Origin of the sequence: Clostridium sp. 1001283B150225_161107_B6 (assembly GCF_015556325.1) — a bacterium.
In the GTDB taxonomy this organism is placed as follows: Bacteria; Bacillota; Clostridia; order Lachnospirales; family Lachnospiraceae; genus Enterocloster.
On record NZ_JADNMD010000020.1, the window covers coordinates 1 to 57,671 of the forward strand.

At 48.4% G+C, this 57,671-nt stretch carries 50 protein-coding genes and 2 tRNA genes (1 of these 52 running past the window's edge); 42 read left to right on the forward strand and 10 right to left on the reverse strand.

The genetic code is table 11. The features are described from left to right. Positions 1 to 22: 22 nt before the first annotated feature. Positions 23 to 1,051 carry a LacI family DNA-binding transcriptional regulator gene (locus tag I2H39_RS28040; protein WP_138306388.1) on the reverse strand — a complete coding sequence of 343 codons (1,029 nt, stop codon included), beginning with the start codon at positions 1,049 to 1,051 and terminating at the stop codon, positions 23 to 25. Between the two features lie 310 nt (positions 1,052 to 1,361). Between I2H39_RS28040 and I2H39_RS28045 the strand changes: the two genes are divergently transcribed. The 7 genes from I2H39_RS28045 to I2H39_RS28075 are packed head-to-tail and all read left to right on the forward strand — an operon-like array spanning position 1,362 to position 10,519. Then, positions 1,362 to 3,773, forward strand: a complete 2,412-nt coding sequence (locus I2H39_RS28045) for a pyruvate formate lyase family protein (protein WP_195628051.1) — start codon at positions 1,362 to 1,364, stop codon at positions 3,771 to 3,773. A gap of 49 nt (positions 3,774 to 3,822) precedes the next feature. Next, entirely contained in the window at positions 3,823 to 4,731 is a 909-nt protein-coding gene (locus tag I2H39_RS28050; RefSeq protein WP_138306390.1) for a glycyl-radical enzyme activating protein, read from the forward strand. A 15-nt stretch (positions 4,732 to 4,746) separates the two neighbouring features. Next, the gene (locus I2H39_RS28055; RefSeq protein WP_195628072.1) at positions 4,747 to 6,213 is read left to right on the forward strand and encodes a rhamnulokinase family protein; all 1,467 of its coding nucleotides are present in this window, start codon (positions 4,747 to 4,749) and stop codon (positions 6,211 to 6,213) included. 12 nt (positions 6,214 to 6,225) lie between these two features. Beyond that, on the forward strand, positions 6,226 to 7,716 hold the full coding sequence (locus tag I2H39_RS28060; protein WP_138306392.1) for a sugar ABC transporter ATP-binding protein: 1,491 nt from the start codon (positions 6,226 to 6,228) through the stop codon (positions 7,714 to 7,716). Positions 7,717 to 7,718: 2 nt separating this feature from the next. Next, a complete protein-coding gene (locus tag I2H39_RS28065; RefSeq protein ID WP_138306393.1) occupies positions 7,719 to 8,684 on the forward strand; it encodes an ABC transporter permease in 966 nt (321 codons plus the stop codon). Positions 8,685 to 8,731: 47 nt separating this feature from the next. Next, positions 8,732 to 9,817: a sugar ABC transporter substrate-binding protein gene (locus I2H39_RS28070; RefSeq protein ID WP_138306394.1), complete on the forward strand. Its 1,086-nt coding sequence runs from the start codon at positions 8,732 to 8,734 to the stop codon at positions 9,815 to 9,817. A 54-nt stretch (positions 9,818 to 9,871) separates the two neighbouring features. Continuing rightward, on the forward strand, positions 9,872 to 10,519 hold the full coding sequence (locus I2H39_RS28075) for a class II aldolase/adducin family protein (RefSeq protein ID WP_138306395.1): 648 nt from the start codon (positions 9,872 to 9,874) through the stop codon (positions 10,517 to 10,519). Positions 10,520 to 10,628: 109 nt separating this feature from the next. Here I2H39_RS28075 and I2H39_RS28080 read toward each other — a convergent pair. Both I2H39_RS28080 and I2H39_RS28085 read right to left on the reverse strand, forming a co-directional pair. Next, positions 10,629 to 10,699 (reverse strand) — tRNA-Gly (locus tag I2H39_RS28080). Positions 10,700 to 10,726: 27 nt separating this feature from the next. Then, positions 10,727 to 10,799: transfer RNA gene (locus tag I2H39_RS28085), tRNA-Phe, on the reverse strand. A gap of 232 nt (positions 10,800 to 11,031) precedes the next feature. Between I2H39_RS28085 and I2H39_RS28090 the strand changes: the two genes are divergently transcribed. From I2H39_RS28090 to I2H39_RS28130, 9 genes are all read left to right on the forward strand, one after another. Then, positions 11,032 to 12,912, forward strand: coding sequence for a sigma 54-interacting transcriptional regulator (locus tag I2H39_RS28090; RefSeq protein WP_195628052.1), 1,881 nt, complete (start codon positions 11,032 to 11,034; stop codon positions 12,910 to 12,912). Between the two features lie 182 nt (positions 12,913 to 13,094). Continuing rightward, on the forward strand, positions 13,095 to 14,285 hold the full coding sequence (locus tag I2H39_RS28095; RefSeq protein ID WP_138306397.1) for a CoA transferase: 1,191 nt from the start codon (positions 13,095 to 13,097) through the stop codon (positions 14,283 to 14,285). A 14-nt stretch (positions 14,286 to 14,299) separates the two neighbouring features. After that, the gene (locus I2H39_RS28100; protein ID WP_195628053.1) at positions 14,300 to 15,202 is read left to right on the forward strand and encodes a hydroxymethylglutaryl-CoA lyase; all 903 of its coding nucleotides are present in this window, start codon (positions 14,300 to 14,302) and stop codon (positions 15,200 to 15,202) included. 183 nt (positions 15,203 to 15,385) lie between these two features. Beyond that, positions 15,386 to 16,342, forward strand: a complete 957-nt coding sequence (locus tag I2H39_RS28105; protein WP_195628054.1) for a D-2-hydroxyacid dehydrogenase — start codon at positions 15,386 to 15,388, stop codon at positions 16,340 to 16,342. Between the two features lie 68 nt (positions 16,343 to 16,410). Next, on the forward strand, positions 16,411 to 17,496 hold the full coding sequence (locus I2H39_RS28110; RefSeq protein WP_171042535.1) for a DctP family TRAP transporter solute-binding subunit: 1,086 nt from the start codon (positions 16,411 to 16,413) through the stop codon (positions 17,494 to 17,496). Between the two features lie 19 nt (positions 17,497 to 17,515). Next, positions 17,516 to 17,977 (forward strand): TRAP transporter small permease, encoded by a 462-nt coding sequence (locus I2H39_RS28115; RefSeq protein ID WP_138306401.1) that lies wholly within the window; start codon positions 17,516 to 17,518, stop codon positions 17,975 to 17,977. 1 nt (position 17,978) lies between these two features. Next, positions 17,979 to 19,268: a TRAP transporter large permease gene (locus I2H39_RS28120; protein WP_138306402.1), complete on the forward strand. Its 1,290-nt coding sequence runs from the start codon at positions 17,979 to 17,981 to the stop codon at positions 19,266 to 19,268. 31 nt (positions 19,269 to 19,299) lie between these two features. Further along, on the forward strand, positions 19,300 to 20,064 hold the full coding sequence (locus tag I2H39_RS28125) for an N-acyl homoserine lactonase family protein (protein ID WP_138306403.1): 765 nt from the start codon (positions 19,300 to 19,302) through the stop codon (positions 20,062 to 20,064). A 59-nt stretch (positions 20,065 to 20,123) separates the two neighbouring features. Beyond that, positions 20,124 to 21,206 (forward strand): Ldh family oxidoreductase, encoded by a 1,083-nt coding sequence (locus I2H39_RS28130; protein ID WP_138306404.1) that lies wholly within the window; start codon positions 20,124 to 20,126, stop codon positions 21,204 to 21,206. A gap of 66 nt (positions 21,207 to 21,272) precedes the next feature. On the opposite strand, the gene I2H39_RS28135 is transcribed toward I2H39_RS28130, so the two are convergent. Beyond that, on the reverse strand, positions 21,273 to 21,902 hold the full coding sequence (locus I2H39_RS28135; RefSeq protein ID WP_138306405.1) for a GntR family transcriptional regulator: 630 nt from the start codon (positions 21,900 to 21,902) through the stop codon (positions 21,273 to 21,275). A 263-nt stretch (positions 21,903 to 22,165) separates the two neighbouring features. On the opposite strand from I2H39_RS28135, the gene citD reads away from it, so the two are divergent. The 3 genes from citD to citF are packed head-to-tail and all read left to right on the forward strand — an operon-like array spanning position 22,166 to position 24,731. After that, positions 22,166 to 22,453, forward strand: a complete 288-nt coding sequence (gene citD, locus I2H39_RS28140; protein ID WP_138306406.1) for a citrate lyase acyl carrier protein — start codon at positions 22,166 to 22,168, stop codon at positions 22,451 to 22,453. Then, a complete protein-coding gene (locus I2H39_RS28145; protein ID WP_138306407.1) occupies positions 22,450 to 23,325 on the forward strand; it encodes a CoA ester lyase in 876 nt (291 codons plus the stop codon). The genes citD and I2H39_RS28145 overlap by 4 nt, the downstream gene beginning before the upstream one ends. Continuing rightward, positions 23,322 to 24,731, forward strand: coding sequence for a citrate lyase subunit alpha (gene citF / locus I2H39_RS28150; protein WP_138306408.1), 1,410 nt, complete (start codon positions 23,322 to 23,324; stop codon positions 24,729 to 24,731). Before I2H39_RS28145 ends, citF begins: the two co-directional genes overlap by 4 nt. Positions 24,732 to 24,815: 84 nt before the next feature. On the opposite strand, the gene rpoN is transcribed toward citF, so the two are convergent. After that, entirely contained in the window at positions 24,816 to 26,201 is a 1,386-nt protein-coding gene (gene rpoN, locus I2H39_RS28155; protein ID WP_138306409.1) for an RNA polymerase factor sigma-54, read from the reverse strand. A gap of 256 nt (positions 26,202 to 26,457) precedes the next feature. Here rpoN and I2H39_RS28160 point away from each other — a divergent pair, with 256 nt between their 5' ends. Together I2H39_RS28160 and I2H39_RS28165 are read left to right on the forward strand one after the other, a co-directional pair. Then, complete coding sequence (locus tag I2H39_RS28160) at positions 26,458 to 27,864, forward strand: MBOAT family O-acyltransferase (protein WP_330641103.1); 1,407 nt, start codon at positions 26,458 to 26,460, stop codon at positions 27,862 to 27,864. Between the two features lie 14 nt (positions 27,865 to 27,878). Then, positions 27,879 to 29,081, forward strand: coding sequence for a hypothetical protein (locus I2H39_RS28165; protein ID WP_195628057.1), 1,203 nt, complete (start codon positions 27,879 to 27,881; stop codon positions 29,079 to 29,081). On the opposite strand, the gene I2H39_RS28170 is transcribed toward I2H39_RS28165, so the two are convergent. After that, positions 29,078 to 29,941: a YitT family protein gene (locus tag I2H39_RS28170; protein WP_195628058.1), complete on the reverse strand. Its 864-nt coding sequence runs from the start codon at positions 29,939 to 29,941 to the stop codon at positions 29,078 to 29,080. The genes I2H39_RS28165 and I2H39_RS28170 overlap by 4 nt on opposite strands. A gap of 335 nt (positions 29,942 to 30,276) precedes the next feature. Between I2H39_RS28170 and I2H39_RS28175 the strand changes: the two genes are divergently transcribed. The 8 genes from I2H39_RS28175 (at position 30,277) to I2H39_RS28210 (ending at position 40,713) form a co-directional block, all read left to right on the forward strand. Beyond that, the gene (locus I2H39_RS28175) at positions 30,277 to 32,523 is read left to right on the forward strand and encodes a ribonucleoside-diphosphate reductase subunit alpha (RefSeq protein WP_138306413.1); all 2,247 of its coding nucleotides are present in this window, start codon (positions 30,277 to 30,279) and stop codon (positions 32,521 to 32,523) included. A 68-nt stretch (positions 32,524 to 32,591) separates the two neighbouring features. Beyond that, a complete protein-coding gene (locus tag I2H39_RS28180) occupies positions 32,592 to 33,635 on the forward strand; it encodes a ribonucleotide-diphosphate reductase subunit beta (protein ID WP_138306414.1) in 1,044 nt (347 codons plus the stop codon). 68 nt (positions 33,636 to 33,703) lie between these two features. Then, positions 33,704 to 34,981 carry a M20 family metallopeptidase gene (locus I2H39_RS28185; RefSeq protein WP_195628059.1) on the forward strand — a complete coding sequence of 426 codons (1,278 nt, stop codon included), beginning with the start codon at positions 33,704 to 33,706 and terminating at the stop codon, positions 34,979 to 34,981. 50 nt (positions 34,982 to 35,031) lie between these two features. Then, positions 35,032 to 35,955 carry a sugar phosphate nucleotidyltransferase gene (locus I2H39_RS28190; protein WP_195628060.1) on the forward strand — a complete coding sequence of 308 codons (924 nt, stop codon included), beginning with the start codon at positions 35,032 to 35,034 and terminating at the stop codon, positions 35,953 to 35,955. 237 nt (positions 35,956 to 36,192) lie between these two features. Beyond that, positions 36,193 to 36,792, forward strand: coding sequence for a spore protease YyaC (gene yyaC, locus I2H39_RS28195; protein WP_330641100.1), 600 nt, complete (start codon positions 36,193 to 36,195; stop codon positions 36,790 to 36,792). 59 nt (positions 36,793 to 36,851) lie between these two features. Beyond that, the gene (locus tag I2H39_RS28200) at positions 36,852 to 38,342 is read left to right on the forward strand and encodes a LysM domain-containing protein (protein WP_195628061.1); all 1,491 of its coding nucleotides are present in this window, start codon (positions 36,852 to 36,854) and stop codon (positions 38,340 to 38,342) included. 103 nt (positions 38,343 to 38,445) lie between these two features. Then, positions 38,446 to 39,735 carry a DUF5711 family protein gene (locus I2H39_RS28205; protein ID WP_195628062.1) on the forward strand — a complete coding sequence of 430 codons (1,290 nt, stop codon included), beginning with the start codon at positions 38,446 to 38,448 and terminating at the stop codon, positions 39,733 to 39,735. Positions 39,736 to 39,768: 33 nt separating this feature from the next. Next, positions 39,769 to 40,713 carry an ROK family glucokinase gene (locus tag I2H39_RS28210; protein WP_138306419.1) on the forward strand — a complete coding sequence of 315 codons (945 nt, stop codon included), beginning with the start codon at positions 39,769 to 39,771 and terminating at the stop codon, positions 40,711 to 40,713. 156 nt (positions 40,714 to 40,869) lie between these two features. Here I2H39_RS28210 and I2H39_RS28215 read toward each other — a convergent pair whose 3' ends face one another. The 4 genes from I2H39_RS28215 to I2H39_RS28230 form a co-directional block, all read right to left on the reverse strand. Next, the gene (locus I2H39_RS28215; protein ID WP_195628063.1) at positions 40,870 to 41,913 is read right to left on the reverse strand and encodes a hypothetical protein; all 1,044 of its coding nucleotides are present in this window, start codon (positions 41,911 to 41,913) and stop codon (positions 40,870 to 40,872) included. Positions 41,914 to 42,059: 146 nt separating this feature from the next. After that, positions 42,060 to 43,466 (reverse strand): sensor histidine kinase, encoded by a 1,407-nt coding sequence (locus I2H39_RS28220; protein WP_138306421.1) that lies wholly within the window; start codon positions 43,464 to 43,466, stop codon positions 42,060 to 42,062. Next, positions 43,463 to 44,173, reverse strand: a complete 711-nt coding sequence (locus tag I2H39_RS28225) for a response regulator transcription factor (protein WP_138306422.1) — start codon at positions 44,171 to 44,173, stop codon at positions 43,463 to 43,465. The genes I2H39_RS28220 and I2H39_RS28225 overlap by 4 nt, the downstream gene beginning before the upstream one ends. Before the next feature lie 27 nt (positions 44,174 to 44,200). Next, positions 44,201 to 46,639: an endonuclease MutS2 gene (locus I2H39_RS28230; protein ID WP_138306423.1), complete on the reverse strand. Its 2,439-nt coding sequence runs from the start codon at positions 46,637 to 46,639 to the stop codon at positions 44,201 to 44,203. 189 nt (positions 46,640 to 46,828) lie between these two features. On the opposite strand from I2H39_RS28230, the gene I2H39_RS28235 reads away from it, so the two are divergent. From I2H39_RS28235 to I2H39_RS28295, 13 genes are all read left to right on the forward strand, one after another. After that, complete coding sequence (locus I2H39_RS28235) at positions 46,829 to 48,169, forward strand: S1C family serine protease (RefSeq protein WP_138306424.1); 1,341 nt, start codon at positions 46,829 to 46,831, stop codon at positions 48,167 to 48,169. A 197-nt stretch (positions 48,170 to 48,366) separates the two neighbouring features. Beyond that, on the forward strand, positions 48,367 to 49,311 hold the full coding sequence (locus I2H39_RS28240) for an HD domain-containing protein (RefSeq protein WP_138306425.1): 945 nt from the start codon (positions 48,367 to 48,369) through the stop codon (positions 49,309 to 49,311). A gap of 232 nt (positions 49,312 to 49,543) precedes the next feature. After that, positions 49,544 to 50,971, forward strand: a complete 1,428-nt coding sequence (rlmD, locus tag I2H39_RS28245; RefSeq protein ID WP_195628064.1) for a 23S rRNA (uracil(1939)-C(5))-methyltransferase RlmD — start codon at positions 49,544 to 49,546, stop codon at positions 50,969 to 50,971. Positions 50,972 to 51,246: 275 nt separating this feature from the next. Next, the gene (locus I2H39_RS28250) at positions 51,247 to 51,714 is read left to right on the forward strand and encodes a DUF6075 family protein (RefSeq protein ID WP_195628065.1); all 468 of its coding nucleotides are present in this window, start codon (positions 51,247 to 51,249) and stop codon (positions 51,712 to 51,714) included. Beyond that, on the forward strand, positions 51,714 to 51,893 hold the full coding sequence (locus I2H39_RS28255) for a hypothetical protein (RefSeq protein WP_073282853.1): 180 nt from the start codon (positions 51,714 to 51,716) through the stop codon (positions 51,891 to 51,893). The genes I2H39_RS28250 and I2H39_RS28255 overlap by 1 nt, the downstream gene beginning before the upstream one ends. A 21-nt stretch (positions 51,894 to 51,914) precedes the next feature. Further along, positions 51,915 to 52,700, forward strand: a complete 786-nt coding sequence (locus I2H39_RS28260; protein WP_002584774.1) for an AAA family ATPase — start codon at positions 51,915 to 51,917, stop codon at positions 52,698 to 52,700. Then, complete coding sequence (locus I2H39_RS28265) at positions 52,690 to 53,580, forward strand: ParB/RepB/Spo0J family partition protein (protein ID WP_195628066.1); 891 nt, start codon at positions 52,690 to 52,692, stop codon at positions 53,578 to 53,580. Before I2H39_RS28260 ends, I2H39_RS28265 begins: the two co-directional genes overlap by 11 nt. Then, positions 53,562 to 54,701: a DUF6017 domain-containing protein gene (locus tag I2H39_RS28270; protein WP_207747017.1), complete on the forward strand. Its 1,140-nt coding sequence runs from the start codon at positions 53,562 to 53,564 to the stop codon at positions 54,699 to 54,701. Before I2H39_RS28265 ends, I2H39_RS28270 begins: the two co-directional genes overlap by 19 nt. Then, complete coding sequence (locus I2H39_RS28275) at positions 54,702 to 55,355, forward strand: hypothetical protein (RefSeq protein ID WP_195628068.1); 654 nt, start codon at positions 54,702 to 54,704, stop codon at positions 55,353 to 55,355. Between the two features lie 51 nt (positions 55,356 to 55,406). Further along, positions 55,407 to 55,775 carry a hypothetical protein gene (locus I2H39_RS28280; RefSeq protein ID WP_195628069.1) on the forward strand — a complete coding sequence of 123 codons (369 nt, stop codon included), beginning with the start codon at positions 55,407 to 55,409 and terminating at the stop codon, positions 55,773 to 55,775. A gap of 74 nt (positions 55,776 to 55,849) precedes the next feature. Continuing rightward, positions 55,850 to 56,371, forward strand: coding sequence for a hypothetical protein (locus tag I2H39_RS28285; protein ID WP_195628070.1), 522 nt, complete (start codon positions 55,850 to 55,852; stop codon positions 56,369 to 56,371). Between the two features lie 191 nt (positions 56,372 to 56,562). Beyond that, complete coding sequence (locus I2H39_RS28290) at positions 56,563 to 57,039, forward strand: PcfB family protein (RefSeq protein ID WP_195628071.1); 477 nt, start codon at positions 56,563 to 56,565, stop codon at positions 57,037 to 57,039. Next, positions 57,036 to 57,671 carry part of the coding region annotated (locus tag I2H39_RS28295; RefSeq protein WP_243281853.1) for a VirD4-like conjugal transfer protein, CD1115 family on the forward strand (this coding region is incomplete at its 3' end). 515 nt of the annotated region lie beyond the right edge of the window, so 636 of the 1,151 annotated nt are shown. The genes I2H39_RS28290 and I2H39_RS28295, both read left to right, overlap by 4 nt.

The window sequence follows — 57,671 nt, forward strand, 5'->3', positions numbered from 1 at the left end:
TTTTGTTATCTGGCTGCACTTTTTACCTTTGAGGTGCCTCAATTCTGCTGCAGGTAGCTCCTTCGATGAATGAAGCCTCGATGATTTTGGACACAGGCTCCTCCGGCGGATTGACTACCAGCTCAAACAGTTCAAGGGATATCTCCCTCAGATTTTGCTGCACAGTGGTTATCTGGGGCTGATGGAGATTGCTGATAACATTATCAAATCCTACAATGGACATGTCCGCCGGAATCTTTAATCCCAGGGAATATGCTGCATTCAAAGCTCCCAGGGCGATGATGTCATTACAGCAGATGATTGCTGTTGGGGCGGCTGGAAGGGAGAGGAAGTAGTTGAGCGCCTGGCTTCCGGCCTGAAGGGTCAGCTGTGGGTTTCTGTCATAAATGTATTCCTGGATAACGGGAAGGCCCTTTCCCGTCATTGTCTCTATGTAACCATTCTGTCTGGAGATTACGGAATCCATGGGTGTGCCGCAGCCGACAAATGCAATTTTCCTGTGACCCAGATTGTAAAGGTAGTCCACAATGGGCTGCATCATCTGCCTGTTATTGGAACGCACACTGGAAAACTTGCCATGTGTTTTCCGGTCCAGGAACGCAATTGGAATATGAATTTTGCAGGCTTCAAAAATATCGGAGTCAACGCCTTCTGTCAGGATTATACCTGCGCACCGGTTGGCAAGACAGAAATAAAGATATTTCTTTTCCAGCTCAGGGCTGCTGCCGGTATCGCAGATAAGGAGCATATAGTTGTGTTCCAGACATATCTGGTTCAGCTCTTTAATCAGGCTGATAAAAAAAGGGTTCTCCATATCATATATAAATACGGCAATGGTATTGCTTGTCTTGGAAAAGATTTTTTTGACAGGCTGATTCGGTATATAGTTATATTCCTCAATTATTTTCTGCACTTTCTCCCTGACTTTTTCAGATGTCATTTCTGGATTGTTGATGACACGCGACACAGTTGCAGTAGATACTCCTGCCAGTTTTGCAATGTCCCTGATTCCAATGTATCCGCTGTTTTCCGAACGGCCTTCCTTGTTCATACGGTTTCTCCTCCTGGTTTTGAAGGGTGAAACTTGTTTCATAAATAAGAAAATAAGTTTCATCCAACCATATCATATTATAGTTGAAATAAAAATAATTGTAAATATGAAAAAAATGTAACAGTTTTACTTGAAACGAAAGAGCAATACATAAAACATAAGATAGAGCGAGAAATAATTGCTAAAAAAAGAGAAAAAAATATCATATTGTATGAAAAATGCACAAATATAATATTGACAACAGGGTTATAAAGTGCTATATTGAAAATGTAACAAGTTACATACACGATGTGAATGTGAGGGGCGGAACATGAATACAAGAATAGAAAGATTGAGAAAACGGTTATTTGATGCAGACCCGCGTATTTGTCCGGAGCGGTGTACCTATTTTACGGAGTCTATGAAGAAATCAGAGGGTAAACCAATTGCACTGCGGCGTTCCCAGGCATTTTATGATGTACTGGCCCGTATGACGGTTTATGTGAATGAAGATGAGCTGATTGTAGGAAATCAGGCGCAGTGGCCAAAGGCATCTCCGATTTATCCGGAGTATTCCACAGACTGGCTGGAAGCAGAATTAAATGGTTCACCCTTTTTCCCGGATAAAAGACCTGGCGATAAGTTTTACTATACGCAGGAAGATAAAGACAAAATATTAGAATGCGTAAAATATTGGAAAGGTAAATCCCTGTATGAAAATCTGAGAAAAACGCTTCCGGATAAAATCAACCAGGCCTGGGATGCCAATGTGATTGATGATACATGGGTTTCAGCAGCCGGCCTGGGCAATGTTATTGTGGATTATAAAGGCGTGGTGGACAAAGGCTTGTCCGATGTCATGAAACGGATAGAGAATAAGCTTAAGCGTCTGGACCCAAGAGAACCAGGCAATACAAGAAAAAGATGGTTTCTTGAGGCTGCCCTTCAGGGTAATCAGGCGGTGGTGATGTTTTCCAACCGTATTGCTGATTGCTGCAAAGAACAGGCAGAACAGGAGACAAACGCAGCACGCAGAGAGGAGCTTCTTAAACTGGAAGATATATGCAGGAATGTTCCACTGAATCCTGCCAGGACCTTCCATGAGGCAGTCCAGGCCATCTACATGATTCTCCTGGCGGTTCATCTGGAATCCAACGGCCATGCCATATCCCTGGGGCGTTTTGATCAATATGTATATCCCTACTATAAAAAGGATTTGGAGGAAGGCAGAATCACAAGGGAAGAGGCCCTGGAGATAGTTGAGTGCTTTTTCATCAAATGCAATGAACTTAACAAGCTCAGAAGCTGGCCGGATACAGAATTTTTTCTGGGATACCAGATGTTCATCAATCTTGCCATTGCAGGACAGACAGTGGATGGTAAGGACGCTTCCAATGAAGTTTCCCACCTGTGTGTGGAAGCATGTGAGAATGTAAGACTGTTTACACCGTCTGTATCCATTAAGTGGTTCGAGGGAACCAGTGATGCGTTCATGATGAAGGCGCTTAAGGCAGCGGAGCGGCATCAGGGCGGCCAGCCGGCATTTTATAATGACAAGGCATTTATCAGAACCCTTGAGAATATGGGAATCGCCGAGGAAGACAGGGTGGATTGGGTTCCGGATGGATGTATTGAGGCCTCTATTCCCGGAAAGTGGGATTTTGCGGCCAAAGGTCCATGGCTGAATATGGAGAAGGTGTTGGAAATCACGCTGCATGACGGCACAGACCCCAAGACCGGATACCACTTTGTGGATTTGGAAAAATCTGCAGGGGATTGTGGCAGCGTAAGGGAACTGATGGAATTATATAAGCAGACCCTGGATTATTTTATGGGGCTGCAGGTGGAGACAGAGCATATTAATGATGAAATCCACATACAGCAGGATATCAATGCATTCCGCTCCTCCCTCGTATATGACTGTATCGAGAGGGCCATGGACCTTGTGGAAGGCGGCTCTGTTTACTCAGCGGACGGAGGGCCTACAGCAGGTACCATCAGCGCAGGCGACTCTCTGGCGGCATTGGATGAGATTGTATTTAACCAGAAGCTTCTGACCATGGAACAGGTACTTCACGCTATGAACACAAACTATGAGGATATGGACACAGTGCCCTCCGGACCGGAAATCAGAGCCATACTGGTAAATAAGGCACCTAAATTTGGAAATGATGATGAGAGGGCTGACAAGTGGGTGGTGGAGCTGGAGGATTACATTGGTTCCAGCTACAGGTATAAATATAGAAGCTCAAAGTATGGAAAAGGACCGGTCCCCTGCTGCTATTCCTACAGTCAAAGCCCTGTGACCGGTAATATTGCCTTTGGAAAGAGCATTGGGGCCACGCCGGACGGGCGCAAGGACGGACAGCCGGTTAACAACGGCATTTCTCCCGCCAATGGTTCGGAGAAAAATGGAGCTACGGCAGCCTGCAATTCCGTCATGAAATTGCCCAGCATATGGTTCCAGAAGGGCGCTATATTCAATATGCGTCTGTCCAAGGGAGCTCTGGATACCGATGAGAATAAAGAAAAGGTAATTGCCATGATTAAGGTTCTGTTTGAAAACTACGGACAGCAGATTCAGTTTAATGTGGTGGATAACAAAGTGTTTAAGGAAGCAATGGAGCATCCGGATGAATATAAGGATTTGATGGTCAGGGTTTCCGGTTACAGTGCGTTGTTTACATCTCTGTCCCCTGAGTGCCAGATGGATGTAATAAGCAGGGCAGAGCTGGAATTATAGCCGTTAACACGCTCCAGGCAGCAAATAGTAAATAGGGGGAATAAGGAAAATGAGGGTTTGCAATGTATTCAACATAGAACGTTTTGCAACAGAGGATGGCCGCGGTATCCGTACCGTAGTATTTTTAAAGGGCTGTTCCCTGCGGTGCAGATGGTGTGCAAACCCTGAATCCCAGAGAGCGGGGACAGAGGTCCTGGTTAAGGCAAATGCCTGCATAGAGTGCGGAAGATGCAGGGTCCTGTGTCCTGAGAAGGCCATAAGTTATATGGAAGGTTACGGATATATTACGGACCAGAGTAAATGCAGGCAATGCGGCGTCTGCGTCAGGGAGTGCTATGCAGACGCCAGGGAGATGATGGGGAGGAGATACAGCGAGGAGGAGCTTCTTGCGGAAATATTGAAGGACCGCCAATATTATGGAATGTCAGGCGGCGGTGTTACGTTCAGCGGAGGAGAGCCTTTGTACTACAGCGAAGTCATAGGGGCCATTGGGGAGCAGATGCATTTGAGGGGTTATAACACCCTGGTTGAAACATGCGGTCATGTCCCTCAGGAGGCGCTTGAAGACATAAACGGGCGTGTCGATGCGGTTTATTATGATTTTAAACAGATTGATTCTGAAAAACATAAAGAATTGACAGGTGTGGATAATACCTTGATACTCAGCAACCTGGAGTGGCTGTGCGGGCACTACCATGGGGAATTGTCGGTCAGATATCCCTATATTCCGGGCTGCAATGACGATGAGGCGTCCATCAATGGTTTTTTCAAGTACATAAAAGGTTTGAAGCATATATCTGAGATTGTATTTCTTCCCTATCACAGGCTGGGTCTTCCGAAATACCAGGGGTTAGGAAGAAAATATGAGATGGGCAATATGCCATCCCTTAAGAAAGCAGACTTATCATTCCTGGTACAGTGGGCAGGAGAATATGGTTTGGAGATTAATATCCGATAGGAGGCAGGGGTGTTGATGAAGCGGAATATGGTAGCGTTTGACTGTGGCAATTCGTCATGCAGGGTTATCCTGGGGGTGTATGACGGGGAGCAGATAGCCGCAGAGGTTATTACCCAGATACCAAATTACATGGTCAGGGTACATCAGTATTTCTATTGGGACATACTGATGATTTACCAGAAACTGTTGGAGGGGCTAAAGGAGGCGGTAAAACGGGCCGGAACCATCCACTCAATCGGTATCTGTACATGGGGAGTGGATTTCGGACTGTTTGACAGGCAGGGATTTATGATTCAGAATCCGCTGTCATACAGGAACAGCATAGGGGCCGAGGTTATGGAACAGATGCCTGACGAACAGAGATTATATCTGTTCAGGCAGACTGGTATCCTGTGCGATAAGATTAATTCGGTTAATATGATAAAGGGAATGATGGAGAAGATGCCGTCGGTATTTTCCAACGGCCACAAGCTTCTCATGATACCGGATATTTTAAATTATCTCTTTACTGGCTGCATGGTAAACGAGCCCAGCGAGTTATCCACAACCCAGCTGATGGATGCCAAGAAAAGGCAGCTGAGTGAAGACGTGTTGGGGGAGATGGGAATACCTTCCGGCTTATTTGCTCCAATTGGCAAACACGGCACGCCAATTGGCATGCTTCATTCCGGGGTAAAGGAAATACTGGGTATATCCTATGATGTTCCGGTTATCTGCGTGCCGTCCCATGATACGGCTGCTGCTGTACTGGCAATTCCGGCAGAGGAAGAAGAGTTTTTATTTGTCAGCACAGGAACCTGGGCGCTTATTGGTATGGAGCTGGAGGAGCCCATTATAAATGATGCGGTGAGAATAAGATGCCTGACCAATGAAATAGGGGCATTTAATAAAATAACCCTGCTGCAGAACAGCGCCGGAATGTTTATCATCCAGCGCATTAAGGAAGAGTATGAGGAGGAAAACGGGGCTATAGGCTGGGAGGAGCTTAATGGTCTTGGAGACCGGTATGGGGGAACGGTTCCTCTGTTTCCGGTCAACGATGCCAGGTTTTTTAATCCGGTACATATGGCGGATGCGATATGGGATTATCTTGTAAAGACCGGTCAGGTTTCCGGAGAAAAAGACTGGGCGGCAATCATATGCAGTTTCCAGAATTCCATGGCCCTGAGCTTTGCGTCAGTGATACAAGGCCTGGAGGAAATAAGCGGAAAGAAAAAAGATACTGTTTATATGGTAGGCGGCGGCTCCCGGAATGTCAGGTTATGCCAGATGACGGCAGATGCCACGGGCAAGAAAGTGGTGACAGGGGGGAAGGAAAGTACTTCCCTGGGAAATCTGGGAGCCCAGATAAAGTACTTTGAGCCTGAGATGACAGTGAGGGAAATCAGGAACCTTATTGGAAGGGGCATTGAGAAAACAACGTATTGCCGCAGAAAAGATTCCGGTGAGGCATTGAAGCGGTATCAAAAACTAGAAGGATAAGGGGGCCTGTCCATGGACGGATGTATATTGAGGATGTGCGGGATTAACAAAAGCTTTTTTGGTGTTCCCGTGCTGAAAAATGCGCAGCTGGAGGTACTTCCCGGGGAGGTTCACGTCCTTTTGGGGGAAAATGGAGCAGGTAAATCCACACTGATTAAAATTCTGTCAGGGGCATACGGACGGGAAGGCGGTGACATCGTGCTGGACGGCAGGGAGCTGGCGCCCATGACGCCGAAGGAGGCTCTGGATGCCGGTATCAGCGTGATTTACCAGGAGTTCAATCTGGTGCCGGATTTGCCTGTATATGAAAATATATTCATTGGAAAAGAATATGGCCGGGGGCTTCTTGTGGACCACAAGCGGGCTATAAAAGAGGCAGAGGGATATATGAGGCGGGTCGGCCTGGAGGTCAGCCCTAAGACGCTGGTCCGTGAACTGAGTGTGGCCCAGAAACAGCTGGTGGAGATAGCCAAAGCCATATCCAATCATGTAAAGGTTCTGGTTCTGGATGAGCCCACAGCGGCCATCACGGACAAAGAGACAAACATGCTCTTCGGAATCATCCGTGAACTTCAGAAGGAAAAAATCGGAATTATCTATATTTCCCACCGTATGAGCGAGCTGTTCGAAATCGGGGACAGGTGCACGGTTATGCGTGACGGAGAATATATAGGAACCGTGGAATTGTCTGAAACCACAGAGGACGAGCTGACAAAGATGATGGTGGGACGCACGGTTAGTTTTGAAAAGATTGCCAATGAAGCGGTTGACATGAACCAGGTGGTGCTGAAGGTTGAAAATCTGGGATATAAGGATTTCCTGAAGGACATATCATTTGAGCTGCATAAAGGCGAGATACTGGGATTTGCAGGTTTGGTGGGCGCGGGCCGGACAGAAGTGGCAAAGTGTATGATAGGCGCTTACAGGAAAAACAGTGGTACGGTTACATATAAGGGTGAAACCTTGTCCAATAGCCTGTCCAAAAATATCGAAAAGGGAATCGTCTATCTGAGCGAGGACAGGAAGGATGAGGGATTGGTTCTCATGCATTCTGTCATGGATAACATTGCATTACCCAATTTAAAGCAGCTTGCCAAGCCGTTCATCCGGAAAAAGGAGATGGCGGAACGCGCTAAGTATTACATTAAGAGTCTGCGGATTAAAACCCATACGCATCTAACAGAAGCAAAGAACCTGTCCGGCGGTAACCAGCAAAAGGTGGTTATTGCAAAATGGCTGTATTCCAATGCAGATGTATATATATTCGATGAGCCCACAAGGGGAATTGATGTTGGGGCCCGTGATGAAATATATAATATCATGTATGACCTGGTCAGCCAGGGGGCCTCTATTATCATGATATCCTCCGACCTTGTGGAGGTGCTTAAAATGTGCGACCGGGTTGCCGTTATGAGGGAGGGTGTCCTGGAGGCCATATTGGACAATACCCCGGATTTGACGCAGGAAACCATATTAAAATATGCGATGCAGGGAGGAATATAGGTATGGAGAGTTACAAAGAGGGTGTTAAGGCAAAGCTGCCGGCATTGACTTTATATCTCGGACTGATTGTTATTTTTATTGTATTTGCTGTAATCTGCAGCATGATGGGGAAGAACTTCCTGACCCTTAATAATATGTTCAATATCATTACGCAGGCCAGCATCATTTCCATAATTGCAATCGGGGCTTCCCTTGTTATTGTCACCGGCGGCATTGATTTGAGCGTTGGGTCCATTGTGGGGTTTGTGGGTATATTTGGAGGACTGATTCTGAAAGCAGGCATGCCTCTGGTTGCCATGGGGGTTTTGTGTATAGCGGCAGGTGCTGCCTTTGGTCTGGCCAATGGATGTCTGGTCAGTTACGGAAAGGTGCCGCCGTTTATAGTGACGCTGGGGGCCATGCAGATTGCCAGGGGCCTTGCGCTTCTGATTAATGGGGGGCAGCCCATATCCAGTTTCCCCAAGGGACTGGGAAGCCTGATGGCCTCCAAGGTGCTGGGTACAGTTCCGGTGTCTGTTATCTATGTGTTTGTGTTCTACGCAGTCATTATCTTTGTCATGGCATATACAAAGTTTGGAAGACATGTTTATTCCGCAGGAGGCAATATCTGCGCTGCCAGGCTTTCAGGAATCAATGTAAACAGGACTGTGCTCATGGTGTATGTCTTAAGCGGCGTATTTGCTGCCATTGGAGGCATCATGCTTTTGTCCCGTCTTACATATGCAGACCCTAATGCAGGCTCAGGCTATGAAATGAACGCGATTGCTTCCGCTGTTATCGGAGGAATCTCCTTATCAGGCGGGAAAGGAAAGATAGGGAATACCCTGGTGGGAGCCATCATCCTCAGCACCCTGACCTGCGGGCTCCAGATAATGAACGTTGCCACCTATTATCAGACCATTGTCACGGGAATCGTTATCATAGCAGCAGTGTTTGCTGATAAAAAGAAAGAGCGCCAGAGCGAATAGAAGAGCAAAATACAAAACGTATTTGCAAATAAAGGAGGAAATTGATTATGAAGCGAAACATGACGGCAGCAGTGATGGCATTGGCAATGAGTACGGTTATGACGGCAGCGGCGCTAAGCGGCTGCGGCCAAACTCCAAAGGAGACAGTGCCTGAGACAACCAAAGCGCAGACAGAAGCCCAGACCGCGGAGACAACCGGGGAGAGCGGAAAGGACGGGGAGAGCAGCACTGGGGCTGCATCAGGCAGCTATGAGGATAAGACCATTGGATTTGTGGGTATGACCTTAAACAACGAATATCATATCACCCTTGCCAACGGCGCCAAAGTGGAGGCAGAGGCAAAGGGTGTGAAGATTGAGGTTCAGGCCGGAGACCAGCATGCCAGCGCAGATGCGCAGCTTGGTATTATTGAGAATATGATAGCCAACAAGGTGGACGGAATTCTTCTGGTTCCCAGTTCTTCAGACGGTCTGGAATCCGCCCTTACAAAATGTAAGGAAGCAAACATTCCTATCATTAATCTGGATACAAAGCTGACGGATGAAAGCCTTGCCAATGTTGGTCTTGACATTCCGTTTTATGGAACCAACAATTACGAAGGCGCCAAACTGGCGGGAGAATATGTTGCGAAGAACTTTGAGCAGGGTACAAAGACAGCCATACTTAAGGGGATTGAGGGACAGACCAATGCAGCGGACCGCTACAATGGATTTTTAGAGGGAGCCGGGGACACGGTGACCATTGTGGCTGAACAGACAGCAAACTGGGAAGTGGACCAGGGATACACGGCTGCCCAGAATATCATAAGTGCCAATCCGGATGTGGAACTTTTCTTCTGCTGCAACGATAATATGGGGATTGGAGCATTGAGAGCCATTAAGGAAGCCAATATGCAGGAGCAGATTCAAATCATTGGATTCGACGCTGTCAGCGAAGCTCTGAACCTGGTGGAAAATGGGGAGTTCCTGGCAACCGTGGCACAGTATCCGGCTGAAATGGGAAAACTGGGCGTGGACAACATGTTGAAACTATTTGACGGCGGCGAGGCAGAATCCTATATTGACACCGGAACGGAAGTGATTACCAAGGACAATGTAGGCGAGTTTAAGGATTATTTAAAGACGTTTGAGTAGGAATAAGTCGGAATAAATTAGGGCTGCCTTCCGGCAGCAGAATGAGAGGCGGAAATGGATTTTAAAAAATGTATCGTAGAGAGCGGAAAGAAACTGGAGAATTCAGGACTTACTGTTGAGACATGGGGAAACATCAGTATACGCGACCCTGAAACAGGATTGGTGTACCTGACGCCCAGCGCCATGAAGTACAGTACGATTGTGGAAGACGATGTTGTGGTCTGCAGGCTGGATGGGACAATTGTGGAGGGTCACAGAAAACCAACCATTGAGACAGGGCTTCACCTGGCCATATACAGAAGCAGAGAAGAGGTAAATGCAGTCATCCATACCCATCCCATGTATTCCATGGTATATGCCACCCAGGGTAAGGATATTCCTCTTATCATAGACGAGGCGGCCCAGGCCATGGGAGACATCTGTAGATGCACCCAGTATGCATTGCCGGGGTCAGAGGAGCTGGCTTCGGAATGTGAAAAGGCGCTGGGAAAAGAGGCTAACTCTTGTCTTCTGCACTCCCATGGAGCTGTCTGCGTAGGCGAGAACATGGACGCGGCATTTAAAGTGGCCGCTGTTCTGGAGGCCACGGCCAGGATTCTGTACATGATTGAAGCTACAGGAGGAAAGCCTGCAGGTATAACGCCTGAAAATGTAGCAGTAATGAAGGACTTTGCAAAAAATCACTATGGTCAGGGTAAATAAAGGTTATAGGAAAAAGAACGCAAAAGGCAACCGTATATCGCTGTTGCCTTTTGCTGCGCTATGAATATCGGATAAACAAAAAAAGCCCGTACAAGGCTTTTACATAAAAAGCAGGTGATGGGAATCGAACCCACGTATCTAGCTTGGAAGGCTAGTGTTCTACCATTGAACTACACCTGCATAATGACCATGACACCACATGGTCAATGCCCAAAGTCGGAATCGAACCAACGACACGAGGATTTTCAGTCCTCTGCTCTACCAACTGAGCTATCTGGGCATTTGCCTGTCCGGAACAAACAGGAGGTTTCCTGTTATACAAGGTTCCTTCAGCGACATCAACAATTTTACAGGATTTCTCTGATATTGTCAAGATGAAATTTGAGTAAAATTATGTTTTCTCATTCCTTTCTCACCTCTTTCTTATCCGCTATGGTGCGCTAATGCAGATTGCCAAAGTATTTTGAGTAATATATACTTATTAGAAAGAAAAGGAATAATGAGGTTACTATATGAAAGAAAATATTTGCTGTGTGACATACGGTGAACTTAGTTTTCTGGTAAACAATGTAATCAGTAAGCTGGAGGATACCTGTGATTTCCAGATTGTAGAGGGGCTTAGAGAAGAAACCTTAGAGAAGATAGATAAAGCAATTCTGGATGGGGCGGAGGTAATTATAGCCGGAGGAGCCAATGCGCAGGTGATTCGGGGTTATTTTAATATTCCTGTATTGGAATATAAGGTGACGCCTCTGGATTATATTACAGCCATACATAAGGGATTTGGCTTAGACTGCAGAGTGTCCCTGGTTCACTATAAATTCCCTATGAATGAAAGAATGAGGGAATGCCTGCGCTATATGGGGATGGAGACAGAGGAAATTGTTTATGAGGACATGGAGGATTTGGAACAGAAAATGTCTTCCAGCGGCTGCAATGTCTTTGTAGGATATGCCCTGGCAGTGGATGTTGCGCGCAGGATGGGAAAAGAGGGTGTCTTGCTGTATTCCGGTGAGGACAGTATTTTGGATACAATTGAAGAGGCCAGAATCCTTATTAAAGAACTGCGCAAAGAAAAGGAAAAGAATGAATTTGTGAGAGCCACTATGGATTACAGTCCCAATGGCCTTATGTTTCTTGATACGGATAAAAATATCATTGACTGCAATCAGAGTATATTCAGTCTGGTTGAAAATTCAGGGGCGGTGCTTAGAGGCAGGAAACTATCGGAGGTATTGCCGCAATGCATGCCAATTCAACAGGAGGAAATAGAGTCTCTGGTTGTTGATATACATGGGCAGAAGCTGTTGGAACGCTGGGTGCCAATCTGTTCCGGCACAGAGAATCAGACTGGGTATATGATTGTGCTCACCCCGTTTTCAGATTATAAAAAGGCAGAATTGGATTATCGCAAACGGAAATTGGAGCAGAGACAGGCGTGCGGATTTACTGCCAAGCATACGTTCAGGGATATTATTGGGAGTTCCTATAAAATGAAGGCATGTCTGGACGAGGCGGAGCTGTTTGCCCAGAGCAGTGCAGCAGTCTTATTGTCCGGAGAGACCGGGGTGGGAAAGGAGCTGTTTGCCCAGAGCATTCATAATGCAGGCCTGAGAAAGGACGGACCCTTTGTGGCAGTGAATTGTGCGGCTCTTCCCGCCAACCTCCTGGAGTCGGAATTATTTGGTTATGATGAGGGAGCCTTTACCGGAGGACGTAAAGGAGGCAAGAAGGGGCTTTTTGAGCTGGCAGATGGAGGCACACTGTTTTTAGATGAAATTGGAGAGATTTTGCCGGAACTGCAGGCCAGGCTGCTGCGTGCCATCCAGGAGAAAGAAATAATGCATGTGGGCGGCGGACGGGTTATACCCGTAGATGTCCGCATTATCACGGCAACAAACCGGAATTTAGAGCAGATGCAGAATCAGGAATTCAGGAAGGATTTATATTACCGCCTGAGCGTGCTGGAACTTCAAATCCCGCCGCTGAGGGACAGGGAAGATGATGTGATTGAGCTCTTTCAGTTTTATATTAAGAAGAACAGGGGAATTGACGCTTATGGATTCGACCTGACAGAGGATATCCGGGAAATACTTAGAAGATACAGCTGGCGGGGGAATATCCGGGAACTTCAAAATGTATGTGAACGGTTCTGCCTGTACATGGAACGAAGCGTCAGATTTGAACCGCTCTACGCTAAGAGATGCATGATTAAATCCATTGGTGAAGAGCGTCTCATAGGGGACATAATGCAGCCTTATAATCAGGACAACAGGGAGCTGGCAGCAGGAGAATTAAAACGTTTGTTATCCTATAATAATGAACAGATAGCAAAGACACTGGGAATCAGCCGCACCACATTGTGGAGAATGATGGGGAATTCAAAAAAGTAAGCCTTATAAAAATGTTTCAGATTTCTATATATTAAGAAGTCTGAAACATTTTTTTTGTTTGGCAGGATTTGTGTATGGCCTGACGCCTAAGAAATGAAAGGATATTTAATCTGTGGGAGGTTGGCATGGTTTTTGCTTTATTAATATGTATCATTAAAAAATATTGGGAAAGGGTGCGGGAAATGAGCAAGGGATTACTGGATGGGGTTAAGGTATTGGACCTGACAAGGGTACTTGCAGGTCCATACTGCGGAATGCTGCTGGCTGATATGGGAGCAGAGGTTATCAAAATTGAGATGCCGGGAAGGGGGGATGACGCCAGAAGAAATGCACCGATTGTAAATGGGGAAAGCGCCTATTTTATGAATCTGAACCGCAACAAAAGAGGGATGACCCTGAACCTTAAAAAGGAAGAAGGAAGGGAGGTTTTCCGTAAGCTGGTTAAAAAAAGTGACATTGTGCTGGAAAATTACCGTCCGGGGGTAATGGAGAAATTAGGATTGGGGTATGAGGACCTGAGAAAGATAAACCCGGCTATTGTATATGGGGCCATATCGGGTTTTGGACATTATGGGCCATATTCGCAAAGAGCGGGGTACGACATTATAGGACAGGCCATGAGCGGTTTAATGAGTACAACAGGATGGCCCGGAGGAAAGCCCACCAGAACAGGGACAGCCATATCAGATGTGATGGGAGGCGTCAGCTGCTGCACCGGCGTGCTTGCGGCTTACATAAACCGTCTTAAAACCGGAGAGGGTGATAAGGTGGATGTATCTTTGGTGGATGCCATGGTGTCCTCACTGGAAATTATTAATATGATATATCTCTGTACGGGACGTATTCCGGACCGGATTGGCAACCGTTATGAAGCGATTTATCCATATGACACATTTGAGTCCTCGGATGGAATGGTGGTTATTGCCTGCGGCAACGACAAATTATACGGAATTTTAAAGAGCGTGCTACAAATTCCCGAACTGGAGAGGGAAGATTTTGACGGTAATATCAAAAGAGTGGAAAATCATGCTAAATTAAAACCTGTCATTGAGCAGTGGACAAAGCAGCATACCATTGACGAAGTGGTTGAGATTCTATTGGCAGCAGGAATCCCTGCCAGCCCTGTCAACACCATTGACCGCGTGGTTAAGGACCCTCACATAGCTGTGGCAAGAGAGATGTTTGTGGAATTGGAGCACCCTGTAGCCGGTAAAATGAAGGTAACCGGGAATCAGCTGAAGTTTACAAATCATAAGGTGCATATTGACAGGCCGTCTCCGCTCCTGGGACAACATACAGAGGAAATATTAAAGGAATATCTGGATATGAACCGGGATGACTATATGGCATTGGCTCAATCAGGCGCCTTTTAAAGGAGGGGATTGGAATGAAAGCAAAAGTGGTTGAAGTGGGACCAAGGGACGGGTTTCAGAATGTAAAATCATTCATTCCCACAGAAAATAAAATTAAGATTATAGATGGGCTGGTAAAAGCAGGGATTAAGAAAATACAGATAACATCCTTTGTCAGCGAAAAGGCAATTCCGCAGATGCGGGATGCCCCGCGGATAGCAGAGGCCGTACTGGGGGCTTATGAAGGCGTGGACTTTTTTGCCCTGGTACCAAACTTCTATGGGGCCAAAGCAGCTGTGGCTGCAGGACTTAAGGAGATATCCCCTGTTATATCCCTGAGCGAAAGCCATAATAAGGCAAATGTAAAAAGAACCAGGGATAAATCAATTGAGGAACTTAAAAGGATACGGCAGTCATTTCCGGATGTACGCATTACACAGGACATTGCATGTGTGTTTGGCTGTCCGTTTGAGGGCGAAATGCCCATACAGGATTTAGTGGATTTGGTTGGGAGGGTGAAGGAAACAGGAATTAATGCATTTACGCTTTGTGATACAGTTGGAATGGCGTATCCGTCACTGATAGAGCGGGTATTTTCAACTATGAAAAAGGAATATCCGGATACAGAGTTTAACGTCCACATTCATGACACCAGGAATATGGGAATTTTAAATAGCTACGTGGCCTTAAACTGTGGGGCCGACAGTGTGCAGACATCCATCGGCGGGCTGGGAGGATGTCCCTTTGCCCCGGGGGCAACAGGCAACACATCCACCGAAGATTTGGTATATATGCTGAACCAGTGCGGGTATGATACGGGTATTGATTTTGATATATTGCTGGAAACAGCCAAGTATGAACTGTCTGTGATTGATGGAAATTACAGCGGACATCACATCCGTATAGCAGAGAATCCCTGTATGGTTGTGCAGGCGTAAAGGTCCAATATCTGCGTTTATGATATGGCAAATGTGCCAAAAATGAAATCAGAACATGATATGTATTGACAATATATACAAAAAAGTATATCCTTAATCATGTAATGTCAAATGTATCCATTTATACAATATCCAGTTGGACGAGGAAATGCGTAGTAAGAATGGCAGTAAGGAGGTAATGTCATGAAAATTGTAGTATTGGATGGTTACACTTTAAATCCAGGAGATTTAAGCTGGAATGGCCTTCATCAATTGGGGCAGTTAACCGTGTATGAGAGAACTTCAGAAGAAATGGTTTTAGAACGGATTGGTGATGCGGAGGCTGTATTTACCAATAAGACTCCGATTACCAGTAAGGTGATTGAAAATTCTCCCAACCTTAAATTTATCGGTGTACTGGCAACAGGGTACAATGTTGTGGATGTGAAGGCTGCGCGCAGTGCAGGTATCATAGTGTCCAATATTCCTACTTATGGGACAGATGCAGTTGCCCAATATACCATTGCTTTATTGCTGGAGATGTGCCATCATGTGGGAGCTCATGCTGACTGTGTAAAAAGAGGAGAGTGGACCTCCAGTCCTGACTGGTGTTTCTGGAAATTTCCTCTCATTGAGCTGGCAGGAAAAACAATGGGGATAATTGGTTTTGGAAAAATAGGACAGGGAACAGCTAAGATTGCACAGGCTTTGGGCATGAATATACTGGCATATGATGCCTTCAGAAGACCAGAGCTGGAATCAGGTACCTGTCATTATGCGGAGCTGGATGAACTTCTTTCTGAATCAGATGTCGTTGTTCTCCATTGCCCGCTGTTCCCTGACACACAGGGCATCATCAACCGTGACACCATATCTAAAATGAAAGATGGAGTGATGATTATTAATGACTCCAGGGGGCCTTTGATTGTAGAAGAAGATTTGCGGGATGCTCTGATTTCAGGCAAGGTAGCAGGGGCAGCAGTGGATGTTGTATCCGAAGAACCTATTAGCCCGGATAATCCCCTCCTCCATGCCCCCAATATGATTATTACACCTCACATGGCCTGGGCGCCGAAGGAGAGCCGCCAGAGACTGATGAATTTAGCAGTAGGAAACCTGAAAGCATTTTTGGGGGACGCACCAGTTAATGTTGTTAATTAATTTTGTAAAATTGTGAAATAGATTTATAACTGTGGGGAATTACATCAATATTTATGGAGGTATTTATTATGGGATTAAGGAAACAATTCATTGCACTTAGCGCAGTTCTTTCTTTGGCAGTGGGGTTATCAGGCTGCGGAAGCCTTCAGAGCCCGGGTACAGCAAATACAAGCGCGGCACAATCCGGCTCTGAGACAGCCGCGGAGTCAGCAGAGCCGTCCAAGGCCCAGGTGCTGACCTTGACGTTTGCATTGTCTGAAAATTCGGCACATTACGAAGCAGGCAAAAAATTTGCTGAGCTGGTAAACCAATATACAGACGGGGCATATGAAGTAGAGGTTTATCCCAATTCGTCATTGGCCAGCGGGAACCAGTTAGGAGCGATTGAGATGGTGCAGAAAGGAACTATTTCCTGCGGCTGGCTTTCACCATTGGTACAGTGCAGCATAGAACCAAATCTGAATGCTCTGTGCATACCATTTTTATGGAAGGACACGGATGCAATAGACGCTGCCTTAAGGCCCGGAACGGATGTGGATGCGGCACTGAACAAGATTTTAAAAGAAAAGGGATATATTGCAGTTGCATATGCTGAAAATGGGTACAGGGAGCTTACCAACAGCAAGAGGGAAATTAAAACCCCGGAAGATATGAAGGGCATAAAGTTTCGGGCCATTGGAAGCACCATGATTTTTGATGTATTCAAGGCAATGGGAGCAAATCCAATGGACCTGAATTTCAGCGAGCTCTTTACAGCGCTTCAGCAGAAGACAGTTGACGGGCAGGAAAACCCCATATCAACAGTTATTGTTCCGCAGAAGTATTATGAGGTACAGGATTATATGACTATCTGGAACTATGTTTACGAGCCTCATCCACTGATGTTTAACCTGGAGCTGTGGGAATCATTTAGTCCGGAAACACAGCAGGCAATTCAGAAGGCTGCAATTGAAGCATGCGACTACCAGAAGAAATTATCCAGGGATGCATTGGCAGAGAATGTTGAATTGATTAAACAGAGCGGAACAACGGTTACAGAACTTACACCTGAAGAAATCCAGGCATTTAAAGATGTTGCTGTTCCTGTTGTGGAAGGATATTATGCAGACTTTAATCCGGAGTTGATGGGTGCGCTGCAGGCAGCTAACCAGTAAGCAGGGGGGCGCATAGCATATGAAAAAGAAACTGATTCTAGAGGAACACATCATTGCGGGTACATTGCTGATTATGCTGTCAATCCAGGGTATTAACGTATTCTGCCGGTACATAACAGGATGGTCATTCTCCTTCTCAGAAGAGCTGGTTGTGTATTTATTCGCGGTGTCCTCGTTTATCGGGGCCTCCGCGGCCTGCGCCCGGGGCGCCAACATGGGCTTAAGCGCTCTGGTGGATTTATGTCCGCCCAATATTCAGAAGGTCTTTATTTTACTGTCAGCCATTGGCAGCATTCTATTATTCGCACTTTTATTTAAGCAGGGAATTGAAGCAGTCAGAATGATGTTGAAATATGGCCAGAGAACTCCCATATTAAGATGGCCGACATGGATGTTTGAGATTGCTTATCCCATTGGAGCTGTTTTGTATATTTTCAGGACAATCCAGTTTACAGTAAGAAAGCTAAAGGAGGTGGCTTAATTTGAATATTGAGATTGGGCTCATCCTTCTTATCTTATTCTTTCTGCTGGTACTGATGAATATACCGATTGCGGTTTCACTGGGGTTGTCTACCATCATTACTATGATATTATACGGCATTCCTTTAGGGATGTATCTGGACACCATTAATGCCGGCCTTTCAAAGTATACACTGTTAGCCGTGCCGTTTTTCATTTTAGCAGGTTTTATTATGGAAAAATCGGGGATATCCAAACGAATTATTGCATTTGCGCGGTTGTTGACCGGACCGGTTCCGGGAGGTCTTGGAATTATCTCCATTGTGGTTACCCTGTTTTGGGGAGCCATATCCGGTTCAGGTCCTGCTACCGTGGCAGCCCTTGGAAGTATACTTATACCTGCCATGATTGAGGACGGATACGACAAGGGATTTGCAGCGGCTCTCATAGCGGCCAGCAGCGCTGTTGCTGTTGTCATTCCTCCCAGTATTAATCTGGTGGTTTACGGAGTTATCTCCGGGGATTCGATTGGCACGCTGTTTATTTCGGGCATTATTCCGGGAATTTTAATGGGAATCTGTTTTATTGTATATGCATTTATCTACTCAATGAGACATGGATACAGGGGGGAGCGCTTCGGAACTGTCAAAGAGGTGCTTCATGGATTCAGGGAGGCCATCTGGGGCTTATTTTCTCCCATTATTATACTGGGCGGCATATACGGCGGTATCTTTACACCCACGGAAGCAGCAGTGGTTGCAGTAATCTACAGTCTCTTAATTGGTTTATTTGTTTACAAAGAATTTAATGTGAAAGATTTATGGCACATACTTGCGGATGCGGGAGTCAGCTCCGCCAGCATATTGATTATCATGGCAAACGCAGGGGCCATGACATGGTTAATCACATCCCAGGGTATTGCAACCAGGTTCGGGACAGCCCTTCTGGGGGTATCGGACCATCGTATCGTAATTCTTTTGCTGATTGACCTTATGGTTATTATTGCCGGTGTATTTATCGACGGTATTTCCATTGCATATATTTTTGTTCCGCTGTTTCTGCCGGTTGTAACACAGCTGGGAATGAGTTCCATATGGTTCGGCGTTGTATTGACAGTCGGCATTGCCATTGGATTCACAACCCCTCCGGTGGCAGTCAATCTGTATCCGGCCTGCCGCATTGCCAATATAACCTTAGGCAAGATATCAAAAGAAATTATAGGGTTTGTGGCGGCAGGTGTGGTTGCCCTGATACTCATAACAATATTCCCTGATATCGTATTACTGCTTCCAAAGACGTTGGGAATGATGTAAGGGAAGGCGAAAAGAGAGGTTGAATGATTTTATGGAGACATACAAGATATATCCCTTGAAATTAGGAGAGTTTCAGAAGCATGAAAAATCAACACTTTTATATTTGCAGGGGGCGGGTGAAAAACTGATAACACCCATCATCGCATATCTGATACAAGGGAATGGAAGAAATATATTAGTGGATACGGGATGCGGGGACCCGGAGTGGTCGAAGGTGCATCACCATCCCATTGTCCAGACAGAGGATATGCTGTTGTTAAATGTATTGAAGGGCCATGGAGTGTGTCCGGAAAATATTACCTGTGTGGTCAATACCCATCTCCATTGGGACCACTGCTGGAATAATGACCTTTTTCCGGGGAAGAAGATATATGTTCAGAAATCCGAGATGGATTTTGCCATGAAGCCGCTGCCCACACAGTGGGCGTATTATGAGTCGGAGGAGATTGGCTTAAAGCCTCCTTTTAAGAAAACAATGGACCAATACGAATTGGTGGACGGTGATGTGGATTTATATCCGGGGATTCAGCTTACTTTTATTCCCAGCCATACGCCTGGTTTTCAGGGCGTATTAGTTGATACGGATAATGGCCGTTATCTGATTGCCAGCGATTGCCTGGGAAGGTTTGATAATTGGGAAGGAAACGGAGTCATGAGGCATATTCCTTCAGCGATTCATGTGGATTTGAACCAGTGCTACAGGACGTATGATAAGATTGAGAAGATATGCGATTATATCCTTCCCGGACATGACGGCCGCGTATTTGAAGAGCGTGTCTATCCTCCGGAGAGATAAGAAAACTCATGGATATATGAGCCGGGGACAGGAATATCGCTTAGGGGGCAGAAATACCTATGTCTAGTTCAGATTATAAATTTAATGAAAAAAAGATAATTCCATTGCCGAAAGCAGAGGCTTTTGAAAGAGAGCTGTATATGGCGGCAGGTATGTCGGAAAAAGATGCTGCCTGTGTGGCTGAAAATCTGGTGGAGGCTGATGCCAGGGGGGTATATTCTCACGGGATTCAAAGGAACGCTCTATACCTGGCCCGTTTTGAGCAGGGAGGAACGGACCCTGCGGCGCAGCCGGAGACAGTCAGGCAGGTTGGAGCCACAGCTTTAATTGATGGCCATAATGCAATGGGAATGGTGGTGGGAACGTACAGTATGGAAACCGCCATCCATTTAGCCGGAAAATATGGAACCTCCGCAGTATCCGTAACAGGAAGCAATCACTTTGGTACCTGCGCCCATTTTATTGAGATGGCCACAAAGGCAGGCATGATTGGATTCTGCTGGACCATCAACTGTGTCAATATCATGGCGCCATGGGGAGGAACTGACCGGCAATTGGGAAATAATCCGTATGGGATAGGAGTACCATGTTTAGACAGGCCGGATGTTATTCTTGACATGGCTACAAGTGTGGCTGCAAGAGGTAAGATTGTGATGGCAAGAAAGACCCACGCGCCAATACCCGATACCTGGGCTTTGGATGTAAACGGAAAGCCGACCACAAACCCGGAAGCAGCGTATTGGGGAACGGTACAGCCGTTTGCAGGTTATAAAGGATACGGACAGACTTTCATGAATGCTGTCCTTGCAGCTGTATTAAATAATTCCAGCTTTGGGCCGGATATAATAGATTTATATGAGGAGCCCCAAAAAGTTCAGAATTCCGGACATCTGTTTCAGTGCATTGATATCAATGCGGTTGATGATATAAATAAATTCAAAAAAAGAATGGATGAGGCTGTTGGCTACATAAAAAGCGGAAAGAAAGTTGACGGGGTAGAGGAAATATATGTACCCGGAGAAATAGAAGCGCGGAACTATCAGAAAGCCCTTAAGGAGGGAATCGTGTATCCCTGTGAAGTAATAGAGGAGAACAATGAGATAGCGCGCAGATATCATCTTCCGGAACATGTTTTGCTCTAAAGGCTGCTCTGATTAAACGCTGTACCAGAACAAAAAGGCGGGGCCGTAAACTCCGCCTTTTACTGTTTAGGAAAGCCGTGCCATCATGCCTTCGTAGCTCCGGTTGAGATGATTGGCGATGGTCTCGCATCCGGTTTTTTCATCATGGTCTATAATGCTTTGAATAATAATTTTATGTTCTATATTCGACTGGATTGCAGACTCTTTGGCATAGTTATCCACATTCATGGTATGCCAGAGCTGGGACAGAAGCTGCTCTAATTTTATGTTATCCGCGCCATGCCAGATGAATTGGTGAATCATGCCGTTATATGTGTTAAACCGGCTGAAATCATTGAACTGAATCGCCTTCTCAGCCAGTTCATAGTATTCCCACAAAGGTGCCGGGTCAATTTCACGTTTGCAGATTCGGCAGATTGCTTCTTTTTCAAGCAAAAGACGTATTTCAAAAAAGTCCTTTAAAAACTTGCCGGATATCTCGTTAACAGTTGCAACTTTATTGGGCCTGACATGGACCAGACCTTCATTAGCCAATATCTGTAGTGCCTCACGTACAGGCATGCGCGATACATTTAATTCTTCGGCTATTTTATCCTGATAAAGTTCCTGATGGGGCTTAAGACTACCATATAGTATTTCACGCCGTAATTCAGCTACTATTTTGTCGCGGGTTAACAGACTGTCTATCTGACGCATAATTAATGACACTCCCTTCACATAACCGTTTTAATTTAGTATAAATGGAAAAGAATTTGATGTCAATGATATAAGTATAAATGGATAAAATGCAAATGGATATATTTGCACAAAAATATATGTCTTTTTTTATGAATAAACACAATTTTAAAAAAAGCAATTGGCAGCACTTGTATTGATTAAAAATATGAGTTATCATATAAATGCCAAATGGATACATTACAACATTAACACATTACGCAATAAATGGAAGGCGGTCTGGAATGGTTATAGAAAAAACGGCGGTTGCCGGTACATTAGAATCAAGCGATATTATGATTACCGTTGCGCCAAAAGAGGAAGGAATCAATATAAGACTAAATTCAACGGTTGAAAAGTATTATGGAAATAGTATTATCTCTTCCATTCAGGAAGAACTTGAGCGGTTAGGGGTTCGGGGGGCGGTGGTTGAGGCAGTTGACCATGGCGCTCTTGACTGTACAATCCGCGCCAGGCTTATTACCGCGGTCAAGAGGGCGTCCGTATCTGCAAATGAGGGGGGAATAGCATGAGGCGTACAATGTTGTTTTTGCCAGGCAACAGTCCTAACATGATTATGAACGGCGGACTCCTTGGAGCGGACAGTATTATCTTTGATTTGGAGGATGCGGTCGCCCCGGACCAGAAGGATGCCGCCAGGGAGCTGGTGAGCCATGCGTTAAGGCATCTGGACTTCGGTAAATGTGAAATCATTATACGTATTAATGCATTAGGCACTCCTTTCTGGGAAGAGGATTTAGAGGACATGATACCTTTGAAGCCGGATGTGATAATGCCCACAAAGGTCAGCGATGCATCATACATTAAAACACTGTCAGACCGAATGAGCGTCATAGAGGAGAAAAACGGACTCCAGTCAGGGTCCATAAAGCTAATCCCGCTGTTAGAAACAACATTAGGCATTGAGAATGCATATGAGATTGCAGCGGCAAGCAGAAGAATGGAGGCATTATATCTGGGGGCAGAGGATTTGACAGCGGACCTCAGATGCCCCAGGACAAAAGAGGGGGATGAGATTGCATATGCCAGGGGCAGAATGGTATGTGCTGCCAGGGCGGCAGGGATTGAAGCATATGATACACCATTTACAGATGTGGAGGATTTGGAAGGATTGGAAAGGGACGCCCGTCTTGCAAAGGGGATGGGATATACCGGAAAAGCAGTCATTTCACCGCGGCATATTGCATGCGTAAACAGAATATTCAGCCCAAGTCCTAAGGAGATTGCATATGCAAAGGATGTTTTTGAGGCAATCAGGCAGGCCAGGGAGCAAGGGAAAGGGGCTATTTCTTTAAGAGGTAAAATGATAGACGCTCCCATTGTGCAGAGAGCGCGGCTGGTATTGGAGGCAGCTTCTGAAATAGAGGGGGTGGATTATCGATGAGCAAACTTGCAGGGACAATTCGGGAAGCAATCCGCAGGTGCGGTTTAAAGGATGGAATGTGTATATCCTTCCATCATCATCTGAGGAGCGGCGATTATGTGCTGAACATGGTGATGGAAGAGATTGCCGCCATGGGAATCCGGGATATTAAAATCAATGCAAGTTCCATTCATGACGGACATGAGCCTTTGATTGGACATATCCGCAGCGGTGTGGTAACGGGTCTGGAGACGAACTATATCGGACCTGTTGTGGGACGGGCCATATCAGAGGGGATATTGGAGAAACCTGTTACATTCCGTACACATGGCGGAAGGCCAAGCGCCATAGAGCAGGGAGAGTCTAAAATTGATGTCGCGTTTATTGCTGCTCCTTCCTCGGACTCCATGGGGAACTGTTCAGGGAAGTATGGAAAGTCTGCATGCGGTTCACTGGGATATGCCTTTGCAGATGCAATGTGTGCTGACAAGGTAGTGGTGATAACAGACAATCTGGAAGAGTATCCGTTATGGGATTTTTCCATATCAGAGGATTATGTGGATTATGTTGTATGTGTGGAACAAATCGGTAATCCGGCCGGAATTGTATCCGGAACCACAAAGATGCCAAAAGACCCCATTGCATTAAGGATTGCCGAGTATGCAGCAAACGCAATTGCAGCCTCAGGGCTTCTGAAAGATGGGGTTTCATTTCAGACAGGAGCAGGAGGCGCCTCATTGGCAGTTGCTGGTTTTCTCAAAGATATCATGCTGGAAAGAAATATTAAGGGGAGCTATGCATTGGGCGGCATCACAGGATATATGGTAGATATGCTGGAAGCAGGATGCTTTCATGCAATTCAGGATGTGCAGTGCTTCGATTTAAAAGCAGTTGAATCCATTCGTATGAATCCAAGACACCGTGAAATCACAGCCAGCCATTATGCCAGTCCTACAGCTAAAAGCTCAGCGGCATCCTCCCTGGATGTGGTAGTATTGGGGGCGACGCAGATAGACAAAGGGTTTAATGTAAATGTACATACGGATTCGCAGGGATATATTATCGGCGGCTCCGGAGGGCATACGGATGTGGCGGAATGTGCCAAGCTAACCATTATAGTTGCGCCTTTAAGCAGGGCGAGAATGCCTGTTGTTGTAGATAAGGTAGTGTGTGTATCAACGCCCGGCAGCTCCGTCGATATGCTGGTAACACAATATGGAATTACAGTGAATCCGGTTCATAAAGGGCTGGCTGAGAAGATGGAAGATGCCGGGCTGCCCCTAAAGACCATGGAAGAGTTGGTGGAGCTGGCATATAAGATTAATGGAATTCCCAGCCTGTCTGAACGAAATAAGGGCAGGGTAGTCGCACAGGTACTGAACCGGGACGGTTCGCTTCTGGATGAGATATTTGAAGTGAGGGAGTGACAGGCCTATATCTGAGTATAAAAGGTGCTACAGAATTTTATGGTATTCTGCAGCACCTTTTCAGGTATGTGGCCATGAGATTATTTATACATACTCCTTACGCCCGCTGGCATCCGCAATTCCTTCCTCTTCCCTGTATTTGGCAACGGTCCGGCGGGAAATGGATATGCCGCGTTCCGCCAGCTTTTCTCCCAGAAGGCGGTCGCTGTAAGGCTTCTTTTTGTTCTCTTCCTCTATGATTTCACGAAGCACCCGCTTGATATCCGCGGCAGTCACGGACTGGGCGCCGCTTTCATTGCTTCTGCTTTCCTGGACAGCAACGCTGCGGGAGAAGAAGAAGTTCATGGGGTATACCCCCCAGGAGCACTGAAGGTATTTCTTGCTGACAGCCCTGCTGACAGTGGATTCGTGAATGTCCAGTTCCTGGGCAATATCCGCCAGCTTTAAGGGATTCAGATGGGCAGGACCGAAGGTGAAGAATTCCTCCTGGTGCTCAAGGATGGCCCTGGATACCTGCATCAGCGTCTTGCCGCGCTGGGTTACACACTGCTTCACCCACTCGGCCTGACGGATTTTATTGCCCAGGTATTCTTTTAATTCGGAGGATTCCGGATTCTGGTTCATCTGGCGGTAATAGCTGTTAAGCTCAATGGTAGGATACATGGATTCATTTAACAGAATGTCAAAATGGTCCTTGAATTTTACAATGGTCACATCCGGTATGATGTAGCGCAGCTGGTCCCTGCTGCTGAAGGATACGCCTGGCTTTGGATTCAGGGATTTGATTATCTGGCAGTAACCGGCGGTTTCAGTGGGGGAAAGGCGCAGTTTCCTGGCAATGGCCGGAATCTGGTTCTTGGCAACCATTTCAAGGCAGCTGTCAATGATGGATTCCAGTACCGGGGTCAGCATATCCCTGCGTTCCAGCTGCAGCTTAAGGCATTCCTCCAGAGTGCGGGCGCAGACTCCGGCCGGGTCCAGGGCCTGGAGGCCGGACAGGAGGTCTTCCACAATCTCTGCATTGGTTCCAAAATAGGAGGCAATGGTCTCGATACTCTCCTCCAGATAGCCCTTGTTGTCAAGACATTCCAGCATGAACTTAATGATTTCCGTTTCCTGGTCCGTGAAGTTTTCCGTGATGAGCTGGGACCACAGATAGTCCTGAAGGGTCTCGCCGTCGTCCGTATTGATATTCCAGCTGGACTTAAAGTCGTAGTCATCGTCATTATTCTGGCGCTGGTACAGATAGTAATTCTCTTCATTAAAGGAATTGAGCCATTCCTGCTGTTCAATGGACTCGCGCTGTTCCTCCGCCGTGGGAGGTTCTACGATGTCGATTACCGGGTTTTCCAATGCCAGTTCATTGATATAGGTATTCAGTTCCTGAGATGTCATCTGAAGAATCTCAGCTGACTGAATCATCCGCTGTGATAAAGTCTGGGTTTGCTTTACCTGTAATTTTAAATCCATAACACTTCCTTCTTTCGTGATATCTCATATAGCTTTTAATGCATGAGTGGGGAAAAATTTCAATTGAGATAATTATAACACAGATGGCCTTTTGGTACAATGATGCACTTGGGCATTTAGAGCGGTGAAAAGAACCGGAGTAAGTCATCCTTTAAAATCCCCCAAAGGCATGTTATAATATCGCCATGGTCCGGACCGCAGGGGCTGGCCGGAAAAATGAATTCAGGAAGGAAACCATTTCATGCTATTTAGTTCCATGATATTTTTATGGCTGTTTCTCCCCTTTGTGCTGGTCATCAATCTGATGCTGCCAATCAGGTTAAGCAACCTGTTTCTGCTGGCCATGAGCTTTATTTTTTATGCATGGGGCGAGCAGGAATATATATGGCTTCTCCTTTTGTCTCTGACGGTGAACTACGCAGGAGCCATGGGGATGGAGGCCATGCGGGGCAGAGGCAAAGAGGCTGCCGTTACCCCGAACAGGCTGCTCCTTGTCCTGCTGGTGGCGGTGAATCTGGTATTTCTGGGATATTTTAAGTACTTTGATTTCCTGGCAGGACTCGCCAATAAGCTGGCAGGAGGGACTGTGGCGGAGCCAAGGAATCTGCTTTTGCCGGTGGGTATATCCTTTTACACGTTTCAGATGATATCCTATGTGGCGGATGTGTACCGGGGAACCATTGCGGCTGAGCCAAATCCGCTGAACCTGGGGCTCTATATATCCTTTTTTCCCAAGATGATACAGGGTCCCATTGAGCGCTATCAGGGGATGGGGGCATGCATCAGGGACCGCCATGTGACGCCGGAGCTGTTTGCCTGCGGAGCCAGACGGTTTATCTACGGGCTGAGCAAGAAGCTGATACTTGCCAACCAGTTCGGCGGCGTGGTGGACAAGGTGCTTGCCAATCCCATGGACCAAATCAGCGGAGGCTTGGGCTGGTATGTGGGAATCCTGTATACACTGCAGATTTATTTTGATTTTTCCGGTTATTCGGATATGGCGGTGGGCCTTGGAAAGATGCTGGGCTTTGAACTGACTGAGAATTTTAATTATCCGTATCTGGCTAAGACAGTGGGAGAATTCTGGCGCAGGTGGCATATATCCCTCTCGGGCTGGTTTAAGGACTACCTCTATATCCCCCTTGGAGGAAGCAGAAAGGGGACACTGGCAACCTGCCGCAATCTGATGATTGTGTTTTTGTGCACCGGATTCTGGCATGGCGCGGGCCTGTCCTTCATTGCGTGGGGGCTGTATTACGGATGTCTGCAGGTGGCTGAGCGGCTGTTTTTAAAACGGCGGCTGGAGAGGCTGCCTGCCGCCGTCAGCTATGTTTATATGTTCCTGGTCACTGTGGCGGGCTGGACCATGTTCCGGGCGGATTCACTGACCAGGGGCATTATCCTGCTCAGGCAGATGTTTCTTCTGCGCCCGGGTATTTATGATACAGCCATGTATATGAACCATAAAACCACGGTGTATATGATAATAGGAATCATACTATGCGGCCCGCTGCAGGCCCTGGTTCCCTGTTTCAGGAAACATATGCAGGACGGCAGGAATATTTACCTGTCCGAATGCCTGGGACTTATACTGCTGTTTGCCTACTCCATTGTGATGGCTGTGGGCAGCACCTATAATCCATTTATTTATTTCCGGTTTTAGAGAGGAGGATGCAGGTGAGACAACGCACAAAAGCATATATATTTGCAGGCATGTTCCTGGGAATGATGATACTGCCAAGACTCCTGTTTATACCTCTTAAGGATTATGTGGATACGGAGAATTACGAAAACCGGGTTTACCAGGAAAAGCCGGTGCTGGATTTCAGAAATCCCGGGGACCTTAAAGCCTACCCGAGCCGGTATGACGCCTACTTTAATGACCATCTGGCCTTTAAGAACCCCATTGTGGCTTTTGGAAAGCTAACAGATATCCACGTGTTCGGGGAGGTTACATCCGATGCCGTGCTTATGGGAAGGGACGGATGGATGTTCTATAAGCTGAAAGGGGAAATGGAGGACAGCATTGCAGACTACCAGGGTACGAATCACTACAGTGAAGAGGAGCTGGAACGGTTCGCTACACTGCTTAAACAGGCGGATTCAAACCTGGCCTCCAAAGGGATGAGGTTGATTTTTTACATGGTTCCCAATAAGGAACAGGTGTACAGCGAGTACATGCCATGGTCCGTGAAGGTGGTTCATGAACAATCCAAGGCGGATTTGCTGTACGCATATCTGAGAGAGAACACGGACTGCGTTGTGTATTATCCCCTGGATGAGTTCCGAAAGGCCAAGGATGACTGGTGCCAGATATACCGGAAGTATGATACCCACTGGAATGATATGGGGGCATTCATGGCGGCCCAGATGCTGATACAGGATATAGACGGGGAGGCATTCACGCCGGAGTCATACCGCGCCTATGACATTGACCAAAGGGGAACCTTCAGCGGGGACCTGGCAACCATGCTGAATCTCCAGAAGTATTATGACGACGACCCATTCCTTAAGGTATCAGGCTACAGGGAGGATGTGTCCTTTGAAATGGATTACCAGAACGAGCATGAGACTGTCACCCACTATTCCTCGGATGCAGCGGGAAAGGCGGGGAAAGTCCTTATTTGCAGGGATTCTTTTGGAGTGCACATGGCTGAGTACTTTGCCAGGAATTACCCGGATGTAACTCTGATGGATTACCGGACAGAGGACTGCGGGGCAGCCGCCCTGGAGATTCAGCCGGACGCAGTGGTGATTGAGGCGGCGGAACGGTATACGGACTATATGTTCGGTCTGCTGGAACGCCTGGGAACCGTTGGGGGCGGGGAAGGGATGCCTAAAGAGGATACCATTTTGGATGAGGGAAATGCCGGGATTTAGCCGGTCAGGAACCCCTTTCCGATGATTTCACTGGAATTGGATATCAGCATGAAGGCCGTGGGTTCAATGGTGCGGATATAGTTGCGCAGCTTTAATGCCTGGCTGCGTTTCATGGTGGTCATAATTACCGTTTTCTCATGATGGGTAAATGCCCCCTGTGCATGGTATACCGTGGCGCTGCGGTGCAGGGTGTTGATGATATAGTCGCAAATCGGCTCCGGATCATCGCATATGATGTTAAAGCATTTGCACAGGTTAAGGTTCTCAATCACATCATCGATAACCAGGGATTTGGCTGCCAGACCAATGGTGGAGAACAGCCCTGTCTCAGGTCCGAAGATGAAGAAGGAGGATGCCGCTGCAGCCACATCCACCAGCATAAGGACTGTTCCTATATTAAGGCTGGTATATTTCTTAAGTATCATGGCGATGATATCTGTACCGCCGCTGGAAGCTCCCAGATGAAAGAGGATGGCTGTGCCCACCGCAGGCAGGAAGATGGCGAACAGCAGTTCCAGCAAGGGCTCTGTTGTCAGGGGCCTGCTTAAAGGACAGACCCGTTCCAGCAGGGACAGGCTGACGGACATGACCATACTGGCGTAAACCGTCTTTATCCCAAAACCCTTTCCCAGGAAAATGAACCCTAATACCAGCAGGGAGGTGTTCACAATAAATGTGAAATCACTGGCAGACCACCGGCTGATTTCACTTACCACAGTGGAAAAGCCTGTGACGCCTCCGAATGCAAAGTGATTGGGGAATTTGAAAAAGTAGATTCCAACCACCATAATCCAGATGCTTACTGTAATGATGCCATATTCGGCTGCTGCGCGCCAAAATGGACTTTTTATCTCGTTCATAATCCATGCTTCCCTTACCTGCTCCGTGTGCCGGATATGCGGGAAGTTTACCCCCTTTGTGACCTGACTGTCACTTAATCATTGTTGTTCCATCCATATAATAGGCTGAAACCACTACAAGCGCAATCACATTTTTTGTTGAAACAGCCACAAGTATATAACTGTAGCCGGGAAAGCCTTGTGAATAAGGGAGAATACTGTATTTGGGGTGCTGGCGGCATAAAAACAGCTTGTAACCACTATATATATGGTTTATAATGGTGTGCGTGGCATCCGGAAAAGGAATAAACGGATGTCAGGAAACAGATGAGAACAGAGGAGAGTGCAGGGACATCATGGCGGATAGGAAAATAGAGATAGATTTGGAATATAAAGGTCTGGAATCATGCCTGGAAGGTATCGGAGCGGATTTCCAGGGGGAGGGATATGGGCTGGAGCGCCTGCTTGACAGGTACCGTTCCTTCCGCAAGCCGGGGATGAAGCCCGCAGAGGCCATGGAAGCGCTGATTCGCTCCGCGGCGGAACTGACTTCCAAGGAAGCGCCCCGGTGGGAATTTGCGGCGGCCAGGCTGCGGTACTGCCGTTTTGCCTGCGAGATGGAGGAACAGCTTAAGGGTCTGGGAATCAGCGGACTCTATGAAAAGATTTCATATCTGACAGACCAGGGGCTGTATGGTGATTATATCCTTAAGCACTACAGCCGGGAGGAAATAGAACAGGCGGAAGGATTTTTGGATGACGGAAGAAATAAGCTCTTTACCTATGCGGGACTGGATTTGCTCCTTAAGCGTTATGTTATCCAGGACCACAGCCACCGTCCGCTGGAAACACCGCAGGAAATGTACCTGGGCATCGCCCTGCACCTGGCCATGGAAGAAGGAAAGGAGTGCAGGATGGAGTGGGTCCGCCGGTTTTATGATATGCTCAGCCGGATGCAGGTAACCATGGCCACCCCCACCTTGTCCAATGCCAGGAAACCATATCACCAGCTATCCAGCTGTTTTATTGACACGGTGCCGGACAGCCTGGAAGGAATATACAGAAGCGTGGATAATTTTGCCCAGGTCAGCAAATTCGGCGGGGGCATGGGCCTGTATTTCGGAAAGGTCAGGGCAACGGGAAGCAGGATTCGGGGCTTCGAGGGGGCTGCAGGCGGCGTAATCCGCTGGATTAAGCTGGTGAACGATACGGCTGTGGCAGTGGACCAGCTGGGAATGCGCCAGGGCGCTGCTGCGGTATATCTGGATGCCTGGCACAAGGATTTGCCGGAGTTTCTTCAGCTTCGGACCAATAACGGGGACGACCGTATGAAGGCACATGATATTTTCCCGGCAGTCTGTTTCCCGGATTTGTTCTGGAGGATGGCCAAGGAGAACCTGGACCAGGACTGGTACCTGATGTGCCCCCATGAGATTCAGACCGTGAAGGGATACTGCCTGGAGGACTGTTATGGGGAGCAGTGGGAAGAACGGTATCTGGACTGTGTGAAGGATGACAGGATATCCAAACGCAGGGTATTGTTAAAGGATGTGGTGCGCCTGATTATCAAGTCGGCGGTGGAAACAGGCACGCCCTTTATCTTTAACCGGGATACCGTGAACAGGGCCAATCCCAACAGTCACCGGGGCATCATATACTGTTCCAACCTGTGCACGGAGATTGCCCAGAACATGTCGCCCATTGAACGTATATCCACCCGTGTGCTGGATGTGGACGGGGAGACTGCGGTGGTCCAGACCACCCGGCCAGGGGATTTTGTGGTTTGTAATCTGGCCAGCCTATGTCTGGGGTCCATTCATGTGGAGGATGCAGGTGAAGTGGAGGAGATTGTGGCAAGCGCCGTGAGAGCCCTGGATAATGTGATTGACCTGAATTTTTATCCCCTGGCCTACGCCGGAATCACCAACCGCAATTACAGGGGAATCGGTCTGGGAGTCAGCGGTTATCACCATATGCTGGCAAAACACGGAATCCGGTGGGAAAGTGAAGAACACCTGGCATTTGCCAATCAGGTATTTGAGCGGATTCATTACGCGGCTGTCAGGGCCAGCGCGGATTTGGCAGAGGAAAAGGGATGTTACCGGTATTTTGAGGGAAGTGAATGGCAGACCGGGGCATACTTTGAAAAGAGGGACCTTGTGAGCAGGGAGTGGAGGGAGCTGGCAGGAAGGGTGGCAGAGCATGGAATGCGCAACGCCTATCTTCTGGCTGTGGCGCCTACCAGCAGCACCAGCATACTCTCCGGCACAACAGCCGGCCTGGACCCTGTGATGAAACGGTTTTATCTGGAAGAGAAAAAGAACGCGATTCTGCCCAGGGTTGCCCCGGATTTGACACCGCGGACCTTCTGGCTGTATAAAAGCGGATATACCATGGACCAGACCTGGACGGTACGGGCGGCAGGCGTGCGCCAGAGGCATATTGACCAGGCCCAGAGCGTGAATCTGTACATTACCAACAATTATACCATGCGGCAGCTGCTGAACCTCTATGTACTGGCCTGGGAGAGCGGGGTCAAGACGCTCTACTATGTGCGCAGCAAGTCCCTGGAGGTGGAGGAATGCGAAAGCTGCTCCAGCTGACAGCTTATGCAGCGCGTTAAGACAGGGCCCATGACCATGGTATTCAGGATTTAGAAAGGATTTTCTTTATGAGCATACTGACAGCAAAACCCCTGTTTAACCCTCAGGGTGATACGGATATGAACAGCCGGAGGATGATTGGCGGAAACACTACCAACCTCAATGACTTTAATAATATGAAATATACCTGGGCCAGCAGCTGGTACCGCCAGGCCATGAACAATTTCTGGATTCCGGAGGAAATCAACCTCAGCGCGGATGTAAAGGATTATAAGAACCTGACTGCCCCGGAGCGCACTGCCTATGACAAGATTCTGAGTTTTCTGGTGTTTCTAGATTCCATCCAGACAGCCAACCTGCCATGTATTGCCCAGTATATCACTGCCAATGAGGTGAATCTGTGCCTCACCATACAGGGATTCCAGGAGGCGGTGCACAGCCAGAGCTACAGCTATATGCTGGATTCCATCTGCAGCCCGGTGGAGCGGGACCGGATATTGTACCAGTGGAAGGAGGATGAACACCTTCTGCGCCGCAATACCTTTATTGGAAATCTGTATAATGAATTCCAGGAGAAGAAAGACGATGTGACTCTTCTCAGGGTCATCATGGCCAATTATATTCTGGAGGGAATTTATTTCTACAGCGGCTTCATGTTCTTTTATAACCTGGGAAGGGGAGGCAAGATGCCCGGCAGCGTCCAGGAAATCCGCTACATCAACCGGGATGAGAACACCCATCTGTGGCTGTTCCGCAATATGATTGGGGAACTTAAGAAAGAGGAGCCCCGGTTATTTACGCCGGAGATGGTGAATATGCTTAAGTCCATGCTGGAGGAGGGGGTGGACCAGGAAATCCGGTGGGGATGCTATGTGATTGGCGACGATGTCCCGGGCCTGACCAGTGAAATGGTTACGGACTACATACGGTATCTGGGAAACCAGCGCTGGAGCGGACTGGGCTTTGGCACATTGTACGAGGGATATGGCCAGGAGCCGGAATCCATGAGATGGGTGAACCAGTATTCCAATGCAAATATGGTGAAAACAGACTTTTTTGAGGCAAAGAGCACGGCTTACGCAAAAAGTGCTGCCATTATTGATGATTTATAGATATGGGGGTATAATGGGGCAGGGATACGGGCGTGAACCGCAGCACCGGATGCCCGGTGCCCAATTATATGAGTAACAGGAGGAGCGAAAACGTGACAGGAGAAGAGGGGGACCGCAGGACCTGGGAGCTGGCAAGACAGCTGGTACAGATTGACAGCTCTGACCCGGGAGCCTATGAGGGCCAAATTGAACAGTGGATATATAAGTGGCTTGCAAATGAGATAGAGGAAAAGGCCGGAGGGCTTAAGAATCAGATTGAACTGGTTCAAAGGGAAGTGCTTCCGGGCCGCTTTAACCTTATGGCCCGCATACCGGGAAGGAAGGGTACAGCGGGAGGAGCAGCCGGAGAAACAGCCGGGGACTCTGCCCTTGTGTACATATGCCATATGGATACGGTGATGCTGGGAGAAGGATGGGAGGAAGAGACGCCTGCTCTGGGAGCAGTGGTAAAGGACGGCCGTATGTACGGAAGAGGGGCCTGCGACATGAAGTCGGGCCTGGCCTGCGCCCTGTCTGCGTTTTCGGCCATGGCTGAGCTGGCTGGAAGTACGGGGCAGCTTCCTGTGAGGCCCTTTGTATTCATTGGAACCGTGGATGAGGAGGATTTTATGCGGGGCGTGGAGTGCGCTGTCCGGGACGGCTGGGTGGGCCGGGAGGATTGGATTCTGGATACGGAGCCCACGGACGGCCAGATACAGGTGGCCCACAAGGGCCGGACATGGTTTGAGCTGACCATGGAAGGAATCACAGCCCATGCCAGCAATCCGTGGAAGGGAGCTGACGCCATTGCGGCCATGGCTGAGGCGGTCAGCTATATCAGGAAGGCCATTGGAAACTGTCCGGTCCATGAGGATTTGGGCATATCCACTGTGACCTTTGGACAGATAACAGGGGGATACCGACCCTATGTGGTGCCGGATTCCTGCAAGGTATGGATTGACATGCGTCTGGTTCCGCCCACAGATACCGCGGCAGCGAGGAATATAGTGGAGGAGGCTGTGAAGGCGGCAGAAGCTGAGATTGCGGGAGTCAGGGGCAGCTACCGCATCACGGGGGACCGTCCCTATGTGGAAAAGGACAGCAGCTCCCCGCTTCTGGTCAGCCTTAAGTCTGTCTGCGACCGCGTGACAGGGGCGGACACACATGTGGGGTCCTTTAACGGCTATACGGATACAGCGGTCATAGCCGGAACCCTGGGCAGCCATAACTGCATGTCCTATGGACCCGGCAGCCTGGAGCTGGCCCATAAGCCCAATGAGTATGTGCCGTATGAGGATGTATGCCGGTGCAGGCGTGTGCTTACCGAACTGGCACGGCAGGAGGCATTCTTTCCCTTTGCCTTTTAATGTCAAATGTGCTATAGTGTAACCAGTTTAAATCAAAGGAGAAATTGAGGATGAAAGATACTGCATTGGTAATCATGGCAGCCGGTATCGGAAGCCGTTTTGGCGGCGGAATCAAGCAGCTGGAGCCGGTGGGCCCGGGCGGTGAGATTATTATGGATTATTCAATCCACGATGCCATGGAAGCGGGATTTAATAAGGTCATATTCATTATCAGGAAAGACCTGGAAAAGGATTTTAAGGAAATCATAGGAAACAGGATAGAGAAGCTGATTCCTGTGGAGTATGCATACCAGGAACTGGAGGACCTTCCGGCCGGATATGAGGTGACACCCGGGAGGACCAAGCCATGGGGCACAGGCCAGGCAGTCCTGTCGGTAAAAGGGATGGTGGACGGCCCCTTCCTTGTGATTAATGCAGATGATTACTATGGGCGGGAAGGATTCCGCAAGATTCATGATTACATGGCAGAGCGTATGGACTCACAGTCCGATGTCTATGATATCTGCATGGGCGGTTTTGTGCTTTCAAACACACTGAGCGATAACGGCACGGTTACCAGAGGCGTGTGCCAGGTGGACGAACAGGGTATCCTGACCAATGTGACGGAGACCTATAACATCCAGATGAAGGAAGACGGACTGCATGCCACGGACGAGAGCGGCTCACCTGTGTCAATCAGCCCGTCCCAGCCGGTTTCCATGAACATGTGGGGGCTTCCTGCCGGCTTTGTCCAGGAGCTGGAGAATGGATTTCCTGCATTTTTAGACAGTCTGAAAGAAGGGGATATCAAGTCAGAATACCTTCTGCCTAAAATCATAGACAACCTGGTGCAGAATAAGAGGGCGAGAGTGACCGTCCTTGACACACCGGATAAATGGTTTGGGGTTACCTATAAGGAAGATAAGCAGGCCGTGACGGATGCCATCAGAGGTTTGATAGAAGCAGGGGTTTATAAGGAAAAGCTGTTTGAATAAGGAGATTTATAATCTGAAGATATAAATAATACAAAAGTAAATACAGCCCTACCGGAACATACCGGGAAGGCCCTGGTTTGGCCATAATATGGCGGCCAGGCTGGCAGGGACATGCGGATACTGTCAATCCGTGTGTCCTTTTTTCATGCATAATTTCAAATACCCAAGCCTATACTATAAAAACAGCCCACTTAAGCCGGGCGATGATTATAACATGTTTGGGTGGACAACTTAGCTATGAAATTATGGAAAACATTTAACGTACAGAGACGGGAAGACATATCTTATTATAATACATCAGAAGGTTTTGAGACAGAGGGTTTTGCCATGCATCTGGACCGGCTTATAAGGGAGGAGATGGCGGCCAAGGGAAAGGATGGAATCATGTTCCTTTGTATCGGCACAGACCGGTCCACCGGGGACAGCCTGGGCCCTCTGGTGGGACATATGCTGCGCAGCCGGAGGCTTAAGGGCGCAGCGGTCATCGGAACCCTTGATAAGCCGGTCCATGCCATGAACCTGGACCTGTATGCCAGATATATACGGCTTCATTATCCCGACTATGTGGTGGTGGCCATTGATGCTTCTGTGGGCAGTCTGGACCATGTGGGATATGCTACCCTGGGACGGGGAGCCCTTCAGCCCGGATTGGGCGTGTCCAAGGAACTGGAGGCCGTAGGCGACATAGCCATAACAGGAATCGTGGGCGGGGTGGGGAGCCGGGACCCGGTTATGCTCCAGAGCGTGCGCCTGTCCATGGTGATGAAGATGGCGGACTGCATTTGCGAAAGCATTTTTCTTGTCGAACGATTATGGGAAAATGCCGCCATAATATGACAAATTCTGCGCCGGGAATCTGCTATGCTTGTTTGGATTAAAAACAGCGGGGTGATTCTATGGGAGAATTATATGAACCCTTCCCTAAGCTGCCGAAGAACTTCCGGCAGATAGGTGAGAGGGACCAGGTTTTAAAATTGTATCTGGAAGATTATGTAAATACTTATTTAAAACGCCTCCAGCCGGCCAAGGGGGCTGATTTGCGTGTGGGGCTGCTTTTGGGAAGCAGGGAGACCCATGAAGACATACCTTTTGTTTTTGTGGACGGAGCCCTGGAGATGGATTCAGTCACCGAGGAAGGCGGTAAGGTGGTATTCACCGAGGACGCCTGGAAAAAGGCTTACCAGGATGTGGAGCAGATGTTTCCCAAGCGCACGGTCCAGGGATGGTTCCTATGCGCAGGGCCCGGCTGTACCTTAAGTCCCCTGACCTACTGGAAACAGCACAGCCAGTATTTTACGGGAAAGAACCAGCTTATGTATCTGAACTGCGGGCTGGAAGGTGAAGAAGCTGTTTACATAACATCCTCTGACGGATTTTATAAGCTGAGAGGATACAGCATATATTACGAGCGCAACCAGATGATGCAGGATTACATGATACTGCGCAAGGATGTGCCAAGGGCTGAGACAGGAGTGGATGATAAGGTCATCCAGAACTTTAAGCAGAAAATGGACGAGCGCAGAGTGGAGGCAGGGCGCCACCGGAGCACGGTGGGAGTGCTGTCAGGCCTGTGCAGCGTACTGGCGGTCACTGTACTGGCAGGCGGCGTGGCCATGTTCAACAACTACCAGAAAATGCACCAGATGGAAAGCGTCATTGCGTCCGTGGTGCCGGAAGGCAACATAAAGGACGGCCTGATGGCCTTTGCAGGAAAGGGCGGAGCCGAGAATCCCTCCGGAAAGGGCTGGTCCGCTGCGGACGAGCCTGATTATGTGATAGAGGAGGCGTCGGGAAAGGTATATCCCACCACGGCCCCGTCACCGGAAAACGGGAATGAGATGCCTGCCAAAGTGACTCCGGAGACACTGGCCCCGACACAGGGCAGTCCGGCGGGCTATGAAAATAACAGCCAGACGGGCGGAGCGGGCCAGGGAAGCAGCCAGACGGCCGGCACGGGCCAGGGAAGCAGCCAGGCGGGCGGAGCGGGCCAGGGAAGCAGCCAGACGGCCGGCACGGGCCAGGGAAGCGGCCAGGCGGGCGGAGCGGGCCAGGGCAGCGGACAGGCATCCGGCCAGGATGGATTCCAGCCTGAATCAGATTCAAAGGGCACTGGTCAGACTGAATCCGGCCAGAGCCAGGCAGCAGCGGAGACAAAGGCTCCGGCTGATGAGTCCACGCTTCCGCCGACAGGAGGAAGAGGGGACGGTGAGGACCAGACCGTGTCCGCGGCCAGCTATAAGGTCTATACTGTGGCGGACGGTGAGACATTGTATGGAATCTGTTTTAAACTGTATCATAACCTGCAGCATATAGATGAAATCTGCCGGGTCAACTCCCTGGCAGATGAAAATAATATATTTGCAGGTCAGAAGCTTCTGGTTCCGTAAGCACATGCCTGGAAACTTCTGGCGGAAAAAGATAATGCGTTTTATCCAAAATTGTTGTATACTATTGCATATACGCAAAAGACGAAATTTGGGAGAACGCAGGATGGGCAGTACCAGTTCAATGAGCCGTGAAAATAAAAAAAAGCAGCTGAAACGCCAGATTGTGCCTTCCGGCAGTCCCTTCCAGGACGAGGAGGACAGCCGGGAAATTGTCCATAAGGCGCACCGGCGCGTGGTCAGGAAGCGCCTGATTATCCTGGCTGTGTTCATTACCCTGGCAGCCATAGCAGCCCTGGTGCTGTTCCGGTATGACCGTTACCACACCTTTACGGACTACCAGACGGTCTGGGAACGGGACCTGGTGGCTGAAGCCCAGGAAGCAGCAGCCCAGGGTGAGGGAAGCTTCTGCGGGTACAGGGATTTCGGGGACGGAGTCCTTAAGTACACCAAGGACGGGGCAACCTATGTGGATGCCCAGGGCAAGGTGGTATGGATGCAGAGCTATGAGATGAAGTCCCCTGTTGTATCGGTTAACGGTGACTTTGTGGCAATCGGAGACCAGCAGGGCAACAGCATCTACATATGCGATAAAAGCGGGACCCAGGGACAGGCCACCACACTGCTGCCCGTATTGAGGGTCACGGTGTCCGCCAAGGGCGTGGTGGCTGCCCTTCAGGAGGATTCAAAGGCAAGCTATATCTATCTATATAAAAGGGACGGAACCTCCCTGGACATCATGGTCAAGTCGCTTCTGTCCGGCGACGGGTATCCGGTGGACTTAAGCCTGTCGCCTAACGGGACACAGCTTATCACATCCTATATGTATCTGGACCAGGGTATGATAAAGTGCAAGGTGGTATTTTATAATTTCGGCCTGGGCAAGAATGACCCCAACCGTGTGGTCGGCATATTTTTCCCAAAGGACCTGGGGGACGCCATGGCGGGAAGGGTAAGGTTTCTGGATGAAAGTCATTCCGTTATATTTACGGATAAGGGAATCCAGTTCTTTTCCACCAGGGTGGAGACATCTCCGGAGCTGGTGAGCCAGATTCCCGTGGAGGAGAATATCCGCAGCATCAGTTATACTCAGGACAAGGTCGGCCTTGTCACGGATAACGTGGAAGGCGGCGACCCTTATAGGCTGAAGCTTTACGATAAAGAGGGAAACCAGATATTTGAAAAGTCCTTTAACTATCAGTACACTGGATTTGATATTGACGGTGATTTGGTTCTTTTGTATAATGACAGTTCCTGCAAGGTCTACAATATGACAGGTACGGAGAAATACAACGGAACATTCGACTTTACCGTCAGCAAGGTATCCGCAGGAAGGTTCCCGGGAACCCTTCTGGTCATGGGACCGCAGAAGATGACGGAAATTAAGCTGCAGTGATGCAGGAATAAAAGCGGAAAGGAAGTATATACCATGGGGATGAAATGTATCGGAGTAGATGTAGGAGGAACTTCGGTAAAAATCGGTCTTTTTGAGACCACAGGAGAACTTTTGGACAAGTGGGAAGTAAAGACCCGTAAGGAGGAAGGCGGAAGGTATATCCTTCCTGATGTGGCACAGTCCATCCGGGCAAAGATGGAGGAAAAGGGTCTGAGCCTTAAGACGGATTTGGCCGGAATCGGGCTGGGAGTGCCCGGGCCGGTTCTGCCGGATGGATTCGTGGAGGTATGCGTGAATCTGGGATGGCGCCAGATGAATCCCCAGGAGGAACTCAGCAGCCTGCTGGACGGAGTTACTGTAAAGAGCGGAAATGACGCCAACGTTGCTGCACTGGGAGAGATGTGGCAGGGCGGAGGCAAAGGATATAAGGATTTGGTTATGATTACCCTTGGGACCGGCGTGGGCGGCGGCGTTATCATTGATGAGAAAATCATTGCCGGCCGTCACGGTCTGGGCGGAGAGATTGGCCACATTCACGTAAGGGATGAGGAGTGGGAGCACTGCAACTGCGGCGGAGTGGGCTGTGTGGAGCAGATTGGTTCAGCCACCGGCATTGCCAGGGAAGCCAGGAGGAAGATGGAGGCCAGCCATAAGCCCTCTGCTCTGCGGGAATTCGGCGGGAATGTCACGGCAAAGAATGTGCTGGATGCAGCCAAGGCAGGAGATGAGCTGGCCAACGAGGTAATGGATGTGGTGGGACGCTATCTGGGACTGGCATTATCCATGGCTGTCATGATTGTTGACCCGGAAATTTTTGTCATAGGCGGAGGCGTGTCCAAGGCAGGTCAGTTCCTGATTGATGTCATCCAGAAGCATTATGACTATTTTACTCCAATATCCAAACATAAAGGTAAGCTGGGGCTTGCCACCCTGGGAAATGACGCGGGCATATACGGGGCGGCAAGACTGGTGCTGTAGGACGTGTTCAGGATACCTTCCGGTGCATGCACTGCCGGATGTTTATGTTCATTAAAAAGGAGCAGGCACTGTGCCTGCTCCCTCTTTATCTTTTTGCCTGCTGACGCAACAGTCTGTTAATTGTAAAATAGCAGTCTATCCTATCCAGTGAGCCAGCTACATACCGGGAATCCATACGCCGGATTCATCCACCCAGCAGTTGTCAGGTGTGCGCGTGTTGGCATACATGGCTCCTGTGGAGGTATCCAGGTAATAGTGCTTACCATCTAATTCAATCCATCCTGTGACCATATACCCCTCTGGGTCGAAGTAGTACCACTGGCCGTCAATCTGCTGCCAGCTGGATACGGGGTAGGAACCGTCCGCATTGCTGTACCACCAGCGCTGGCCGTCCGCTGCTCTCTGCCAGGAGCCGGCCGTAGGCTGGGAATTGTCTGTGACAGCGTTGCCCAGGGCAGCGATGTCTGCCTCGCTTACGGTCCATGAGCCGGATGTGTTCCAGCTGCTCTTGGCGCTGTTGCTGGACTTGACGGAGCGGACCTTAAACTGATAGGTGCCCGGTGCCGTAATCTGGTCCTTGAAATTATAGGAGGTATTGTAGATATCCTTGATTTCACCTATGGCAGCCCCGTTTTTAATCAGCTGGGTCTGATAGTACTTGGCGTTTGAAACATCGTTCCAGGAACCGTTTCCATTATGAGCGGAATCCCATTGAAGGTTGGATGGGGCAGCAGCTGAGCTGGTATCAGCATCCTTGTCAAATATGAGCTGGACTGTAAGTATCAGAGTGGCATTGCTGTCCCTGCGCTTTGCGTTTACGAACTTAATCTTATCAAAACGGTATTTGCTGGAGGAACCTAAGGTCAGCTTAAAGTTGCTGGCAGAGGTATTGGTAAAATAATACTCCTCCTCGTCCTCCACGCCCAGGGTAATGTCCACCTGAGGCGGCTTGGAACTGCTCCAGGTGTCTCCGTCATCATTGGTGACCTCCCAGGAGTCCACATAATAGAGACTGGTATTGTCTCCGGTAGCAGTGACCTCCACGTCTCCGCCGTCCCGTCCCGTACGTATATCGGAGTCAATGGTGAGGTAAATCTTTCCCACCTTCTTCTTGCTTGCTGCCATGGCCGCAGGAGCCAGGACGGAAGAAATAAGGGAAGCAACTAACAATGCGGTGCCCACTTTTTTCCATGTAATCATGTCTGCCTGTCCTTTCTTTTTCAAATCATTTTGGAATGAATCATGTGTCTCTCCACTTATAACTATAGCACAATTTCCTGGCAAATGTCTTACGATATTATGAAGCATTCCTGTATTGTAAAATATTGCCAGGCACGCAGATTTTTTTAAAGACTGGTGGAACGGGGCAGCGAAAAAATGAACTCGGTTCCCACGCCTTCCGTGCTGACCACGTCAATGTTCTCGCCGTGGGCCTGTATGATTTCCTTTACAATGGACAGTCCCAGTCCGGTGCCTTTTTTATCCTTGCCCCGGGACAAATCAGTCTTATAAAAACGTTCCCAGATTTTCTTTAAGCTGTCCTTGGGAATACCGATTCCCGTGTCCTTTACTGAAATAAATATCTTTTCATACCGTCCCGATGCCTGGATGTAGATGGTGGAATCGTGATGGCTGAATTTGATGGCGTTGTCTATGAGATTGTACATGACCTGCTGTATTTTTCCCAGGTCGGCAAAAACCATCTGGATGTCATCTGAGAAGGTGAGCTCAAATCTTACATTCTTTGACTCGCAGGTGCCCTCAAAGGAGGCCGCCGTATCCTTTATCACACGGTTGATGTCGAAATTGGTCCTGGATAGATAGCCTTTTGCATCCAGGGAGTTGAGGGTGAGCATGCTTTCTGTCAGCTTATGAAGGCGCTCTGTCTCGGATATGACCCTGGACAGGTATTTTTCATACATATCAGCCGGTATGGTGCCGTCCAGGATGGCTTCCAGATATCCCTTGATGGAAGTCAGGGGAGAACGGAAATCATGGGATACATTGGCGATGAAATTTTTCTGGTATTCCTCCATTTTATTCAGCTCATCGGACATGTAATTCAGGGTATCGGAGAGATAGCCCATCTCATCGTGGGTCTTAACGTCAATCCGGTAATCCAGGTTTCCGGCCGCATATTCATTGGCGCCCACTGTAATCTTGCGCAGGGGCAGGTACACGGTCTGGGTAAACACCAGAAGGATAATGAGGGACAGGCCGAACAGGACTGCGGATGTGATGTAAAGTATGCTTAAGATGCCGTTCTGGGACTGGTTGATTTCGCTGATAGGAAGGTGAATCAGCACATAGCCGTAGGTGTTGTAATTTCCTGTAATGGGGGCTGATACGCTGAGTACATTCCCGTTAAACATCCCGTAGTAATCCCCTATGGTATAGGACCGGTTCCCAATGGACGCAGGGTCAAAGTCGCTGATGCTGGACTGGACCCGGGTACCGCCCAGACTGTCCATGACCACGGTGCCCTGGCGGTTGACCACCCATATCTCTGCCCTTAGGTAGTGGGACAGCGCCCGTATTTGGGTGGAAACCTCCTCGGAATCCAGGCGTTTCCCCTGATACATGGTGCTGCATGACGAGGCAATGATATTTGCCTCGTCATATAGGGCGTCCGCCTTACTCTGAACCAGATAGTCGCGGGTCATTTTGGATGAAAATGTGGCAATGGCGATAAAACCCAGAAGACCGAAAATCAGATATCCCAGTATGAATTTGGAATAAAGAGAACGGGTCATCGTTTCACCTCGAATTTATAGCCGATTCCCCAGACCGTGGTAATGGCCCAGCTGTTGTGGTCTTTTATCTTTTCCCGCAGACGTTTGATATGTACATCCACGGTGCGGGTATCCCCGATGTATTCATAGCCCCAGATATGGTCCAGAAGCTGTTCCCTGGTAAATACCTGGTTGGGGGAGGCCGCCAGGAAGTACAGAAGCTCCAGCTCCTTTGGCGGCATCTCCACGGAATGGCCCATGTAGATAACGGAATAATTGGTAAGGTTTACAATCAAATCCGGGTACTCCACGTATTCGCCCTGCTGCTCAGTGGACGATGGGGCCGGGGCCGGAGCTGCCTGGTAACGGCGCAGCACTGCCTTGACACGGGCTACCAGCTCCTTGGAATCAAAGGGTTTAATCATATAATCATCCGCCCCCAGTTCCAGCCCCAGTACCTTGTCGAAAATCTCTCCCTTTGCGGACAACATGATGACCGGCACCTGGGAGGAAGCGCGAAGCTCCCTGCACACCTGATAACCGTCCATACCCGGAAGCATCAGGTCCAGCAGTACCAGGTTGGGCCTGAATTCCGGAAATACCTTAAGGGCTTCCTCGCCGTCCCCCACAATCATTGTCTCATAACACTCTTTCATCAGGTAGAGGGAGATTAATTCTGCAATATTTGCATCATCATCCACAATCAGAATCCTCTGCTTCTCTGCCATGCTTTTGTTCCTCCTTGCTGCTGGTTTCTACTTAAATGTCACAACGGTTACGCCTGAATCACCTTCTCCGAACTGGCCCAGGCGGAATTCCTTTACATATTTGAGCTGGCGCAGGCGCTTGTGACAGGCGTTTTTAAGCGCTCCGGTGCCCCGGCCGTGGACCACACGCACGGTCTGCAGATGGGCCAGATAGGCATCGTCCAGATATTTTTCCATGGCAGGCACTGCCTCGTCCACTGTCATTCCTATGAGGTTGACCTCGGCAGATATGGTAGAGGATTTGGACATCTTAATCTGGCTGCTGCCGCTGCCCTTGCTCTTGGCGGTCTTTCCGCCGTAGCTCAGGGAGCTTCCGTCTCCCAGGGTGGCGCTAATATCCTTCTCATTCAGAAGCTCCAAATCCCTGATGTTTACCAGGGAACGGAGAATACCCATCTGTACATACAAATCCCCCCTGGCATTGGGAAGGGTGCTTACGGTGCCTTTCAGGTTCATGGACAGCACCTTGACGCCGTCCCCTATTTTCAGTTTCTTGGGTGAAATGGGCTGGCTGGGTCCCTTGGGCTTCACGGCCAGCTTTTCATCTGTTTTCTTCAGCTGGTCCCTGAGCCTGGCCCGTTCAGCTTCCAGTTCCCTGCCCACGCCTGAACTGGCGGCCAGCCTGTTAATCTGCTTAATGGTCTGGTCCGCTGTCTCCTTGGCCTCCCGCAGGATGCGCTGGGCTTCCTCGGTGGCATTTTTAAGAATCTTATCCTTGCGCTCGTCCAGACGCTCTTCCTTCTGGGTCAGACGGTTCTTCAGGGAGGCTATTTCATCCTTATAGGCATTGATTTCAGCCTGCTCCTTCTCAATGGTCAGCCGGCTGGATTCCAGGCTGGTCAGCAGGTCCTCAAAGGATTCATCCTTGGCCTCCAGATGGGATTTTGCATCGTCAATGATATAGCCTGGGAGCCCCAGCTTCTGGGAAATGGCAAAAGCATTGCTCTTGCCGGGAATACCGATGAGTAACCGGTAAGTGGGCTGCAGGGTTTCCACATTGAATTCACAGCATGCGTTTTCCACTCCGGGCGTGCTGAGTGCAAATACCTTCAGTTCGCTGTAATGGGTGGTGGCCATGGTGCGGCACTTCATGTTGTGCAGGAAGGAGAGAATGGCAATGGCCAGGGCGGCTCCTTCTGTTGGGTCCGTACCCGCACCCAGCTCGTCAAAAAGACAGAGGGACCGGGAATCGGCTTCATTTAAAATGCGCACAATATTAGTCATATGGGCAGAAAAGGTACTTAAGCTCTGCTCAATGCTCTGTTCATCCCCAATGTCGGCAAATACTTCGTCGAACACAGCCAGCTCCGAGCCTTCCCATGCAGGGATGTGAAGCCCGGACTGCCCCATAAGGGTAAACAGGCCAACTGTTTTTAAGGACACGGTCTTGCCGCCTGTATTTGGGCCGGTGACAATCAGCAGGTCGAATTCCTTTCCCAGCCATACATTGGTAGGGACAACGGTCTGGGGATTCAAAAGGGGATGGCGTCCGTCCTTGATATGGATGTAGCCTCTGTTATTGAACACAGGGGCGCTGCACTTATAATGGCGGGCCAGTCCGGCCTTGGCAAATATAAAGTCCAGCTGTGCCAGAAGCTCCATGTCCATGCGCAGCTCTTCGGTATAGGGCGCTGCCTGGTTGCTTAAGGAGGCCAGGACTGCTTCGATTTCCTTTTGCTCCTGTATTTCCAGCTCACGCATCTCATTGTTCAGCTTGATGATGGCCATTGGCTCGATGAAAAGGGTGGAGCCTGTGGCGGACTGGTCATGGACCATGCCGGATACCTGGTTTTTGTACTCTGACTTAACCGGCAGACAGTACCGCCCGTCCCTCATGGTGATGACCGCGTCCTGCAGATAGGAACGGTTGGAGTTGAGGATGGAGTTCAGCTGGGTGTGGATGCGGTCAGCGGTCACCTTCATGGAACGGCGCACATGGGATAATCCCGGACTGGCATCATCCGCCACCTCGTCCTCGGAAAGGATGCAGCGTTTGATTTCGCTGTTCAGGGGGGTCAGGGGTTCCAGCCCCGCAAACAGGGGCTCCAGGGAGTCAAAATCATCCTCCGCCTGGCCGTTTCCCCTTCCGTCCTCATCGCCGTCATGGCGTCCGTAGGCCTTGGCCCTGGCTGCCACGGTCAGGAGGGAGCTCATGGAGAGAAGCTCGGGTATGCTTAAGGAACTGCCGATATCCAGCCGCTTCAGGGAGTCTCCAATGTCCCTGATGCCGGAAAATGACACGGAACCCTTAAGACGGATTCGTGTCACTGCATCCGTGGTTTGCGCCTGCCAGGTGCGCACTTCTTCCAAATCAGAGGAAGGGGAGAGGTTCCGGCAGAGGGCCTTTCCAAGGGGAGAGGCCGCGTATTCGGTCAGCTGGTTTATGATTTTATCGTATTCTAAAGTTTTTAACGCTTTCTGATTCATTGATTTCACCTGTGTTTTTCGTAAAAATGCTGGATTTAAAAGGACTTTTTCCCAAAAGCCGACATTTAAATTATACCATAAAAATCGATATTTACTATCTTTTTTACTATCTTTTCATATATAAAATCTTGCATAATACTGGGAAGAAACGTATAATAGAGGGTAAGAGTCTTCGCAAGGAGGAGTACTATGGCGGATAAACGTGCTGACCAGCATAGAGATTTAGACCGGCAGGACCAGACTCCGGACAAGTCCCATCGCTTTATCAATGAGAAGATTGTCCGGCAGCCCATGACCCGGAGGCAGATTGCCCGGAAAATCCTGCTGACCATTTTTTGTGCCGTTCTGTTTGGCGTGTTGTCGGCCATCTGTTTTGTGGTGAGCAAACCCATGGCGGAAAGGATTTTAGGCCAGGAGACTCCTGAGGAGAGCAGCCAGATTACCATACCAAAGGATGAGCCGGAAACAACGGCTGCCGTGGCGGCGGAGACAGAGCCCACAGAGCCGGCCATGACCGAGGCAGTGGATGAGATGGTGCGCTCCGAGATGGAGAAATACCGCTATTCCATTGATGATTTAAATAAACTGTACAGCAACCTCCGCACCATTGCCAGCGACGCGGACGACAGTCTGGTGGTGGTCCATTCCATCCAGCATGAGAAGGACTGGTTTGACAATCCCATCGAGACATCGGGACAGTTCTCCGGGGTGGTTATAGCCAGGACACGCACCGAGATTCTGATTCTCACGCCGGACAAGGCCGTGGAGGCAGCTGATTCCATTGAGGTGGCATTCCCGGACGGAACCATGATGGCTGGAATTGTGAAGCAGAGCGATACCATTATGGGATTGTCCGTGGTCAGTGTGGACGCGGCCCAGATGGACAGCGAGCAGTTTAAAAAGGTGGAGGCCATCAAGCTGGGCAACTCTTACGGAGTGAAGCAGGGCGACATGGTGGTGGCCATCGGTGCGCCGGCCGGTATTGTCCATTCCAGCGATTACGGAAACATATCCTATGTGGTGCGCAATGTCCATACGGTGGACGGCAGTTCCAGGGTGTTCTATACCAGCGCCAGCGGTGATGCGGAGGCTGGAACCTTTCTCCTGAACACTTCAGGCGAGCTCATTGGATGGGTTACGGACAAGTACGACGAGGATGGTGTCTGCAGGATGACCACAGTGGTGGCCATATCAGATTATAAAGGCATATTGGAAATGATGAGCAACGGTATTCCGGCCCCGTACTTCGGCATCAAGGGCCAGGAAGTGAGCCAGGCCATGGCGGACAGCGGAATGCCTTCCGGTATCTATGTGATATCGGCAGTGACAGACGGCCCTGCGTACAATGCAGGCATACAGCCAGGGGACATCATCACCTGGATGAACGGCGAGAAGGTAGGAAGCCTGAAGGATTTCCAGAACCAGGTGGAAGGCTTACACGCAGGCGATAAGATTAAGGTGGCGGTTCTGAGAAACGGCAAGGATGAATATAAGGAAATTGAGTTTACAGTAACAGTTGGAGCCAGGTAGCGGCTGGAGGTCCGGAGAGATTGGGCCATGAGGCAATCAGAGCCAGGCGGCAATGGAAGCAGGGAAATGTATGAAGTCAGGCAAAGAGGCCAGGCAGCGTTGACGCCTGGCTGCGTTGTTGTCAGGGGCTTGATTGACAGTGTTATAAATGGGTTTATTAATAGGTTTATAAAATAGAAAGATGAGGAAAAAAGAGCATGAGATATATTGACACCTTCAGGGAAGGTATGCACATTGCAGATGTGTACCTGTGTAAAAACAAGCAGATTGCCCTGACTAAGAACGGCAAGGAATACGGCAATCTGGTGATGCAGGACAAGACAGGTACCATTGACGCCAAAATATGGGATTTGGGTTCCCCGGGAGTGGGGGAATTTGAGACCATGGATTACGTTCATGTGGAGGCGGACGTGACCCTGTTCCAGAATTCCTTCCAGTTGAATGTGCGCCGGATTCGCAGGGCCCAGGAGGGCGAGTATATGGAAGCAGATTACCTGCCGGTGTCAAAGAAGGATATAAAAAATATGTACGAGGAGCTTCTGGGCTACATAAAAAGTGTGAAGAATCCTTACCTTCAGAAGCTGCTGTGCAGTTACTTTGTGGAGGATGCGGCATTTGCAAAGGCATTCCAGTTTCATTCCGCGGCCAAGACCGTGCATCACGGATTTGTGGGCGGTTTGCTGGAACACACGCTCAGCGTAACAAAATTGTGCGATTACTACGCCGGATACTATCCGATGCTGAACCGTGATTTGCTGCTGACAGCAGCTATTTTCCACGATATCGGTAAGACCAGGGAACTTTCACGCTTCCCGGAGAATGACTATACTGACGATGGACAGCTTCTGGGCCATATCATCATCGGTACGGAGATGGTAGGAGAAAGCATCCGCTCCATACCAGGATTCCCGGAAAAGCTGTCCACAGAGCTTAAGCACTGCATACTGGCTCATCACGGGGAATTAGAGTACGGCTCACCCAAGAAGCCTGCGCTTTTGGAGGCACTGGCCCTTAATTTTGCCGATAATACGGATGCCAAGATGGAGACCATGATAGAGGCGCTGCAGTCCGGCGGTGAGAATAAAGGATGGCTGGGATATAACCGGCTGTTGGAGTCTAATATCAGGAAAACAACGGAATAGAACGTTGGCGCTGGTTGATAAAGAGAAATAACAGGACCGAATAAATAAGGCTGAAAACATTTAGTTTGGGTACGGGATTGCAGGATTGTCCTTGACCAGTGTGTTTTCAGCCTTTTGTGATAATGGGGCGGGATGGAAGAACTATATTGGCGTGATGGGGCAGCGCAGAGCAGCAGTAGAGAGCAGCAGCAGATTATAATAACAGATTGAATGACAGGACAGGTGAAAGGGTATGGAAAAGAATCAGGAATTTATTGTGACAATAGAGGATATGAATGAGGACGGAGCAGGCGTGGGGAAATTGGATGGCTACATCTGGTTTGTCAAGGACGCAGTGATTGGCGATGTGGTGCGGGCAAAGGCCATAAAGATGAAGAAATCCTATGGATTTGCCAGACTGATGGAGGTATTGGAGCCATCCGGGTCCCGAGTGGCACCTCCATGCCCGGTGGCAAGGCAATGCGGGGGCTGTCAGCTTCAGGCCATGAGCTATGAGGAGCAGTTGAAATTCAAAGAGCGCAAGGTGATGAATAATCTGATGCGTATTGGCGGATTTGCTGAGGATGAGATTCATATGCTGCCGATTATGGGGATGGAGGAACCGTGGAGATACAGGAATAAGGCTCAGTTCCCATTTGGAAGGGACAAGGACGGAAACGTGATTGCCGGCTTTTATGCCGGGCGGACCCATGCCATCATTGAGTCCGAAGACTGTTTGCTGGGAGTTGAGGAAAACAGGGACATTCTGAATATAGTAAAACGCTTTATGGAGGAAATGAAGATTGAACCTTATGATGAGACATCGCATAAGGGATTGGTGCGCCATGTCCTGATTCGGAAGGGTTTTAAAACGGGTGAGATAATGGTCTGTCTGGTAATCAACGGAAAGAAGCTGCCCGGAGGGAAACGCCTGGTGGAGATGCTGTGCGGGGGCGACAGGCGTGAGAGAAAAGGAGAGAAAGTAAAGAGGGAGGAAATACAGGGGCATGGGATAAAAGGCATGACCAGTATTTCTTATAGTGTAAATCAGGAGAGAACAAATATAATTATGGGGAAAGAGATAGTAAATCTCTATGGACCCGGGTTTATTACAGATTACATTGGAAATGTGAAATATCAGATATCTCCCCTTTCCTTTTATCAGGTAAACCCTGTACAGACAGAACGGCTTTACGGCACAGCGCTGGAGTATGCCGGGCTTACAGGGGATGAGACTGTCTGGGATTTGTATTGTGGAATTGGCACTATTTCTCTGTTCCTGGCCCAAAAGGCGGGAAAGGTGTACGGCGTGGAAGTTGTGCCTCAGGCCATAGAGGACGCCAGGAGAAATGCGGAAATTAACGGCATAAATAATGCGGAATTTTTTGCGGGAAAGGCAGAAGAAGTACTGCCGGAACAGTTTGAGAAAAATAAGGTCCACGCGGATGTGATTGTGGTGGACCCCCCAAGAAAAGGATGCGATGCGGTCTGCCTGGATACCATACTTAAGATGAGGCCGGAACGGGTGGTTTATGTGAGCTGCGACTCAGCTACACTGGCCAGGGATTTAAGGTATTTGGCAGATGGGGGGTATGAGGTGGTGCGGGTTAGGTGTTGTGATATGTTTCCTGGGACGGTGCATGTGGAGACTGTGGTGTTGATACAAAGAAAAGATACCTAGAAATCCTTGAATTTACGCACTTTGTGACATTTTTCAGTTTCAATAAAATCTGTGAAAATCATAAGGAAAAGATACTTGTGAAGAAAGTAACCGTAGTTGTGGCATTAGACCTCGATACGGGGAACACAAAAAATCCTGACAATGAAAGTGAATAGTGGACTATCAGATATATTGATAGATTATAGGGATACTTGAATGAGAGTGTCCCTATTTTTTATATTAGGGCATTCCAATAATGGAGTGCCTTTTCAATTTCAAAACAGGAGGAAAAAAGAATGAGTAGTACAGCGTTAGGAGCAGAGAAAGCGAAAAAGATTATTTTTATCAGTGATGGACATGAGAAATTCTACTATGAGAAATTGAAAGAGGTCAGGTATCAGGACGTGTACCACAAAGCACTTGTATATTGTCTTGGTATCAGCAATGACACAAGAAGGAACATTAAAAGCATTTATGATTTTAAGACAGGCTGTGTAAAAACGGAATGCCTGCACGAAGGCTGGCAGACCAGCGGGAGTGTAAAAGTAGTTAGGATGGCGTTCAACCTTTATTGCAATGGTACGCCGAGTGTTCTTGATTACGATGATGCGGAGGAACAGGTAGACGAGTGCAAACTTTATACAGTGGAGGAATTATTCTGCTGTGCCTATGCACCCTATTTTTGGCAGGCGATACAGATCAGGTATCCGGAATACGCAACCTATAACCACAGTCTGTACGCCATGTTTGGAGGACAGGATTGATGTTAAAAGTCAGGCTAATGGGAACAAAGAATGATATTAACTGGTTCGGTAAGATTTTGCGGAGAAATCCCAAAATTGAGGTGACGGAGTTTTCCGATTTATTCTCAAATAAGGGAACAAAGAAATATTACCGGGCTTATGTGGAAGTTAAGAAAAGCAATGTAAAAGAAGAACAGTAGATAGCAAAGGAGAATGGAATCATGTGTAAAATAATCGCAATCGCAAACCAAAAAGGCGGTGTCGGCAAGACCACCACCACAAGCAACTTAGGAATCGGACTGGCAAAACAGGGAAAGAAAGTGCTGCTGATTGATGCGGATGCACAGGGCAGTCTGACAGCGAGTTTAGGATATACAGAACCGGATACTCTGGAAGTCACGCTTGCAACTATTATGGGGGATTTAATCAATGATGAAGAAGTAGAGCCGACAGAAGGTATCCTGCACCATGAGGAAGGGATAGACCTTATGCCGGGAAATATTGAATTGTCCGGTCTGGAAGTTTCCCTTGTGAATGTTATGAGCCGGGAAATGATATTAAGGTCGTACATAGAGATAGTCAGGGAGAATTACGATTATATCCTGATAGACTGTATGCCTTCGCTCGGCATGATTACCATAAATGCCCTTGCCTGTGCCGACAGCATTTTGATACCCGTACAGGCGGCGTATCTGCCCGTTAAAGGCTTACAGCAGCTCATTAAGACGGTTGGCAAGGTAAAGCGGAAGATGAACCCGAAACTGGAGATTGAGGGCATACTGCTGACAATGGTAGACAGCCGGACGAATTATGCAAAGGACATTAGCTCCATGCTGAAGGACGCTTATGGAAGCAGCGTAAGGATATTTACGAATATTATCCCCATTTCGGTAAGGGCGGCGGAGATTTCTGCGGAGGGTGTCAGCATTTACAAGCATGATCCAAAAGGGAAAGTAGCGGCGGCTTATGATTCTCTGACAAAGGAGGTGCTTGCAGATGGGCAGTAATAAGAGAGCTGGAAGCGCATCAAAAGTCAGGATAGATAAATTTGAGGATTTATTCGGCGGTTCTGCGGAACAGGAAAGCTCCGCAGAGCAGATTATCAACGCACCTCTTACAGACCTGCATACGTTCAAAGACCACCCTTTCCGGGTGGAAGATGATGAGAAGATGGAGGAAACAACGGAGAGTATCCGCCAGTACGGGGTGCTTGTTCCGGGCATTGCAAGACCGAGGGAGGGCGGCGGCTATGAAATCATAGCCGGACACCGCCGGAAACGTGGTTCAGAGCTTGCCGGAAAGAAGGAAATGCCTGTGATTGTCCGTAATTACACCGATGATGAAGCGACGATTATCATGGTGGATTCCAACATTCAGAGGGAGGACATCTTACCAAGCGAAAAGGCAAGAGCCTATAAGATGAAGTACGAAGCGATGAAGCATCAGGGAAAAAAGTCAGGGAAGAATACCCTTGATGAAGTCGGGGAAGCTGCCGGGGAAAATGCAAAAAAGGTTCAGCGGTATATCTGGCTTTCCCGGCTGTCGGAAGAACTTCTTGCTATGGTAGACAGTAAAAAACTCGGCTTTTCACAGGGGGTGGATATTTCTTTTCTGACAGAGGAAGCGCAGCAATGGGTACAGGCTGTCATAGAGGAAAAAAGCTGCAATATCAGCATGGTACAGTCGGCAAAAATCAAGGAATATGGCAAGACCGGGGAGCTTACCCTTGCAATGGTGCGCCTGATACTGACGGAGGAAAAGCCGAAGGAACGCAAGGTGACACTGAAAGCGGATAAAATCAGCAAATATTTTGCGGAGGATTACAGCAGTGAGGAAATAGAGGGCATCATCATTCAGCTATTGGATGAATGGAAGAAAAAACAATAGAGGGGAGGTGCATCAGCGTGGATGGCACGATAAAATTTGACTATTATTATGGCATCGAAGCGGAACAGTTTTCCTTTTACAGAGTTCCAAGACTGCTGATAAAAGACGCAAGGTTTAAAGAGTTGTCCAGCGATGCAAAGCTCCTTTATGGTCTGATGCTTGACAGGCTGGCATTGTCAATCAAGAATGGCTGGCTTGACGAAGAAAACAGGGTGTATATCCATTACACGCTGGATAACATAATGGAGGATTTGGGATGTGCAAGGGAAAAATGTGCAAAGGTGATTGCGGAGCTTGACAGCAAAAAAGGGATTGGTCTGATCGAGAAGAAAAGGCAGGGGTTGGGCAAGCCGGACATTATCTATGTGAAGAATTTTGCGACATTGGATGCCGGGAAAGAGCCGGAAAAGCCGGATAATGCTGACAGTTCCGCAGAAGTTCGGAAACCGAACTTCAAGAGGTTCGATAATCAAACTTCAAGAAGTTCGGAAATCGAACTTCAAGAAATTCGGAAACCGAACTTGCAGGAGTTCGGAAATCAAACTTCAAGAGGTTCGGAAACCGAACTTGCGGAAGTTCGGGAATCGAACCCTAATTATAACAATACTAATTATACTAATTTGAGTTATACCAATCCTATCAATCAATCGGATAGAGAAACAGAAAAACAAGAACCGGGTAAGCTGGATGATGATATGATTGATGTGATGGATGATGCCACTGCCTACATGGAAATCATCAAGGAAAATATTGAGTATGAGCATCACATGAAATACGGTGATTGGAGCGATAAGGGATTGTATGAGGAACTGTATGAGGTAATCTGCGAGATTGTGTGCGTGAAGCGCAGGACGGTAAAGGTCAATGGGGAAGATTACCCTTATGAGCTTGTAAAATCAAAGTTCCTAAAGCTGAACAGCTCCCATTTGGAGTATGTCATTGGATGCATGAAGGAAACCACAACTAAGATAACCAATATCAGGGCATACATGGTGACTGCACTCTACAATGCACCCAATACCATGAACCACTATTACCAGCAGTTGGTACAACATGATATGTATGGCGGCGGGTGGGAAGAAAAAGGAATGTTTCAGTCTAAAGCGGAAGGAGATGGATAAATGGAATCCATGAGGGATATTGACCGGGCAATGGAACGGGAGATAGCAAAGGGGAGCTGCCCGTTAAGGTTTGTGAAGATAGATTTCAGCGATTCCCCTTATCAGGAGATTGCATCAAGGGAAAAGCTGTTAGAGGTGCTGTCCTACCTGTTGAGGACTGGCGATTATGGCAGGTTTGCCGGAAAAGGGACGGGGAATAATGTTTACATGGATATGAAAGGCAAAAAGGCTGCTTTTAAGCGTACCCATTTTTTTATTGACCGGAATAACATATTTTCCGCAATCCGCAGGTATGGGAAGAAAATAAAGCCGGATTTTGACGGGCATACTTATCTGGAAACAGTGCGGTGCTGTTTTGGACTGCCGGAAGGGGAACAGGAAAAGTATCGGGTAACGTATGACGGGCAGGAAACATTTGCTTTGCCTATGTCAGATAAATATATCCTCGGACTTTATACGCACTGTATCTCGGCAAGGCGGGCAGTGCCGGAGGATATGGATATTCCAAGCACAGGCTTTTCAGAAAAAGAACGGGGCATTGCCAGTCTGGAGGGAGTGCGTGATGTACTGTTCCAGTGCCTTTTGTTTGACACGATAAAATGTGGGGAGGGTATGCTATATGCTGACCTCTGCACGATTTACTGTTTAAAATAAAATAGATAACTTTTGGACTTTTTGTCCAGAAGTGGATTAGGAGGAGCATCTATGGCAGAAAAATATATTACGGAAGAACAGCGGGCAGGATGCCGGAAGGTTGCGGATGCGTTCGCAGAACTGTATGAGCTGACCGATGTGGTGGTGGCGGATGCCGGGCGGTTCGGGTTTGTCCGTCTGCAATGGTTCAGCGAGGGAGAAGGATTTGATTCTGCGATGGCTTTTTCGGACAGTATGGAACTGTTTGAGGAACTGTGGCGGATATGGTATGAGCATGAAGTATTAACGCCTGTGTTGGGAACACCGCTTGCGGAGCTGGATTATGACGAGATATTCCAGACGCTTTCTAAAGACAGGCAGGAGGAAATACTGGAAAAAAAGAAATATTTTATTTCCCGGTGTGAGGATGCTTTCGGCTAAGAAAGAGATATTTTTGACCATTCCGGAATGTTTTTTGTTACAATAGAACGTATCAGGATAAAGGAGTGGTGTGTTTGGGAAACAGGAAGCGACTGAAAAGGGCGGACAGGACATATAAAGATTTAAAGCAGAAACAGAAAGCGAAGATAGCGGACGGTATGTTTGAAAAGACCTGTGATTATTACAGGGAGCATGGAAAGCTGCCGGAAGGAGAGGAATGTGAGAAGATTGCAGGACAGATTTACCAGAGGGTAAAGGGGATAGCGGAAAAGACTTCCTTTGATGAAATATACAGCCTGTATCTTTACCGGCTTCCACGCTATGAAGTGCGGATAGCGGAGAACGGGATTCCCGAAAAGAAGAAAGATGATGCGGATAAGCCAAAAGTGAAGCGGAAAGGCATGAGCAAAAAGGTATGCCCGAACTGCGGCAGGAAGATGAAACAGCAGTTTATTGGCTTGCAGCACTGTAAATGCGGCATGAGCTGGAAGAAGGATATAGGATATTTTGAGCGTACAGAGGATATGGTCTTTGCTCTGGAACGCAGGAAAGTAGGGAAAAAGACGAAACAGTGTCCGGTGATCTGGTACAGATAAATTGAATATGGGAAACAGCGTAAGGGCAGTTATAGACCGGAAACAGCGGTTTGTAGCTGCCCTTTTTGTGTTTATGGAACTTTTGGACTTTTTGTCCAGAAGTGGAAAGGAGAACTTATGAAATATCTGATTCACAGGCTGTACGTCCCACCCTGACGGGGGTACAGCAATAAAGAAGAAGGAGGAAAACCATGCAGGAGGAAGTGACACAAAAAACGATTGCCCTTGTGTTTAAATCTTCCCGGCTGACTACCGACGTGCTGAAAAAGGCAATGAAGATGTATCTGGAACACCGGAAACAGGGAAAACAGGCATCACATGGGAAAATGGCAGTGAAAGATCTGGTCGGTCAGGGTATGGGTGCTTCGAGCATTGAGGTGACGGATAACAACATCAAGTCTTTTGAGAAAGTGGCAAAAAAATACAACGTGGATTTTGCTGTGAAAAAAGATAAGACGGTTGCACCGCCGAAGTACATGGTATTTTTCAAGGGCAAGGATGCCGACGTGATTACGCAGGCATTTAAGGAATTTGTAAAAGTTAATGAGAAAAAGCATGACCGCATCTCCGTAAAGGAGAAGCTGGCGGAGTTCCGGGAGCAGTTAGGGAAAGACAAAAACCGGGAGCGGGCAAGGGAACACCAGAAGGACAGGGGGCAGTCATTATGAGTAAAATCGTAGAAGGCATTGCCAAAGACCTAAAATCCATTCCCGAAAAGCTCAAGACAAAGACAGGGAATGTGGATAAAAAGAAACTTCTCCTTATGAACCTGCCGTATGTGCTTGCCGGGTATTTCTGCGACAAAATAGCGTGGCTGTGGCGGGTATCGCCGGGGCAGGACGCTTCCGCAAAGATGATGGCGGTCATGGCGGGAATGGAGGACTTATTTTCTAACCCGTTACCGAGTTTTTACCCAAAAGATTTGCTGATAGGAGCAGGGTGCGGCGTTGCGCTCCGTCTTGTGGTGTATTTCAAAGCCAAAAATGCCAAGAAATTCCGGCATGGAATGGAGTACGGCTCTGCAAGGTGGGGAAACGCAAAGGATATAGAGCCTTATGTCGATCCGGTCTTTGAGAACAATGTGCTGCTTACAGAAACGGAAAGGCTGATGATGTCAGGCAGACCAAGACAGCCGAAGTATGCGAGGAATAAAAATATCCTTGTTATCGGCGGCTCCGGTTCCGGCAAGACAAGATTTTTTGTAAAACCGAACCTGATGCAGATGCACTCAAGCTATGTTGTCACTGATCCGAAAGGTACGATCCTGGTCGAATGCGGAAAAATGCTCTTAAAGAACAAT

Bases quoted from the DNA above. Each gene is read 5' to 3' on its own strand.
- I2H39_RS28040 (WP_138306388.1), bottom strand. From the start codon at position 1,051: ATGAACAAGGAAGGCCGTTCGGAAAACAGCGGATACATTGGAATCAGG.
- I2H39_RS28045 (WP_195628051.1), top strand. From the start codon at position 1,362: ATGAATACAAGAATAGAAAGATTGAGAAAACGGTTATTTGATGCAGAC.
- I2H39_RS28050 (WP_138306390.1), top strand. From the start codon at position 3,823: ATGAGGGTTTGCAATGTATTCAACATAGAACGTTTTGCAACAGAGGAT.
- I2H39_RS28055 (WP_195628072.1), top strand. From the start codon at position 4,747: ATGAAGCGGAATATGGTAGCGTTTGACTGTGGCAATTCGTCATGCAGG.
- I2H39_RS28060 (WP_138306392.1), top strand. From the start codon at position 6,226: ATGGACGGATGTATATTGAGGATGTGCGGGATTAACAAAAGCTTTTTT.
- I2H39_RS28065 (WP_138306393.1), top strand. From the start codon at position 7,719: ATGGAGAGTTACAAAGAGGGTGTTAAGGCAAAGCTGCCGGCATTGACT.
- I2H39_RS28070 (WP_138306394.1), top strand. From the start codon at position 8,732: ATGAAGCGAAACATGACGGCAGCAGTGATGGCATTGGCAATGAGTACG.
- I2H39_RS28075 (WP_138306395.1), top strand. From the start codon at position 9,872: ATGGATTTTAAAAAATGTATCGTAGAGAGCGGAAAGAAACTGGAGAAT.
- I2H39_RS28090 (WP_195628052.1), top strand. From the start codon at position 11,032: ATGAAAGAAAATATTTGCTGTGTGACATACGGTGAACTTAGTTTTCTG.
- I2H39_RS28095 (WP_138306397.1), top strand. From the start codon at position 13,095: ATGAGCAAGGGATTACTGGATGGGGTTAAGGTATTGGACCTGACAAGG.
- I2H39_RS28100 (WP_195628053.1), top strand. From the start codon at position 14,300: ATGAAAGCAAAAGTGGTTGAAGTGGGACCAAGGGACGGGTTTCAGAAT.
- I2H39_RS28105 (WP_195628054.1), top strand. From the start codon at position 15,386: ATGAAAATTGTAGTATTGGATGGTTACACTTTAAATCCAGGAGATTTA.
- I2H39_RS28110 (WP_171042535.1), top strand. From the start codon at position 16,411: ATGGGATTAAGGAAACAATTCATTGCACTTAGCGCAGTTCTTTCTTTG.
- I2H39_RS28115 (WP_138306401.1), top strand. From the start codon at position 17,516: ATGAAAAAGAAACTGATTCTAGAGGAACACATCATTGCGGGTACATTG.
- I2H39_RS28125 (WP_138306403.1), top strand. From the start codon at position 19,300: ATGGAGACATACAAGATATATCCCTTGAAATTAGGAGAGTTTCAGAAG.
- I2H39_RS28130 (WP_138306404.1), top strand. From the start codon at position 20,124: ATGTCTAGTTCAGATTATAAATTTAATGAAAAAAAGATAATTCCATTG.
- I2H39_RS28135 (WP_138306405.1), bottom strand. From the start codon at position 21,902: ATGCGTCAGATAGACAGTCTGTTAACCCGCGACAAAATAGTAGCTGAA.
- citD (WP_138306406.1), top strand. From the start codon at position 22,166: ATGGTTATAGAAAAAACGGCGGTTGCCGGTACATTAGAATCAAGCGAT.
- I2H39_RS28145 (WP_138306407.1), top strand. From the start codon at position 22,450: ATGAGGCGTACAATGTTGTTTTTGCCAGGCAACAGTCCTAACATGATT.
- citF (WP_138306408.1), top strand. From the start codon at position 23,322: ATGAGCAAACTTGCAGGGACAATTCGGGAAGCAATCCGCAGGTGCGGT.
- rpoN (WP_138306409.1), bottom strand. From the start codon at position 26,201: ATGGATTTAAAATTACAGGTAAAGCAAACCCAGACTTTATCACAGCGG.
- I2H39_RS28160 (WP_330641103.1), top strand. From the start codon at position 26,458: ATGATATTTTTATGGCTGTTTCTCCCCTTTGTGCTGGTCATCAATCTG.
- I2H39_RS28170 (WP_195628058.1), bottom strand. From the start codon at position 29,941: ATGAACGAGATAAAAAGTCCATTTTGGCGCGCAGCAGCCGAATATGGC.
- I2H39_RS28175 (WP_138306413.1), top strand. From the start codon at position 30,277: ATGGCGGATAGGAAAATAGAGATAGATTTGGAATATAAAGGTCTGGAA.
- I2H39_RS28180 (WP_138306414.1), top strand. From the start codon at position 32,592: ATGAGCATACTGACAGCAAAACCCCTGTTTAACCCTCAGGGTGATACG.
- I2H39_RS28185 (WP_195628059.1), top strand. From the start codon at position 33,704: ATGAGTAACAGGAGGAGCGAAAACGTGACAGGAGAAGAGGGGGACCGC.
- I2H39_RS28190 (WP_195628060.1), top strand. From the start codon at position 35,032: ATGAAAGATACTGCATTGGTAATCATGGCAGCCGGTATCGGAAGCCGT.
- yyaC (WP_330641100.1), top strand. From the start codon at position 36,193: ATGAAATTATGGAAAACATTTAACGTACAGAGACGGGAAGACATATCT.
- I2H39_RS28200 (WP_195628061.1), top strand. From the start codon at position 36,852: ATGGGAGAATTATATGAACCCTTCCCTAAGCTGCCGAAGAACTTCCGG.
- I2H39_RS28205 (WP_195628062.1), top strand. From the start codon at position 38,446: ATGGGCAGTACCAGTTCAATGAGCCGTGAAAATAAAAAAAAGCAGCTG.
- I2H39_RS28210 (WP_138306419.1), top strand. From the start codon at position 39,769: ATGGGGATGAAATGTATCGGAGTAGATGTAGGAGGAACTTCGGTAAAA.
- I2H39_RS28215 (WP_195628063.1), bottom strand. From the start codon at position 41,913: ATGATTACATGGAAAAAAGTGGGCACCGCATTGTTAGTTGCTTCCCTT.
- I2H39_RS28220 (WP_138306421.1), bottom strand. From the start codon at position 43,466: ATGACCCGTTCTCTTTATTCCAAATTCATACTGGGATATCTGATTTTC.
- I2H39_RS28225 (WP_138306422.1), bottom strand. From the start codon at position 44,173: ATGGCAGAGAAGCAGAGGATTCTGATTGTGGATGATGATGCAAATATT.
- I2H39_RS28230 (WP_138306423.1), bottom strand. From the start codon at position 46,639: ATGAATCAGAAAGCGTTAAAAACTTTAGAATACGATAAAATCATAAAC.
- I2H39_RS28235 (WP_138306424.1), top strand. From the start codon at position 46,829: ATGGCGGATAAACGTGCTGACCAGCATAGAGATTTAGACCGGCAGGAC.
- I2H39_RS28240 (WP_138306425.1), top strand. From the start codon at position 48,367: ATGAGATATATTGACACCTTCAGGGAAGGTATGCACATTGCAGATGTG.
- rlmD (WP_195628064.1), top strand. From the start codon at position 49,544: ATGGAAAAGAATCAGGAATTTATTGTGACAATAGAGGATATGAATGAG.
- I2H39_RS28250 (WP_195628065.1), top strand. From the start codon at position 51,247: ATGAGTAGTACAGCGTTAGGAGCAGAGAAAGCGAAAAAGATTATTTTT.
- I2H39_RS28255 (WP_073282853.1), top strand. From the start codon at position 51,714: ATGTTAAAAGTCAGGCTAATGGGAACAAAGAATGATATTAACTGGTTC.
- I2H39_RS28260 (WP_002584774.1), top strand. From the start codon at position 51,915: ATGTGTAAAATAATCGCAATCGCAAACCAAAAAGGCGGTGTCGGCAAG.
- I2H39_RS28265 (WP_195628066.1), top strand. From the start codon at position 52,690: ATGGGCAGTAATAAGAGAGCTGGAAGCGCATCAAAAGTCAGGATAGAT.
- I2H39_RS28270 (WP_207747017.1), top strand. From the start codon at position 53,562: ATGGAAGAAAAAACAATAGAGGGGAGGTGCATCAGCGTGGATGGCACG.
- I2H39_RS28275 (WP_195628068.1), top strand. From the start codon at position 54,702: ATGGAATCCATGAGGGATATTGACCGGGCAATGGAACGGGAGATAGCA.
- I2H39_RS28280 (WP_195628069.1), top strand. From the start codon at position 55,407: ATGGCAGAAAAATATATTACGGAAGAACAGCGGGCAGGATGCCGGAAG.
- I2H39_RS28290 (WP_195628071.1), top strand. From the start codon at position 56,563: ATGCAGGAGGAAGTGACACAAAAAACGATTGCCCTTGTGTTTAAATCT.